Annotated in this window: 51 protein-coding genes (2 of these 51 cut by a window edge); 31 read left to right on the top strand and 20 right to left on the bottom strand. The window is 70.0% G+C overall.

Annotated elements, in window-relative coordinates; genetic code table 11:
- Nucleotides 1–937, bottom strand: the 5' portion of a protein-coding gene (locus tag ACTMTF_RS42230) for a serine/threonine-protein kinase (RefSeq protein ID WP_441115723.1). It extends 842 nt beyond the left edge of the window; only the first 937 of its 1,779 coding nucleotides appear in the window; it begins with the start codon at nt 935–937; its stop codon lies beyond the left edge, outside the window.
- A gap of 291 nt (nt 938–1,228) precedes the next feature.
- Nucleotides 1,229–1,384, bottom strand: coding sequence for a hypothetical protein (locus ACTMTF_RS42225; RefSeq protein WP_441115722.1), 156 nt, complete (start codon nt 1,382–1,384; stop codon nt 1,229–1,231).
- 35 nt (nt 1,385–1,419) lie between these two features.
- Here ACTMTF_RS42225 and ACTMTF_RS42220 point away from each other — a divergent pair, with 35 nt between their 5' ends.
- From ACTMTF_RS42220 to ACTMTF_RS42210, 3 genes are all read left to right on the top strand, one after another.
- Nucleotides 1,420–1,641, top strand: a complete 222-nt coding sequence (locus ACTMTF_RS42220) for a hypothetical protein (protein ID WP_441115721.1) — start codon at nt 1,420–1,422, stop codon at nt 1,639–1,641.
- A gap of 33 nt (nt 1,642–1,674) precedes the next feature.
- Nucleotides 1,675–2,271, top strand: coding sequence for a hypothetical protein (locus ACTMTF_RS42215; protein ID WP_441115720.1), 597 nt, complete (start codon nt 1,675–1,677; stop codon nt 2,269–2,271).
- Between the two features lie 212 nt (nt 2,272–2,483).
- Nucleotides 2,484–2,990, top strand: coding sequence for a hypothetical protein (locus ACTMTF_RS42210; protein ID WP_441115719.1), 507 nt, complete (start codon nt 2,484–2,486; stop codon nt 2,988–2,990).
- Nucleotides 2,991–3,105: 115 nt separating this feature from the next.
- Here the strand turns inward: ACTMTF_RS42210 and ACTMTF_RS42205 are convergent, their stop codons facing one another.
- Complete coding sequence (locus tag ACTMTF_RS42205) at nt 3,106–3,825, bottom strand: hypothetical protein (RefSeq protein WP_441115718.1); 720 nt, start codon at nt 3,823–3,825, stop codon at nt 3,106–3,108.
- Nucleotides 3,826–3,867: 42 nt separating this feature from the next.
- Here ACTMTF_RS42205 and ACTMTF_RS42200 point away from each other — a divergent pair, with 42 nt between their 5' ends.
- From ACTMTF_RS42200 to ACTMTF_RS42185, 4 genes are all read left to right on the top strand, one after another.
- Complete coding sequence (locus ACTMTF_RS42200) at nt 3,868–4,371, top strand: DinB family protein (RefSeq protein ID WP_397006541.1); 504 nt, start codon at nt 3,868–3,870, stop codon at nt 4,369–4,371.
- A gap of 30 nt (nt 4,372–4,401) precedes the next feature.
- Nucleotides 4,402–4,815 (top strand): nuclear transport factor 2 family protein, encoded by a 414-nt coding sequence (locus ACTMTF_RS42195; RefSeq protein ID WP_441115717.1) that lies wholly within the window; start codon nt 4,402–4,404, stop codon nt 4,813–4,815.
- 63 nt (nt 4,816–4,878) lie between these two features.
- Nucleotides 4,879–6,501 (top strand): lysine--tRNA ligase, encoded by a 1,623-nt coding sequence (gene lysS, locus ACTMTF_RS42190; protein WP_441115716.1) that lies wholly within the window; start codon nt 4,879–4,881, stop codon nt 6,499–6,501.
- Nucleotides 6,498–7,025, top strand: a complete 528-nt coding sequence (locus tag ACTMTF_RS42185; protein ID WP_441115715.1) for an AAA family ATPase — start codon at nt 6,498–6,500, stop codon at nt 7,023–7,025. The genes lysS and ACTMTF_RS42185 overlap by 4 nt, the downstream gene beginning before the upstream one ends.
- 43 nt (nt 7,026–7,068) lie before the next feature.
- Here the strand turns inward: ACTMTF_RS42185 and ACTMTF_RS42180 are convergent, their stop codons facing one another.
- The gene (locus ACTMTF_RS42180; RefSeq protein WP_441115714.1) at nt 7,069–7,566 is read right to left on the bottom strand and encodes an Lrp/AsnC family transcriptional regulator; all 498 of its coding nucleotides are present in this window, start codon (nt 7,564–7,566) and stop codon (nt 7,069–7,071) included.
- Between the two features lie 115 nt (nt 7,567–7,681).
- Here ACTMTF_RS42180 and ACTMTF_RS42175 point away from each other — a divergent pair, with 115 nt between their 5' ends.
- From ACTMTF_RS42175 to ACTMTF_RS42165, 3 genes are all read left to right on the top strand, one after another.
- Nucleotides 7,682–8,137, top strand: coding sequence for a DUF2000 domain-containing protein (locus ACTMTF_RS42175; protein WP_441115713.1), 456 nt, complete (start codon nt 7,682–7,684; stop codon nt 8,135–8,137).
- A 163-nt stretch (nt 8,138–8,300) separates the two neighbouring features.
- Complete coding sequence (locus tag ACTMTF_RS42170) at nt 8,301–9,026, top strand: glycosyltransferase family 2 protein (protein WP_397006553.1); 726 nt, start codon at nt 8,301–8,303, stop codon at nt 9,024–9,026.
- Nucleotides 9,027–9,046: 20 nt separating this feature from the next.
- The gene (locus ACTMTF_RS42165; protein WP_441115712.1) at nt 9,047–10,018 is read left to right on the top strand and encodes a ketopantoate reductase family protein; all 972 of its coding nucleotides are present in this window, start codon (nt 9,047–9,049) and stop codon (nt 10,016–10,018) included.
- On the opposite strand, the gene ACTMTF_RS42160 is transcribed toward ACTMTF_RS42165, so the two are convergent.
- Nucleotides 9,984–10,511 (bottom strand): DUF6886 family protein, encoded by a 528-nt coding sequence (locus tag ACTMTF_RS42160; protein ID WP_397006557.1) that lies wholly within the window; start codon nt 10,509–10,511, stop codon nt 9,984–9,986. The genes ACTMTF_RS42165 and ACTMTF_RS42160 overlap by 35 nt on opposite strands.
- Before the next feature lie 94 nt (nt 10,512–10,605).
- Between ACTMTF_RS42160 and ACTMTF_RS42155 the strand changes: the two genes are divergently transcribed.
- Nucleotides 10,606–10,962 carry a hypothetical protein gene (locus ACTMTF_RS42155; protein ID WP_441115711.1) on the top strand — a complete coding sequence of 119 codons (357 nt, stop codon included), beginning with the start codon at nt 10,606–10,608 and terminating at the stop codon, nt 10,960–10,962.
- 117 nt (nt 10,963–11,079) lie between these two features.
- A complete protein-coding gene (locus ACTMTF_RS42150) occupies nt 11,080–12,981 on the top strand; it encodes a sensor histidine kinase (protein WP_441115710.1) in 1,902 nt (633 codons plus the stop codon).
- On the opposite strand, the gene ACTMTF_RS42145 is transcribed toward ACTMTF_RS42150, so the two are convergent.
- The gene (locus ACTMTF_RS42145) at nt 12,978–13,718 is read right to left on the bottom strand and encodes an MBL fold metallo-hydrolase (protein ID WP_441115709.1); all 741 of its coding nucleotides are present in this window, start codon (nt 13,716–13,718) and stop codon (nt 12,978–12,980) included. The two genes, ACTMTF_RS42150 and ACTMTF_RS42145, sit on opposite strands and share 4 nt — an antisense overlap.
- Before the next feature lie 9 nt (nt 13,719–13,727).
- On the bottom strand, nt 13,728–13,868 hold the full coding sequence (locus tag ACTMTF_RS42140; RefSeq protein ID WP_397006565.1) for a hypothetical protein: 141 nt from the start codon (nt 13,866–13,868) through the stop codon (nt 13,728–13,730).
- 358 nt (nt 13,869–14,226) lie between these two features.
- Between ACTMTF_RS42140 and rho the strand changes: the two genes are divergently transcribed.
- The 3 genes from rho to ACTMTF_RS42125 all read left to right on the top strand — a co-directional run bounded on the left by rho (nt 14,227) and on the right by ACTMTF_RS42125 (nt 18,250).
- On the top strand, nt 14,227–15,333 hold the full coding sequence (gene rho / locus ACTMTF_RS42135; RefSeq protein ID WP_441115708.1) for a transcription termination factor Rho: 1,107 nt from the start codon (nt 14,227–14,229) through the stop codon (nt 15,331–15,333).
- The gene (locus ACTMTF_RS42130; RefSeq protein WP_441115707.1) at nt 15,330–16,337 is read left to right on the top strand and encodes a putative RNA methyltransferase; all 1,008 of its coding nucleotides are present in this window, start codon (nt 15,330–15,332) and stop codon (nt 16,335–16,337) included. The genes rho and ACTMTF_RS42130 overlap by 4 nt, the downstream gene beginning before the upstream one ends.
- A gap of 146 nt (nt 16,338–16,483) precedes the next feature.
- Nucleotides 16,484–18,250: a S9 family peptidase gene (locus tag ACTMTF_RS42125; protein WP_397006570.1), complete on the top strand. Its 1,767-nt coding sequence runs from the start codon at nt 16,484–16,486 to the stop codon at nt 18,248–18,250.
- 35 nt (nt 18,251–18,285) lie between these two features.
- Here ACTMTF_RS42125 and ACTMTF_RS42120 read toward each other — a convergent pair whose 3' ends face one another.
- Nucleotides 18,286–19,761: a PP2C family protein-serine/threonine phosphatase gene (locus tag ACTMTF_RS42120; protein WP_441115706.1), complete on the bottom strand. Its 1,476-nt coding sequence runs from the start codon at nt 19,759–19,761 to the stop codon at nt 18,286–18,288.
- A 189-nt stretch (nt 19,762–19,950) separates the two neighbouring features.
- On the opposite strand from ACTMTF_RS42120, the gene ACTMTF_RS42115 reads away from it, so the two are divergent.
- Complete coding sequence (locus ACTMTF_RS42115; RefSeq protein ID WP_441115705.1) at nt 19,951–24,117, top strand: HAMP domain-containing protein; 4,167 nt, start codon at nt 19,951–19,953, stop codon at nt 24,115–24,117.
- A 3-nt stretch (nt 24,118–24,120) separates the two neighbouring features.
- Complete coding sequence (locus tag ACTMTF_RS42110) at nt 24,121–24,750, top strand: response regulator (protein WP_441115704.1); 630 nt, start codon at nt 24,121–24,123, stop codon at nt 24,748–24,750.
- 189 nt (nt 24,751–24,939) lie between these two features.
- Here ACTMTF_RS42110 and ACTMTF_RS42105 read toward each other — a convergent pair whose 3' ends face one another.
- Both ACTMTF_RS42105 and ACTMTF_RS42100 read right to left on the bottom strand, forming a co-directional pair.
- Nucleotides 24,940–26,211, bottom strand: coding sequence for an NYN domain-containing protein (locus tag ACTMTF_RS42105; protein ID WP_441115731.1), 1,272 nt, complete (start codon nt 26,209–26,211; stop codon nt 24,940–24,942).
- A 184-nt stretch (nt 26,212–26,395) separates the two neighbouring features.
- Nucleotides 26,396–29,050 (bottom strand): sigma factor, encoded by a 2,655-nt coding sequence (locus ACTMTF_RS42100; protein WP_441115703.1) that lies wholly within the window; start codon nt 29,048–29,050, stop codon nt 26,396–26,398.
- A gap of 129 nt (nt 29,051–29,179) precedes the next feature.
- Between ACTMTF_RS42100 and pyrE the strand changes: the two genes are divergently transcribed.
- Nucleotides 29,180–29,713, top strand: coding sequence for an orotate phosphoribosyltransferase (pyrE, locus tag ACTMTF_RS42095; protein WP_397006582.1), 534 nt, complete (start codon nt 29,180–29,182; stop codon nt 29,711–29,713).
- Here the strand turns inward: pyrE and ACTMTF_RS42090 are convergent.
- Nucleotides 29,688–30,110, bottom strand: a complete 423-nt coding sequence (locus tag ACTMTF_RS42090) for a hypothetical protein (protein ID WP_441115702.1) — start codon at nt 30,108–30,110, stop codon at nt 29,688–29,690. The genes pyrE and ACTMTF_RS42090 overlap by 26 nt on opposite strands.
- 160 nt (nt 30,111–30,270) lie before the next feature.
- Between ACTMTF_RS42090 and fbaA the strand changes: the two genes are divergently transcribed.
- The 3 genes from fbaA to ACTMTF_RS42075 all read left to right on the top strand — a co-directional run bounded on the left by fbaA (nt 30,271) and on the right by ACTMTF_RS42075 (nt 33,119).
- On the top strand, nt 30,271–31,293 hold the full coding sequence (fbaA, locus tag ACTMTF_RS42085) for a class II fructose-bisphosphate aldolase (RefSeq protein ID WP_441115701.1): 1,023 nt from the start codon (nt 30,271–30,273) through the stop codon (nt 31,291–31,293).
- Between the two features lie 34 nt (nt 31,294–31,327).
- Nucleotides 31,328–31,738, top strand: coding sequence for a DUF3151 domain-containing protein (locus ACTMTF_RS42080; RefSeq protein ID WP_441115700.1), 411 nt, complete (start codon nt 31,328–31,330; stop codon nt 31,736–31,738).
- A 97-nt stretch (nt 31,739–31,835) separates the two neighbouring features.
- Entirely contained in the window at nt 31,836–33,119 is a 1,284-nt protein-coding gene (locus tag ACTMTF_RS42075) for an adenylosuccinate synthase (RefSeq protein WP_397006590.1), read from the top strand.
- Nucleotides 33,120–33,122: 3 nt separating this feature from the next.
- On the opposite strand, the gene ACTMTF_RS42070 is transcribed toward ACTMTF_RS42075, so the two are convergent.
- Nucleotides 33,123–33,773 carry a GNAT family N-acetyltransferase gene (locus ACTMTF_RS42070; RefSeq protein ID WP_441115699.1) on the bottom strand — a complete coding sequence of 217 codons (651 nt, stop codon included), beginning with the start codon at nt 33,771–33,773 and terminating at the stop codon, nt 33,123–33,125.
- A 179-nt stretch (nt 33,774–33,952) separates the two neighbouring features.
- Here ACTMTF_RS42070 and ACTMTF_RS42065 point away from each other — a divergent pair, with 179 nt between their 5' ends.
- Nucleotides 33,953–34,858, top strand: coding sequence for a glycerophosphodiester phosphodiesterase family protein (locus ACTMTF_RS42065; RefSeq protein WP_441115698.1), 906 nt, complete (start codon nt 33,953–33,955; stop codon nt 34,856–34,858).
- 13 nt (nt 34,859–34,871) lie between these two features.
- Here ACTMTF_RS42065 and corA read toward each other — a convergent pair whose 3' ends face one another.
- Entirely contained in the window at nt 34,872–35,981 is a 1,110-nt protein-coding gene (gene corA / locus ACTMTF_RS42060; RefSeq protein ID WP_441115697.1) for a magnesium/cobalt transporter CorA, read from the bottom strand.
- A 313-nt stretch (nt 35,982–36,294) separates the two neighbouring features.
- Between corA and purD the strand changes: the two genes are divergently transcribed.
- The 5 genes from purD to ACTMTF_RS42035 all read left to right on the top strand — a co-directional run bounded on the left by purD (nt 36,295) and on the right by ACTMTF_RS42035 (nt 42,484).
- Nucleotides 36,295–37,509, top strand: a complete 1,215-nt coding sequence (gene purD / locus ACTMTF_RS42055) for a phosphoribosylamine--glycine ligase (protein ID WP_441115696.1) — start codon at nt 36,295–36,297, stop codon at nt 37,507–37,509.
- Nucleotides 37,506–38,342 carry a phosphoribosylaminoimidazolesuccinocarboxamide synthase gene (locus tag ACTMTF_RS42050; protein ID WP_441115695.1) on the top strand — a complete coding sequence of 279 codons (837 nt, stop codon included), beginning with the start codon at nt 37,506–37,508 and terminating at the stop codon, nt 38,340–38,342. Before purD ends, ACTMTF_RS42050 begins: the two co-directional genes overlap by 4 nt.
- A gap of 92 nt (nt 38,343–38,434) precedes the next feature.
- Nucleotides 38,435–39,700: a UDP-N-acetylglucosamine 1-carboxyvinyltransferase gene (gene murA, locus ACTMTF_RS42045; protein ID WP_397006602.1), complete on the top strand. Its 1,266-nt coding sequence runs from the start codon at nt 38,435–38,437 to the stop codon at nt 39,698–39,700.
- A 201-nt stretch (nt 39,701–39,901) separates the two neighbouring features.
- Nucleotides 39,902–41,191: a GTP cyclohydrolase IIa gene (locus tag ACTMTF_RS42040; protein ID WP_397006604.1), complete on the top strand. Its 1,290-nt coding sequence runs from the start codon at nt 39,902–39,904 to the stop codon at nt 41,189–41,191.
- A gap of 354 nt (nt 41,192–41,545) precedes the next feature.
- Nucleotides 41,546–42,484 carry an EamA family transporter gene (locus ACTMTF_RS42035; protein ID WP_441115694.1) on the top strand — a complete coding sequence of 313 codons (939 nt, stop codon included), beginning with the start codon at nt 41,546–41,548 and terminating at the stop codon, nt 42,482–42,484.
- On the opposite strand, the gene hisC is transcribed toward ACTMTF_RS42035, so the two are convergent.
- Nucleotides 42,471–43,532 (bottom strand): histidinol-phosphate transaminase, encoded by a 1,062-nt coding sequence (gene hisC, locus ACTMTF_RS42030; protein WP_441115693.1) that lies wholly within the window; start codon nt 43,530–43,532, stop codon nt 42,471–42,473. The genes ACTMTF_RS42035 and hisC overlap by 14 nt on opposite strands.
- A gap of 114 nt (nt 43,533–43,646) precedes the next feature.
- Here hisC and ACTMTF_RS42025 point away from each other — a divergent pair, with 114 nt between their 5' ends.
- Nucleotides 43,647–45,059, top strand: a complete 1,413-nt coding sequence (locus ACTMTF_RS42025; RefSeq protein WP_441115692.1) for an ATP-binding protein — start codon at nt 43,647–43,649, stop codon at nt 45,057–45,059.
- An 89-nt stretch (nt 45,060–45,148) separates the two neighbouring features.
- On the opposite strand, the gene ACTMTF_RS42020 is transcribed toward ACTMTF_RS42025, so the two are convergent.
- The 5 genes from ACTMTF_RS42020 to ACTMTF_RS42000 form a co-directional block, all read right to left on the bottom strand.
- Nucleotides 45,149–45,814: an NUDIX hydrolase gene (locus tag ACTMTF_RS42020; RefSeq protein ID WP_441115691.1), complete on the bottom strand. Its 666-nt coding sequence runs from the start codon at nt 45,812–45,814 to the stop codon at nt 45,149–45,151.
- Between the two features lie 36 nt (nt 45,815–45,850).
- Nucleotides 45,851–47,638, bottom strand: coding sequence for a DUF4434 domain-containing protein (locus ACTMTF_RS42015; RefSeq protein WP_441115690.1), 1,788 nt, complete (start codon nt 47,636–47,638; stop codon nt 45,851–45,853).
- Between the two features lie 43 nt (nt 47,639–47,681).
- Nucleotides 47,682–48,770, bottom strand: a complete 1,089-nt coding sequence (locus tag ACTMTF_RS42010; RefSeq protein WP_397006816.1) for a glycosyltransferase — start codon at nt 48,768–48,770, stop codon at nt 47,682–47,684.
- Nucleotides 48,771–48,789: 19 nt separating this feature from the next.
- Nucleotides 48,790–50,037 carry a nucleotide sugar dehydrogenase gene (locus ACTMTF_RS42005; RefSeq protein ID WP_441115689.1) on the bottom strand — a complete coding sequence of 416 codons (1,248 nt, stop codon included), beginning with the start codon at nt 50,035–50,037 and terminating at the stop codon, nt 48,790–48,792.
- Between the two features lie 130 nt (nt 50,038–50,167).
- Nucleotides 50,168–51,853 carry a glycosyltransferase gene (locus ACTMTF_RS42000; RefSeq protein WP_441115688.1) on the bottom strand — a complete coding sequence of 562 codons (1,686 nt, stop codon included), beginning with the start codon at nt 51,851–51,853 and terminating at the stop codon, nt 50,168–50,170.
- A 56-nt stretch (nt 51,854–51,909) separates the two neighbouring features.
- Between ACTMTF_RS42000 and wecB the strand changes: the two genes are divergently transcribed.
- Entirely contained in the window at nt 51,910–53,040 is a 1,131-nt protein-coding gene (gene wecB / locus ACTMTF_RS41995) for a non-hydrolyzing UDP-N-acetylglucosamine 2-epimerase (RefSeq protein ID WP_441115687.1), read from the top strand.
- 65 nt (nt 53,041–53,105) lie between these two features.
- On the top strand, nt 53,106–55,142 hold the full coding sequence (locus ACTMTF_RS41990) for a glycosyltransferase family protein (RefSeq protein ID WP_397006622.1): 2,037 nt from the start codon (nt 53,106–53,108) through the stop codon (nt 55,140–55,142).
- Between the two features lie 37 nt (nt 55,143–55,179).
- On the opposite strand, the gene ACTMTF_RS41985 is transcribed toward ACTMTF_RS41990, so the two are convergent.
- Nucleotides 55,180–55,824 carry a hypothetical protein gene (locus ACTMTF_RS41985; RefSeq protein WP_441115686.1) on the bottom strand — a complete coding sequence of 215 codons (645 nt, stop codon included), beginning with the start codon at nt 55,822–55,824 and terminating at the stop codon, nt 55,180–55,182.
- Between the two features lie 335 nt (nt 55,825–56,159).
- Between ACTMTF_RS41985 and ACTMTF_RS41980 the strand changes: the two genes are divergently transcribed.
- Nucleotides 56,160–56,630: the 5' end (the start) of an NAD(P)-binding protein gene (locus ACTMTF_RS41980; RefSeq protein ID WP_441115685.1), read on the top strand. 1,329 nt of this gene lie beyond the right edge of the window; the window shows 471 of its 1,800 coding nt (coding positions 1–471); the start codon lies at nt 56,160–56,162; its stop codon lies beyond the right edge, outside the window.

The following is a 56,630-nucleotide window of genomic DNA, read 5'->3' as shown; positions in this document are numbered from 1 at the left end:
GTGAGGCGGGGCCCGTCGAGGAGGGGGCGGGGGCCGGGGTCGCCGAGGTCGTGGGCGGTGTGGGCGCGGAGACCTTGCGATCCTGGTCCAGCCCGTATCCGTACCAGACGGCCACCAGCGCCACGCAGGCCCCCGACACGATGAGGGCCCTTCCTGCCACAGCGGTCGACTCCCCCGCGATCTTCTCGAGCCGCTTCTGCACCTGCCCCATCTTCGGCCGCGCACGCGGATCCAGCCGCAGCATCTCCTGCAGCAGCTCCCTCAACGGACCCACGTCCGCCGTCAGCGGGACGTCCGTATGGGCGAGCTCCCACGCCACCGAGTCCTCGTCCGACTCACCGCCGTCGGCTTCCTGACGCGGCGGATGGCCGGCGACCAGCGCGTAGATGGTGGCCCCGAGGGAGAAGACATCCGCTTTCGCCCCCGGCTGTCCCTTGATGACCTCGGGAGCGGCGTACGCGAAGGTGCAGCTGATGGCGCCGTTGCGGGTGGCGGTGTCCCGCCCCCCGATCCGGTACGCGGCGCCGAAGTCGGTCAGCTTCACCACGCCATCACCGCCGCCGACGATGTTGGCCGGCTTCACGTCGAGGTGGACGAGGTCCTTGTCATGCAGGGCGGCCAGGGCGCCGGCGATCTTCGCGCCGACGTGTGCCGCCTTCTTCGGCGACATTCTCGGCCGTCCGTCCATATTGCCGCCGGGCACGTACTCCATCACGAGCCAGTCGTCCACGGTGCCGTACAGGGTGACCACGTGCGGGTGGTTGAAGGCGGCGAGAGCGCGTGCCTCGGCGAGCAATCGGCTGGACTCGGCGCTGTCGGCCAGCAGGCGCTTGAGCACGACGTCCCGGCCCAGCTCGAGATCGCGGGCCAGCCAGACCTCGGTCACCTGGCTGCCGACCAGACATTCGGCCAACTCATATCGCTCACCAACTGTCATGCCCTGGCGCACCGCGATCCCCCCTCGCCGGCCATTCGGAACATCGCGTGCTCCGAATTTACTGGGCCGATGTGCGATGCGCAGTTTTACCTCACATTTCCTACGCGTGCCCCGACCGCAGGAGCCGGCATGCCCGGGACCGTCCCCCGAAGACCGGCGCTAACTTGCGGCGACCGGCGCCGAGCAGAACGGAAAGGATGTGCTGACATGGCAGTACTGAGCTGCGCGAAGTCCGGCAGGAGCGGGCCGCCGAAACACGCCCGTGGCAGTAACTCACCTACAGAAAGCGGCTCAATACGAAAAATACTTATATATGCGTTTTCGTTGCTTGTCGTCGTCGGGGTCACCGGAATCTTCTCTGTCGCGATCCGCAACGCGCAACGCACCTGGCAGCACGATTCCCGTCATGGCGAACGCACGCGAGCTGAAGCGGATCGCCGGCGACATGAGCGCCGAACTCCCTGAGTGAGCGGGTGGCGCAGGTGAGCCCGGCCATCGGCAACCGGCTCTTCTTCCTCGACACGGTCCTGGGCTTCTTCACCGCGCTCAAGACACCAGAGCTGATCAAGCAGGCGGAGAAGGACGGTACGTTCACCTATCTGGCCAGAGCGGGCGCTCTCATCGGCAATGCCGACGCGGAGGCCAGGAAGGCACTCGAGCGGATAAGGGAGTGGCCGGGCCTCGACCAGGGGCCCACATCTTGACAACAGTCGCCGTGGCGAGGAGGACCGTGGGGTATGCGTAAGACAAGCACGTCGGCGTCGGCCGTGATGCTGCTGTTGGTGACGGTGGCGGCCTGCGGTGGTCAGGAGCCGACGGTCGCACGGGCGACCCCTGCCCCGGCGGCGTCCGCGCCGACCGCCGCCGCCTCTCCGAGGGCCCACGAGCTCCGCAAGAGCGACATCCCGTGGCACGGCACCGGGGATCCGTACAACGCCACGGTGGAGTTGGACGACGGGCGGCGGGTGGCCATGCACTATCGGCGCGGCAAGGGCCTCTACGAACAGCACTCCAGCCTGCGGGCCGCCGGGTGGACGAAGCCGCGCCTGATCTACGGCACCAAGACCGAGGCGTGCCAGGGGATCCACCTGCGGGCGTTCGGCGGGACCGTCACGGCCGTGGCGGACTTCGGCGTCTACTGTTCGGACGGCGAGCCGCCGATGGAGTCCGTCGCGGCCGTGGGCGTGGGCGGCCTGCGCACCTGGGACCACCACCTGACCAGGAGCTTCGACGGCTGGGAGCGGGTGTCGGCGAGCGACGGCGGCAAGGAGGTCACCTTCAGGCGCGGCTCGGCCACGCTGCGATGGAGCCGGTCGGGCGGCTTCTCGAACTAGGACGAAGAGGGAGGCGGCGGCCGGCGAGGCGGGCTCGCCACCGCCTGACTGATATCGGCACGTGCAACCACGGATACAGCACCCTGCAGGTATGCGCATAGGCGGCGTAAGTGGCTAGCAGGCGGATGCGCCTATCAATGGTGATGTACACCCCGAAAAGCACCTGAGGACCTTGGGGGAAACCCAGAAGTCCTCACCCTCAAGGAGTCATCATGCGTCGCTCGATTCGTACCCTGGTCACCCTCGCCGCCGCCACCGCCGCCACCGCCGTGGTCATGGGCGCCCCCGCCTCCGCCTCCACCTCCACCTACACCTCCACCGACCCCCAGCCGCTGGTCGCCGGCCCGGCCGTGGAGAGCTGGGGTTCGTACTACTCCAGCAACTTCAAGGCCAGGGCCAACGGCACGGTCCGGGTCAACTGGAACGGGGCCGAGACGTCGAACAACGTCCAGGTCAGGGGCCGGCTGTACGACCTGGACTTCCGCACCCTCGAGCAGGGCGGCAAGTGCGCCTTCGTCCAGGTCAAGGTCCACCACCTCCACCAGCCGAACTGGAAGTGGGACAGCGCCCCCTCCTACAAGCTGTGCGACGCCGGCACGGTGAAGCACTTCGCCTTCTGGAACCACAACGTGGACAAAGTCCGCATCCGCGTCAGCCAGATCGGCAAGTACAGCGACTACGTGATCAGGAAGGGCGCCTGGCACCAGGTGAACATCTGATCTGACTCGCCGTACCAGGCCCGCTCGCACGACCGCGAGCGGGCCTTCCGCCGTGCGGGCCCGCTGTACGGACCTTTCGCCGTACGGGCCTTCCGCCGTGCGGGACCGGGGCGCCTCAGGAGAAGCGCTCGATCGTCACCGGGATCAGCCCTTCGGCCCGCATCACCGCGGTCAGCTCGCGCAGCAACGGCCCGACGGCGGCGTCGGAAGGGCCGCCCAGGCGTACGGTCACGTCGAGGCACCAGGCCGTGCCGGGGCCGATCCGGCGTACGTCCCAGGTGAACGCGTCGCCGGCCACGCGCGCCGCGGCCGTGCCGACGACCCGCTCCCCAGGGTCGGCGAGCGACATCCGCCAGACCTCCCGAAGCCGAGGCAGGCTGTCCTCGCCCAGGTCGCCCGCGAACAGGACGCGATAGACCCGAAGCTCGTGGAAGCCGTCGGGCGGCTCCGGAGGGGTGAGCACCAGCGGCGGCGAACCGGCCAGCGGCAGGCGGTCCTGGAAGAGGCCGCGCAACGTCCCCTCACCGGGCAGCTCGGCCCCGGCGAGCCGGCGGTAGGCGCTCTCGGCTTCGCGGCGACGGACCGGGACGGCCCGCCCACGCAGCCCGGCGTCGGTGCGCAGCTCGCGAGCGAACGCGGCAGAACTCCACCAGCCACCCCCGGCCGCGCCCCACCCGGCGCTGTCGGCCGCGCCCCACCCGGCGCTGTCGAGACCGGTCGCGGTGCCGTCACCGGCGAGCACGAGCTCCTCCACGACGATCGCCTCAGCCTCACCGACGCCTGCCTCGGCCAGGATGACGTAATAGTCCAAGTGGTCCAGCAGCGATCTCGCCACACCGAAAGCCTAACCGGGCTTGCGGGCGAGTAGGTTTTCGTCATGGACGAGCGCATTCCTCCCATCTACGACGGCGACGAGCGAGCCATCCTCTACAGCTGGCTCGACTGGCATCGCGAGACCCTCGCGGCCAAGTGCGCCGGACTGTCGGATGAGCAATTGCGCCGCCGGGCCGTGCCGCCGTCGGGCATGTCCCTGCTCGGGCTGGTGCGGCACATGGCGCACGTCGAGCGGGCCTGGTTCCGGCGGATGCTGGACGACGAGGACGTGCCCCTGCTGTACGGCAAGGAGGAGCGGCAGGACGCCGACTTCGACGAGGTCGACGGCGCGTCGGCCGGGGAGGCCATCGCCACCTGGCGTGAGGAGATCGAGCGGGCGCGCAAGGTGTCGGCCGGGCTGCCGCTGGACGCGGTCGCCAAGCGGCAGCGCGACGGCAACGACGTGTCCCACCGGCGGATCCTGGTGCACGTCATTCAGGAGTACGCCCGCCACAACGGCCATGCCGACCTGCTGCGCGAGCGGATCGACGGCAGGACCGGCGAATAGACCAGGCGAACAGACCAAGGGGCTCACCGGATGGACCGTTCGGAGATCATCGACGTGCTGGCCCGTTACACCTACGCCATCGACTCGGGGCGGTGGGACGACCTCGACGAGGTGTTCACCCCGGACGCGGTGATCGACTACCGGTCGGCGGGCGGGATCCGGGGGACGCTGCCGGAGGTCAAGTCCTGGCTGGCGTCCGTGCTCTCCCACTGGCCGGGGCGGCTGCATCTGGTGGGCGCCGCCGTGATCGGCTTCGAGGACGGTGAGGCGGTCGTGCACGCGCCGTTCACCGACACCCTCGCCCCGTCGAGAGAGCTGATCCCCGCGGGGACCGAGGGCCTGCTGCAGGGCGGCGGCTGGTACCACCACCGGATGCGGCGCACCGAGGACGGCTGGCGGAGCCGGGAGCTGGTGGAGGAGCAGACCTGGCGCACTGCCCAGTAGAACCGCCCGGTAGATCTGGGCATCACGTTCGCCTGAAGGCGGACGAACCGCAAGAATGGCGCGATGAGCGTGGCTGACAGCACGGAGACCGACTGGGTATCCAGGTTCGCGGACGAGGTGATCTCCGAGGCGGAGCGTCGCGCGCCGGGCAAACCGATCGTGTGCGCGTCCGGGCTGAGCCCGTCAGGGCCGATCCATCTGGGCAACCTGCGCGAGGTGATGACCCCCCACCTGGTCGCCGACGAGATCAGGCGGCGTGGGCACGAGTGCGTGCACCTGCTGTCCTGGGACGACTACGACCGTTTCCGCCGGGTGCCCGCGGGCGTCGACCCGGCGTGGGCCGAGCACATCGGCAAGCCGCTGACCTCGGTGCCCGCGCCTCCCGGCAGCGCGCACGACTCCTGGGCCGCGCACTTCAAGGCCCCGATGGAGGCCGCGCTGACCGAGCTGGGCGTCGAATACCGGAGCATCAGCCAGACCGAGCAGTACACCTCCGGCGCCTACCGGGAGCAGATCCTCACCGCCATGCGGGAGCGTGACCGGATCGACGCGGTCCTGGCGCGCTACCGGACGAAGGAGACGGTCCAGGAGAGCGCCGCCTACTACCCGTACAAGCCCTATTGCGAGCTGTGCGAGCGTGATCTGACCACGGTCACCGCCTACGACGACGACAGCACCGAGCTGGCCTACACGTGCGCCTGCGGGTTCGGGGAGACCGTGCGGCTGGCCGAGCACGACCGCGGCAAGCTGGTGTGGAAGGTCGACTGGCCGATGCGGTGGGCGTACGAAGGGGTGGTGTTCGAGCCGTCGGGGGTGGACCATCACTCGCCGGGGTCGGCGTGGATCGTCGGCGGGCAGCTGGTGGGCGAGGTGTACGGCGGCGAGCAGCCGATCGGGCCGATGTACGCCTTCGTCGGGATCACCGGCATGGCCAAGATGAGCAGCTCCAAGGGTGACGTGCCGACTCCGGCCGACGCGCTGGAGATCATGGAGGCGCCGGTGCTGCGCTGGCTGTACGCGCGCCGTAAGCCGTCCCAGTCCTTCAAGATCGCTTTCGACCAGGAGATCCAGCGGCTCTACGACGAGTGGGACGCCCTGGGCCGCAAGGTCGCCGACGGGAGCTGCCAGCCGTCGGAGCTGGCCGCCTACAACCGGGCCGTACGGACGGCGGAGAGGTCGTTGCCGGAGACGCCGTGGCCGGTGGCCTACCGCACGCTGGCCTCCATCGTGGACGTCACGACCGGCGACCCCGACCAGACGCTGCGGATCCTGGGCGACCTCGACGCGATCACCTCGCTGGAGGACGCCCGGCCGAGGCTGGACCGGGCGCAGCGGTGGATCGACACGCAGGTGGCCGCCGACCAGCGCACCCGGGTGCGCGAGGAGCCCGACGCGGAGCTGCTCGGCTCGCTCGGCGACGATGAGCGCGACTCGCTGCGGCTGCTGGTCGAGGGGCTGGACGAGCACTGGTCGCTCGACGGGCTCACCACGCTGGTGTACGGCGTGCCGAAGGTGCGCGCCGGGCTGGCGGCGGACGCCAAGCCGACGCCCGAGGTGAAGACGGCGCAGCGGGCCTTCTTCGCGCTGCTCTACAAGCTGCTGGTCGGGCGCGACACCGGGCCCCGGCTGCCCACGCTGCTGCTGGCGGTGGGCGCGGACCGGGTGCGGAAGCTGGTCGGCGTGTGAAGGGGGTCTTCCTGATCACCGGGATCTCCGCCTCGGGCAAGTCCACGGTCGGGCAGGCGCTGGCCGAGCGGCTGCCCCGGTCGGCGCACGTACGGGGGGACGTGTTCAGGCGCATGGTGGTCAGCGGTGGCGAGGGGATGACGCCGGAGCCGTCGCGGGAGGCGCTGCGCCAGCTTCACCTGCGCTACCGGATCGCGGCGGCCGCGGCGGATCTGTACGTCGAGGAGGGGTTCACCCCGATCGTGCAGGACGTGGTGCTCGGACCGGAGCTGTCGCTGTTCGTGAAGCTGATCCGCAGCCGTCCGCTGATGGTGGTCGTGCTGGCGCCCGACGCGGCCACCGTCGAGCGGCGCGAGCGGGAGCGGGCCAAGACGGGCTACGGCGCCTGGACGGTGGCGCAGCTCGACACGGCGCTGCGCCGCGACACCCCGCGCATCGGCCTCTGGCTCGACACCTCGGCACAGACGCCCGCCGAGACCGTCGAGGAGATCCTGGCGAGGGCCGACGAGGCCGTGGTCGTCTGAGGAGTCGCCGAGGAAGTCGGCCAAGGGTCGGCCAAGGGGCCGGCTAGCGGGACTTGCGGCCGGTGCGCGGCCTGGTGGCGCGTCCGGGGGGCAGGACCTCGACGGAGGTCTTGCGGATGTGGTCGTAGACCAGCGAGGTGCGCACGTCGGCGATGTTGCGGTGGCGCGCGACGTGATCGAGGACGAAGTCGCGCAGATGGGTGGTGTCGCGCACGGCCACCTGGATGATGAAGTCGTCGCCGCCGGACACCACGAAGACGGCGAGCGTCTCGGGCAGCGCGGCGACGTAGTCGCGGAAACCCTCCACCGCCTCGCGGATCTTCGGGTGCAGCCGGACGTGGATGAGCGCCTGCACCGGCCTGCCGATGGCGTCGAGGTTGACCTCGGCGTGGAAGCCCTCGATCACGCCGTCGCCGCGCAGCGAGCGCACCCGTTCGAGGCAGGTGGAGGCGGCGATGCCGATGCGCTCGGCGAGCTCGCGGTTGGTCTGGCGGCCGTCACGCTGCAGCTCGACCAGGATGGCCGTATCAAGTTCGTCCACGGGCCCATGCTCTCACGATGTTCCGAACTTTCTTCGGAATGGGCCTGTTGACGTTGCTCCATCGCCGAGACAAGCGCGAGTCTTCCTTAGCAAGTTCGGACAGAGGGAGACCTTGATGGTCATCATGGAGATCGACCGCCGCAGCGACCTGCCCACGAAGAAGCTGCCGGTCAAATGGGTGATCGTGGTGGATCGCGACCTGCCCCGCGGGCTGCAGGCGAACGCGGCGGCGTGTCTGGCGGCGTCGGTGAGCCAGGCGGCGCCGGCGATCCTTGGCTCGGGCGGGCTCGACGCCTCCGGGCAGGCTCACGCGGGCCTGCCGTGGACCGGCTGCACGGTGCTGGCCGCCCCGGCCGCGGTCGTCAAGCGCGTCAGGGACGACGCGGCGGGCGATCCGGAGCTGCTCGTCACGGACATGGCGGCGATCGCGCAGCGGGCCGACGTCTACGACGATTATCTGGCCGAGCTCGCCGGCGCCGCCGTGGAGGACCTGTCGTACTTCGCCGTGAGCCTGCTCGGGCCGCGCGCGGAGGTGGAGCGCCACACGGGCAGACTGCCACTGCTACGCTAGCCGCACATATTTGACCTATCAGGTCAAGTCGGGCAACAGTGCTCCTGAATCACATGTGACCCCAGGTCACGGCAAGAAAACAGTCCCAGGTGAACACATAGGTCCGCAATCAATGCAAGGCGTAGTCAAGCGACTTGCATGTGTGATGGTGAACCTTGACCACATGAACAGGCAGCCCTTCTCCGTCAGCGTAAGCGTCATCGTCCCCGCGATGAACGAGGCCGACAACCTGCCCCACGTCTTCGCGACCCTCCCCTCATGGATCGACGAGGTCATCCTCGTCGACGGCAACTCCAGCGACGACACCGTCGCGGTGGCGCGCACCCTCCGCCCCGATCTGCACGTGGTCACCCAGACCAGGCGCGGCAAGGGCAACGCGCTCATCGAAGGCTTCGCGGCGGCCAAGGGCGACATCATCGTCATGATCGACGCTGACGGATCCACCGACGGCAGGGAGATCTTCTCGTTCGTCACCGCGCTCGTCGACGGCGCCGACTTCGCCAAGGGCTCCCGCTACGCGCCCGGCGGGGGCTCCGACGACCTCAGCCGGCTTCGCTCGCTCGGCAACAGAGCCCTGACGGGCCTGACGAACCTGCTGTACGGCACCTCGTACACGGACCTGTGCTACGGCTACAACGCCTTCTGGGCCCACCACCTCGCCGCCCTCGACCTCGACTGCGACGGCTTCGAGATCGAGACCCTGATGAACGTCCGCGCCGTCCAGGCCGGGCTGACCATCCGGGAGGTGCCCAGCCACGAGCGCTGCCGCATCCACGGCGAGAGCAACCTGCACGCCGTGCGCGACGGCCTGCGCGTGCTCAGGACGATCCTGCGCGAACGATTTCGCGCGGCGGACGCGCCCAGGACCCAGGTGGCACTCGTGAAGTGAGAGATGACATCCTCTGAATCATGCGCTACATCGTGATCGGAGCGGGGGCGATCGGCGGCACCATCGGAGCCCGGCTGCACCAGAGCGGGCACGACGTGCTGCTGATCGCCCGGGGGCCCCACTACGAAGCGTTGAAGAGTGACGGCCTGCGCCTGATCACTCCGCACGACGACCTCCGGATGCACATCCCCGTGGCGGCCGGCCCGGTGCCGGTCCGCGAGGACGACGTGCTGATCCTGGCGACCAAGTCCCAGGACACGATGGGCGCGCTCGACCCGTGGCCGAGGCACCTGCCCGTGGTCTGCGCGCAGAACGGCGTCGAGAACGAACGCGTCGCCCTGCGTAGGTTCGACCGGGTCTACGGCATGTGCGTGTGGCTGCCGGCCCAGCACACCGAGCCCGGCGTCGTGGCCTGCTACGGATCACCGCGCTCGGGCCTGCTGCACATCGGCTGCTACCCGCACGGCGCCGACGCGATGGCCAAGCAGATCGCCACCGATCTCGACGGCAGCTCCTTCATCGCGCTGCCCTCGCCCGAGGTGATGCGCTGGAAGTACGGCAAGCTGCTGGGCAACCTGAACAACGCCGTCGAGGCCCTCGTCGGCCACGGGCCAGGCGTGGAAGAGATCATGGAGCAGGCCCGTGCGGAGGGCATGGCGGTGCTCGAAGAGGCCGGCCTCGTCTACTCCACGCCCCGCGAGGAGCGCGAGCTCCGCCGCGACCGGGTGGAGGTGCTGCCGATCGGCGGCGAGACCCGCGACGGCGGTTCGTCCTGGCAGAGCCTCGCCAGGGGCACCGGCTCGATCGAGGCCGACTACCTCAACGGGGAGATCGTCCTGCTCGGCCGCGAGCTCGGCATCCCCACCCCGGCCAACGCGGTGCTGCAGCGCGAGGCCAACAGGTTCGCGCGGGAGAGGCGGCGGCCGGGCTCGATGGAGCTGGAGACGCTGTCCGGACTCATCGACGAGCGTTCCGCAGCCGGATCCCGCTGAACTCCAGCGTGCTCGCCGTCACCTGGCTCCAGAAGGGCCAGAGGTTGTCCAGCACGCGGAGCTGGATCCCGGCCTGCTCGTGCAGCTCCAGCAGGTCGCTGACCGGCTCCGGCGGGCCGAGCGGCCGCACCGGCACCCGCGCGACGACGGCGTGCGCGGGCTCCCCGACGGGCGAGAAGTGCTCGGCGGGCAGCCGGTAGGCGTACAGGCGGACATCCATGATCGCCCTGAGCCAGCCGTACTCGACCGCGTGCACCCGGTCCCCACTCCCGGCGCCGATGATCCTCCCGGCGTCCTCCTCGGTGGTTCTCGGGCCCTTCCAGGCCATGGCTCGCGGGCAGGCGCGGGGGAACCAGTAGTCAGGGCAGCGGTCGGCGGCGACCGCCCAGACGTACGGCTCGCGTAGCTGCGAGGTCGGCGCGACGTGCGGGACGAACCGCTCGATGGTCGGATCTTCGGAGAAGTGCAGCACCTGGCCCGGCTCCGGTCTCATGAACGCCATCATGTCCGCAACCCCCTGCCACAGAGGGCATACCGCGCCGGAGTGTGGGCAGTTGAGACTCGCCTGAGACAAGGGGTGAGTTCAAATGATCTTCCTGGGTCTGTTACTGGTTCTGCTCGCCGGTGCCGCGGTCGTGTTGATCGCCACCGAGGAGAGCGCCAGGTATGTCCTGTTCGGCATCACCTTCGAGCCGAACCACATCGAGATGTTCCTCGCGGGGGCGGCCACGGCGGCCGTCCTGCTGGTGGGCATCTGGCTGATCGCACAGGCTTCGCGCAGGTCGGCGCAGCGCCGTCGCCGGCTGCGCAGCGTCCGCGCCGACGCCTCCGACCGCGTGGCCAAGCTGGAGGAGGAGAAGCGGGAGCTGCAGCGAAAGCTCGAACACGAGCGCACCAGCGACGACCGACTGGTCGCCGGCCGCACGGAGGAAACCGCGCGGTGACCCCACCGGCGCGGGGGCCGGCCGCCCTCGCGCCGGAGGATCCGCCCGGAGATTCGCGGCATTCCGGCATGGGGGGTGTAATCTGCGAGGCGCTCTCATCATGCACCCGGAGGTCGCATGCCCCCCACACGTGGCCGCCCTATCGCGATCAAGCTCCTCATCCTCCTCCTCGTACCCCTGACCTCGCTGGTCGGCTTATGGGCGTTCGCCGCTGCCCTGACCGCGGGCGACGGGCTGCGCATGCTGGAGATCGACGAGCTGGCGACCAACCTCGCGGCCCCCTCCGAACAGCTCACCACCCACCTGCAGAACGAGCGCCTGTCCTCGGTGCAGTACGTGACCGCGCGACGCAACAACACCGGGCTGGTCGTCCAGCGCGACATCACCGACAAGGCAGTGCAGTCCTTCCGCGAGCTGGCCGGTGCGCAGCGCAACCTCAGCCCCGAGATGACCGCGCAGCTCACTGACCTCTACCGCAAGGTCGACCAGCTCCCTCAGCTCAGGCGCGAGGTCGACAGCCTCAACTCCACCCCGCTCGACCTGATCAACGGCTACAGCCAGATCGTGGACGCGTCCTTCCGCCTGTACGACGCGATGATCCTGGTGCCCGAGATGTCGCTCTACCGCAACGTCAAGGCGCTGGCCATGCTGGGCGAGGCCAAGGAGCTGCTGTCCCGCGAACGGGCCATGATCACGCTTATCGTCAGCCGGGGCAGGATGGGCACCGGCGAGCGTGAGGCCTTCGCCGACATGGTCGCCACCCGGCGCCTGCTCTGGTCCCAGGCGCTGTCCAACCTCGACGACGAGCTGCGCACGCCGTACCAGCGGCTCATCATCTCGCCGATCTACACCGAGTTCATCGAGACCGAGGACGCCATGAAGGGGCAGGCCATCATGAACGGCCTGCCCGCCACCGCGTCCACCTGGCCGGTCGACGCGAACAACCTGTGGAAGGCCACCGAGCGCAACCAGCGCAACTCCAGCCAGGCCGTCGCCGAGCGCATCACGCCCGCCGCCGCCGGCATCCTCGCCAAGATCGGCGTGGCGGGCGGGGCCGGGCTGCTTGCCGTGGTCGCCTCCATCCTGCTGTCGCTGCGCTTCCGCAAGCGCCTGGTACGCGAGCTCGCCGGCCTGCGCGACGCCGCCACCGAGCTGGCCGAGGTGCGGCTGGTCCAGCTGGTCGATCGGTTGCGTACGTCCGCGAACCCGTCCTCGTCGGCCGAGGTCGAGCCGCTGGAGGTCAAGGCCGAGACGTCCGAGGTACGCGACATCGTCCAGGCGTTCAACAACGTGCAGTCCACGGCCGTGGAGGCCGCGGTGAGCCAGGCCAGGCTGCGCCACGGCGTCAACCAGGTCTTCGTCAACCTGGCCAGGCGCAACCAGTCGCTGCTGCACCGCCAGTTGCTGCAGCTGGACGGCATGGAGCGGGGCACCGAGGACCCGACGGTGCTGGAGGACCTGTTCAAGCTCGACCACCTGACCACCCGTATGCGCCGGCACGCGGAGAGCCTGATCATCCTGTCGGACCAGACGCCGGGCCGTGGCTGGCGCAACCCGGTGCCGATCATGGACGTGCTGCGCGCCGCCGTGGCCGAGGTGGAGGAGTACCAGCGGGTGGAGGTGCTGCAGCCGCCGCCTCTGGCGCTGACCGGCGCCGCCGTCACCGACGTCGCGCACCTGATGGCCGAGCTGGTCGAGAACGCCACGCTGTTCTCGCCGCCGCGGACCCGGGTGGACCTGCGCACCACGGCCACCCCGAACGGGCTCACCGTCGAGGTGGAGGACCGCGGCCTGGGCCTGCCCCGAACCGAGCTCGACGAGCTCAACACCCGTCTCGCCGAGAAGCCGGAGTTCGACCTGGCGCAGAGCGACCGGCTGGGCCTGTTCGTGGTCGGCCGGCTGGCGTCCCGGCATGGGATCAAGGTTTCGCTCAGCCCGTCGCCCTACGGCGGTCTGACGGCGAGCGTGTTCCTGCCGTCGTCCCTGCTCACGGACCTGGCGGTGCCGGCCGGGCGCTAGAGCCTGAGGAACGGCTCGCTGAAGTGGGCGGTGGCGAGGATGGCGTGCTCGGCCCGCAGCTCGGCGAGCACCTCGGCGCGGGTGGCGGCGGCCCGGTCCGGGTCGTCGTCATACAGGTAGCGCACGGCCGGGTCGTCGAGCTGCACCGGGTGGAGCACGAGATCGCCGGTCATGGCGAGGTCGCCGGCCCGGGCGATCTGGTGCCCGGGCGTGTGTCCGGGCGCCAGGTGGACGCGCACGCCCGGCGCGATCTCCGCGTCGCCGTCGACGACCTGCAGCTGCCCTTTGAGCGGGGTGACGACCTGGTCGAGCATCGGGCCGCGGGCGGCGTCGAACTCGGCCTGCTGGAGCACGTAGCGGGCGTTCTCGAACAGCGGCCGCCCGTCGGCGACGGCCCCACCGGCGTGGTCGCTGTGCAGGTGCGTGAGGATCACGGTGCTGATCTCGGCGGGCTCGACGCCCGCGGCGGCCAGCTCGCCCCGCAGGGTGCCGGGAACCGGCGCCCAACTCGACGCCGGTGAGTCGACGCCGCCGATGCCCGTGTCGACGAGCGTCAGACGGCCGGCGGGATCGCGGAGCAGGTAGCAGTGGAAATGGAGGGTCCACTGCGCCTCGGCGAGACTCCCTCCCGGGAACATCTCCGCCAGCGGGCGGCGGATCGCCTCGCCCATGGGGCCCACGGCGTCACAGAGCGGCGTCACTTCGACGCCCGCGATGACCTTCGACTGGTGCGGCATCCGCCCAGACTAGGCGGCCACGGGGTGACGCGGAACGTACTCGTTCTCCAGGTCCGCGGCGAAGACGGCGCGGCAGCAGTGGGCGCACCGGTACATGATCGGGCCCTCGTCGAGCTCGTTGTGACAACGTGGGCAGTGGGTGGTGTTCATGTCATCCCCCTAGGATTCTTCTTCTTCCATGGAAGCCCGTACGCATTGCAAAGGTCCTGCAGAACGCTTGCGGGCTCCGTGTCGTTCTTCGCACCCGGCCCGGCGAGGTACTCGCCCGCGGTGGAGTGACAAGAACATTGTTACGGACTGCTGCCCCAAGCGCGGGTAAAGACACGAGAACCGCCCGGGAATAGCTCAACATGGCTAGGCGTTGACTGGGCAGCGACGTGTGATACGTTGCGTCCAGCGTTGAGCTCAGGCTCCGCTGTTCCTTCCCCGGGCCCCCCTGCAGAGGCCGGCACGGGCTTCTTCATCACTTCACCGCCGACTCCGTTCGGCGCACCCTCAAGGGGTCACCATGTCTGTCAACACCCTTCCCCGTCAGCGTGCCCACACGTCCGACACCAGTCAGGTCGCGGGCCTGCTGGACGTACAGGACCGGGCCGCCTTCATCCGCACCGGAAACCTGCCCGCACCCGACGACGTCCGGCTGCACCCGGACAAGGCCAAGCAGCTCGGCCTGCGCCCCGGCGACCATGTCGTCGCCTCGGCGAGCGGCGGCAAGCTGATCGGCGTCGAGGCCGTCAACGGCCGGACCGAGTGGCGGCACCGGCCGCACTTCGGCGACCTGACGCCCGTGCACCCGCGCGAACGCCTCCACCTGGAGACCGAGTCGCTCAGCACCCGCGTCATCGACCTGTTCGCGCCCATCGGCAAGGGCCAGCGCGGCCTCATCGTCGCCCCGCCCAAGGCCGGCAAGACCATGGTCCTGCAGGCGATGGCGGCCGCCATCACGCGCAACCACCCCGACGTGCACCTCATGCTGCTCCTGGTCGGCGAGCGGCCCGAAGAGGTCACCGACATGCGCGCCTCGGTGCGCGCCGAGATCTTCTCCTCCACCTTCGACCACCCCGACCGTGACCACACCCGCATCGCCGAGCTGGCCATCGAACGGGCCAAGCGGCTGGTCGAGAACGGCGAGGACGTCGTCCTGCTGCTCGACTCCCTGACGCGGCTCGGCCGCGCGTACAACAACGTGGCGCCCGGCGGCGGGCGCGTGCTCACCGGCGGCCTCGACGCCACCGCCCTGTACCCGCCCAAGCGCTTCTTCGGCGCCGCGCGCAACGTGGAGGGCGGCGGCTCGCTGACGATCCTCGCCACCGCGCTGGTCGACACCGGCTCCCGGATGGACAACAGTCTGTACGAGGAGTTCAAGGGCACCGGCAACATGGAGCTGCACCTGGTGCGCGACCTGGCCGAGCGCCGCCTGTACCCCGCCGTCGACCTCGACGCCTCCGGCACCCGGCGGGAGGAGATCCTCCTTCCCGAGCGGGAGCGCCAGGCCGTGTGGCGGCTGCGCCGCATGCTGGGCTCGCTGGGCAGGCAGCAGGGCCTGGAGATGCTCATCGGCAAGCTCCGCGAGACCACCTCCAACGCCGAGTTCATCCTGCAGGCGAGTATGTGACCGACAATGAACACATGCTGGCCGACATCGTCAAACACCTCGCCTGCCCCGTCTGCCGACGGCCGCTGCGGCTGGAGCACCCCGCGCTCAGGTGCGCGAACGGGCACGGCTACGACGTCGCCAAGCAGGGATACGTCAGCCTGCTGGTCGGCTCCCGGCCGCCGGGCACGGCCGACAGCACGGCCATGGTCGCCGCCCGCGCCGACTTCCTGAACGCGGGCCACTACGCCCCGCTCGCCCGAGCCCTCGCCCAGGCCGTGAGCGCCAGGGTCACGCGTGATTTTCCCGCCGAATCGTTCGCACACCCGGCTGACGACAGCGCGATGGAGGCGTACGGTGGGGCGGAAGTGAGCATTGGTCATGAAAGGCGACGGGCGTGGCTGGGAAGGCGGCCGGTCGTCGTCGACGCGGGCACCGGGACCGGTTACTACCTGGCGGCCGTGCTCGAAGCGACGGCGCAGGGCATCGGGATGGCGTTCGACGTGTCCAAACATGCCGTACGCCGGGCCGCGCGGGCGCATCCCCGGCTGGGCGCGTTCGTGGCGGACGTCTGGCGGCCGCTGCCGATCCTGGACGGGACGGCGGATGTGGTGATCAACGTGTTCGCGCCCAGGAACGGGCCCGAGTTCCGCAGGATTCTGCGGCCCGGTGGCGCGGTGATCGTCGTGACCCCCGCGCCGGAGCACCTGAGTCCGCTGGTCGAGGAGCTGGGACTGCTCTCGGTGGACGCCGAGAAGGAGAGCCGGCTGGCTCGCAGCCTGGAAGGGTTCACCGAGGCGCGGCGGCGGGAGGTGGCGTTCGACATGGAGCTGGGACCTGCCGACATCCTCGGAGTGGTGGGGATGGGGCCCAGCGCGTGGCACACTGACACAGCCCAGCTAGAGCAACGGATTTCGTCCTTTTTCTCCCGCAACGGCGGGAAAAGGCGGGAAAAAGTGGTCGCGAGGGCGAGATTTCACCTATCTACCTTCGAGGTGACATCTGAGTCAAGGGATGTCGCTTGACGGGCGTATGAGGCACATGTTACTGATGGGGCATTTAGTCCGAAATTCCCCCACATTCCTGGAGTATTTCCGCGACGCAGGCGCAATACTGGACGGCAGCCCACGCCCTGAAGGCACGGGTTAGCAGAGGGAGGGGGCGCGACCGGATGAAGGCCGAGGAACGCTGGCACGCCAGGTTCCGGGCATCGCGCATGTCGCTGCCATCCTGGGCTCGTCTGGCCCCCAACCGCTCGATCTACCGCTCCAACGTCACCGGGACGTGGGAGGTCTACGCCTGGGACCGCGCGACCGGCGCCACCCGCCAGGTCACCGACAGGCCCCGCGGCACCGTCCACGCCGCCATCGACCCGACCGGCCAGTGGATCTACTGGTTCGCCGACACCGAGGGCGAAGAGGTCGGCGTGTGGCAGCGCCAGCCGTTCAACGGCGGCCCCGACGAGCCCGCCGCCCCCGACCTGGCGCCCGGCCAGCCGAGCGGCATCGCCCTGTCCGCCACCGGCGTCACCGCGATCAGCCTGGCCGGCGAGGGCGCCTTCACCATCCACCTGGTCTCCAAGGGCCAGCCGTCCCGTCTGCTGTACGAGCACACGGAGGCCGCCTGGGTCGCCGACATGTCCCTGGACGGCGAGCTCGTCGCGATCAACCACGGCGAGTACGGCGACTTCCGCCACCCTGCGCTCCGCGTCGTCCGGCAGTCCGGAGAGGTCGTCGGCGAGCTCCACGACGGCCCCGGCAAGGGCGTGGCCGGCCTCACCTTCGCCCCCGTGCCGGGCGACCACCGCATGCTCGCCCTGCACGAGCGCCGCCACCGTTCCGAGCCCCTGGTCTGGGATCCGGAGACCGGCGAGCAGCGTGAGATCTGGCTGCGGGACACCGGCGACCTGACCGCCGACTGGTACCACGACGGCCGCGGCCTGCTGCTGCGCCGCGACGACCGGGCCCGCACCTATCTGCACCGCTACGACCTGGCAGGCGGCGGGCTGACCCTGATCGAGACGCCGCTCGGCGTGATCGAGGAGGCGACGCCCCGCCCCGGCGGCTATGTCGAGTACTCCTGGTCGAGCGCCTCCCGCCCGCCCGTCATCCGCTCCACCAACGGCCAGGTCGTGCTGAACGCCGGCGGTCCCGCCGCGCCGCCGAGCGTCCCGGTCGAGGACCTCGACGTCGAAGGCCCCGGCGGGCGCATCCACGCGCTCGTCTCGCGGCCGGAGAACGCCGTCGCGCCCTTCCCCACCGTCTTCCTCCTGCACGGCGGCCCGTCCAAGCACGACCGCGACGCCTTCTCCCCGGAGGTGGCGGCCTGGGTCGACGCCGGCTTCGCCGTGGTCCGGGTCAACTACCGCGGCTCGACCGGCTACGGCTCCAAGTGGCGCGACGCCCTGTACGGCGAGGTCGGGCACATCGAGCTCGCCGACGTCGCGGCGGTGCGCCAGTACGTCGTCGATCGCGGCATCTCCGACCCCGGGCGGCTCATCCTGGCCGGCACCGCCTGGGGCGGCTATCTGACGCTGCTCGGCCTCGGCACCCAGCCGGGCCTGTGGGCCGCCGGGATCGCGGCCGTCCCGATCGCCTGCCACCGCACCTCCTACGAGGACGAGACAGGGAGCCTGCGCGCGCACCACCGGGCGCTGTTCGGCGGCTCGCCGGACGAGCATCCGGAGCGCTACGCCGCCAGCTCGCCGATCACCTACGTCGACCAGGTCAAGAGCCCCGTGCTCATCCTGTCCGGCGAGAACGACCTGCGCTGCCCGCTGCGTCAGATCAACCAGTACGTCAGCCAGCTGGCCGAGCACGGCCGCGAGCACGAGGTCTACACCTACGACGCCGTCCGGGAGAGCCTGGTGGTCGCCGAGCGCCTCGCGCAGACGACGCTGCAGCTGGAGTTCGCCCGCAAGCACGTGAACGGCCGCTGACGAGCGCTGACGAGCGCTGACGTGTGACCCGGCGGTCAGCGGGCGCGCAGGACCAGGATGGCCAGGTCGTCGGCGCTCGGCTCGACCGCGAAGTCCGCGGCCCCTCTGCGGATCCGCTCGGCCACGGCTCTGGCCGACAGCCCCGCGCACTCGGCGAGCATCTTGGCCAGGCCGCCGTCGTCGTCGAGCAGGCGGCCGTCCGACCGCCGCTCGGTCACCCCGTCGGTGACCGCGAGCAGCACGTCGCCGTGGTCGAGGTGGATGGTGTCGGCCTCGAACACCACCTCCTGGAAGACGCCGAGCAGTGACTGCGGGGTGGTCACCGCCTCCACCTCGCCGTTCGCCCTGAGGCACAGCGCCTCGGGGTGACCGGCGGACACCAGCCGCACCTCCAGGCCCGTCTCCACCGGCGTGATGTCGCCGTGCAGCAGGGTCAGGAACCTGGCCCGCTCCCCCTCTTCGAGGATCGCCTGGTTGAGGCGGCCGAGCACGGCGGCCACGCCGTAGCCCTCGCGGGCGAGCAGCCGCAGTGTGTGGCGGGCCAGGCCGGTGACGGCGGCGGCCTCGGGGCCGGTGCCGCAGACGTCGCCGATCGCGAACCGCCAGCAGTCGTCGCCGGCCTTGAACAGGTCGTAGAAGTCGCCGCCGACCTCGTTGACCTCGCCTGCGGGCTCGTAGACGACGCCGTAGTCGAGGCCGGGCACCTCCGGCTCGCTCGGTGGCAGCAGGCTGCGCTGCAGGGCGCGGTTGGCGGCGGCCTGCTGGGCGTACACCCTGGCGTTGTCGGTGGCCAGCGCGGCGCGCCTGCCGATGTCCTCGGCGAACTGGATGACCTCGTCGGTGAAGCGGTCGGGCCGGCCCAGGCACATCACCCCGAGGCCGCGGCCCCTGGCGGTCAGCGGGACGGCGAGCACCTGGGAGTCGGCCAGGTGGAAGGTCGAGGCGACGCGGGTGCCGACGGCGCTCACGTCCATCTCGGCGAGCTGCTCGCGCAGCCCGTCGATCCTGGCCTCGTCGGCGTGCCACAGGTAGACCAGGCGCAGCGGCCCGGACGCGCTGTCGGCGGTGTAGACGGCGCACCAGCTGCTCAGCCGGGGCACCACGATCTGGGCGATGATGGCGGGCACCATGTCGGGATCCAGCGTGCCGGCCAGCAGATCGCTGGCGTCGGCGAGGAAGCCCAGCCAGTGTGGCCCTCTGGAGGTGTGCTCCAGCCACTCCGAACCCACTTGGTCCGGAGAGCCAGGTAGCGTGAGCCTAGCCCAGTGGACACGGGAATCGCCCGCGAAGGTGATCCCCCACTGCTCCACGTTGACGGAAGGAGCCTTCGGATCGCCCTGTGACGTGCTTCGCTGCCTCAGCTCGACCTGGACAGCATCTCCGTAATGCTTCCAGATCATCTCGAACGGCTCGTCCACGACCTGTGCCGCAAGATCGCCCGCGACCTGCTCGGCGATATGGAGCATGCCTCCGGTGGCCCACGCGGTCATCACCTCGCGCGTGAACCTCATCGCATCCATCACAGCGGTCTCGTCGGGCGCGAACGTAGCCGCGAGCACCGCATGAGCAGAAGCAGTCATCCCACCGTGCCTACCACACTTCCCGTTGACTTGGGGTAAATCCAAGGACAGGACTACGAGCTACTCATCGTGACAGACTTGAATCACTCGTCGGAGTCACCCGCGAGTGAAGGAGGCCCCATGACAACGGCCAAGACCGTGCCGACTGCTGAGGAGAGGACCTACACCGAGGCGGATCTCGTCCCGATCCTGGAGACGCTGTTCTCCTGGCGTGACGGTGACTTCCGGCGTCGGGTCCCGCACGCGCCTGACGGCGTGCTCAGCGAGGTGCGGTTGCTGCTCAACGAGGTGGCAGACCGTCGTGAGCACCTCACCAACGAACTGAGCAGAGTACGCCGAGAGGTTGTCAAGGAAGGCCGGTTCGGCGAGCGGCTGACGCCGGGGCCGGGCGTGGGGGCCTGGGCCGAGAGCGTGGAGTCGGTCAACGCGCTGATCGACGCCCTCGTCAGCCCGGTGAGCGGCGCCGCGGACGTCATCGACGCGGTTGCGAAGGGTGACCTCTCGCGCCGGATCGACCTCGACCGCTCGGCCCGCGGTGAGGTGCGCCGGCTCGGCAAGGCCATCAACGGGATGGTGGACCAGCTCGCCCTGTTCAACTCCGAGGTGACCCATGTGGCCAGGGAGGCCGGCACCGAGGGACGGCTCGGCGGCAGCGCCAACCTGCGGGGCATGTCCGGGAGCTGGCGCGACCTCACCGAGGCTGTCAACACCATGTCGTCCCGCGTGGCCGCGCAGGTGCGCGACATCGCGGTGGTGACCACCGCGGTGGCCAAGGGCGACCTGAGCCGCAAGGTGACGGTCGACGCGGTGGGCGAGATGTTCGAGCTGAAGAACACCGTCAACACCATGGTCGACCAGCTGTCCGGCTTCGCCGAGGAGGTGACCCGGGTCGCCCGCGAGGTCGGCACCGAGGGTCAGCTCGGCGGCCAGGCGCAGGTGACGGGCGTGTCGGGCGTCTGGAAGGACCTCACCGACAACGTCAACTTCATGGCCAACAACCTGACCTCCCAGGTGCGCAGCATCGCCACCGTGGCGACCGCGGTGGCACAGGGCAACCTGTCCAAGAAGATCACCGTCGACGCCCAGGGCGAGATCCTCCAGCTCAAGGACACCCTCAACACGATGGTGGACCAGCTGTCCTCCTTCGCCGACGAGGTGACCCGGGTCGCCCGCGAGGTCGGCACCGAGGGCAAGCTGGGCGGTCGCGCCGAGGTCAAGGGCGTGTCGGGCGTCTGGAAGGACCTCACCGACAACGTCAACTCGATGGCCAACAACCTGACGTACCAGGTCCGCAACATCGCCCAGGTGACCACGGCCGTCGCCAACGGCGACCTCACCCGCAAGATCGACGTCGACGCCCAGGGCGAGATCCTGGAGCTCAAGTCGACCATGAACACGATGGTCGACCAGCTGTCCTCCTTCGCCTCCGAGGTCACCCGAGTCGCCCGCGAGGTCGGCACCGAGGGCCAGCTCGGCGGCCAGGCGCAGGTACGCGGCGTCTCCGGGGTCTGGAAGGACCTCACGGAGAACGTCAACTCGATGGCCAACAACCTGACCTCCCAGGTGCGCCAGATCGCGGCGGTGTCGTCGGCGGTGGCGCAGGGCAACCTGTCCAAGAAGATCACCGTCGACGCCCAGGGCGAGATCCTCCAGCTCAAGGACACCCTCAACACGATGGTGGACCAGCTGTCCTCCTTCGCCGACGAGGTGACCCGGGTCGCCCGCGAGGTCGGCACGCAGGGGCAGCTCGGCGGCCAGGCGCGGGTGCAGGGTGTGTCGGGCGTCTGGCAGGACCTCACCGACAACGTCAACTTCATGGCCAACAACCTGACGTACCAGGTGCGCAACATCGCCGAAGTGACCACCGCGGTCGCCAACGGCGACCTCACCCGCAAGATCGACGTGGACGCCCAGGGCGAGATCCTCGCGCTGAAGACCACCATCAACCGGATGGTCGACCAGCTGTCGTCCTTCGCCTCCGAGGTCACCCGAGTCGCCCGCGAGGTGGGCTCCGAGGGCCAGCTCGGCGGCCAGGCCCGCGTCGAAGGCGTCGAAGGCACCTGGAAGCGGCTCACCGAGAGCGTCAACGAGCTGGCGGGCAACCTCACCACCCAGGTCCGCGCCATCGCCACCGTGACCAGCGCCGTGGCGCGCGGCGACCTGACCCGCTCGATCGCCGTCGAGGCGCAGGGCGAGCTGGCGGAGCTCAAGGACTACATCAACTCGATGGTGGCCAACCTCCGCGAGACCACCCAGGCCAACCAGGAGCAGGACTGGCTCAAGTCCAACCTGGCCCGCATCTCCCGGCTCATGCAGGGCCACCGCGACCTGTTCGAGGTCGCCAAGCTGACGATGAGCGAGCTGACGCCGCTGGTGTCGGCCCGCTACGGCGCCTTCTACGGGGTCGACCCCGAGGGCGAGCACGAGCTGCTGCTGATCGGCGGCTACGGCGTACGGCCCGAACGGGGCCCGCGCCAGCGCTTCGCCATCGGCGAGGGCATCGTCGGCCAGGCGGCCGCGGAGGGCCGCCACATCATCCTCGACGACGTGCCCCCGAAGTTCATCACCATCGACAGCGGGCTCAGCCAGTCGACCCCCGCGCAGATCGTGGTGCTGCCGATCCTGTTCGAGAGCCGCGTGCTCGGCGTGCTGGAGCTGGCCTCCTTCACCCCGTTCGGCGAGGTCCACCTGGACTTCCTGACGCAGCTCGTGGAGACCATCGGCGTCACCATGAACACGATCATCGCCAACTCGCGGACCGAGGACCTGCTGACCGAGTCGCAGCGCCTCACCCGCGAGCTGCAGGAGCGCTCCCACGAGCTGCAGCGCCAGCAGGAGGAGCTGCGCAGGTCCAACGCCGAGCTGGAGGACAAGGCGGCCCTGCTGGCCAAGCAGAACCGCGCGATCGAGATCCAGAACTTCCAGATCGAGCAGGCCCGCCGGACCCTGGAGGAGCGCGCCGAGCAGCTCGCGGTCTCCTCCCGCTACAAGTCCGAGTTCCTCGCCAACATGTCCCACGAGCTGCGCACGCCGCTCAACAGCCTCCTGGTGCTGGCCAAGCTGCTCACCGAGAACGCCGAGGGCAACCTGACCTCGCAGCAGGTCGAGTTCGCCCGCACCATCCACGGCGCCGGCTCGGCCCTGCTCCAGCTCATCAACGACATGCTCGACCTGTCCAAGGTCGAGGCGGGCCGGATGGACATCCACCCGATCCAGGTGTCGCTGCCGAAGCTGGTCGACCTGCTGGAGGCGGCGTTCGCCCCGCTGGCGGCGGACAAGGGCCTGACGCTCACCGTGGACGTCGATCCGGACGTGCCGCAGGAGCTGCGCGCCGACGAGCAGCGCCTGCAGCAGGTGCTGCGCAACCTGCTGTCCAACGCGGTGAAGTTCACCCCGAAGGGCGAGGTGAAGCTGCGGGTGGTGCCGGCCCCCGACGACGTCGACTTCGACGACGAGACCCTGCACGCCGCCCACGACCTGCTCGCCTTCCAGGTGGTCGACACCGGCATCGGCATCGCGCCGGACAAGCGCGAGGTCATCTTCGAGGCGTTCAGGCAGGCTGACGGCACCACCAGCCGCAAGTACGGCGGCACCGGCCTCGGCCTGGCCATCTGCCGGGACATCGCCCGGCTGCTCGGCGGCGAGATCCACGTGGACAGCGAGCTGGGCAAGGGCAGCACGTTCACCCTCTACCTGCCCGCCTCCTACACCGGCCCGCTCGCGGCCACCGACGGCGGCGCGCCCCGCAGGCAGCTCATGACCGCCTCCGTCGAGGAGCCCGAGGCGCCGGAGCCCCCGCTGCCGCTGGACCTGCCGCTGCCCGAGCTGGTCGAGGCGCCGGTCGAGAGCAGCCAGTGGCAGGGCGACGACCCGCTCAGCGGCGCGAAGATCCTCATCGTCGACGACGACATCCGCAACGTGTTCGCGCTGACCAGCGTGCTGGAGCGACACGGCTCCACGATCGTCTACGCTGAAAACGGACGTGAGGGGATCGAGCAGCTCGAACGGAACGAGGATGTCGCGCTCGTGCTGATGGACATCATGATGCCGGAGATGGACGGCTGGGCGACGACGTCCGCAATCCGGCGTATGCCGCAGTTCGCCGACCTGCCGATCATCGCGCTGACCGCCAAGGTCATGCGCGGAGACCGTGAGAAGAGCATCGCCTCGGGCGCATCGGACTATGTGCCCAAGCCGGTCGATGTGGACCGCCTGCTCGAAAGGCTGCGCGGCTGGCTCAGCCGAGGGCGGACCCCCGTGACCGACTCATCACCCGAAGGGTCGTGATCGATGTCCGATCGAGCGAAGATCCTCCTGGTCGATGACCGCGAGGAGAACCTGATCGCGCTTGAGGCCATCCTCAGCTCGCTCGACCTGGTGCCCGTGCGCGCCAGGTCCGGCGAGGAGGCGCTCAAGGCGCTGCTCAACACCGAGTTCGCGCTCATCCTGCTGGACGTGCGGATGCCCGGCATGGACGGGTTCGAGACCGCCGCGCACATCAAGCGGCGTGAGCGCACCCGCAACATCCCGATCATCTTCCTGACGGTGGTCGACAGCGCGCCCGACTACGCCTTCCGGGGCTACGCGGCCGGCGCCGTCGACTACCTCACCAAGCCGTTCGACCCGTGGGTGCTGCGGGCCAAGGTGTCGGTGTTCAGCGAGCTGTACAACATGAACAAGCGGCTCGCCGAGCAGGCCTCCCTCCTGCGCGACCGCCTCGCCGGCGAGCTGCCGCCGGGCGCGGGCGAACAGGGCGCGGTCCTGCCGGAGCTGTCCCGGCGGCTGACTGCCGTCGAGGAGGAGCTCGCCCGGGTGCGCGAGCTCGCCCGCAAGTCCCAGGACCCCGCTCTCACCACACCCCTCACCGACCTCGCCGACCGCGTCGCCAGCCTCCGCTCCGGCTTCGACGCCCTCGCGTAACAACCCCTCCTCGGGCACCCTCCCCCGACAAGCCCCTCTCCTCCGGGGCCATTCTGGGAAGGCCTCTCCTCCCATCGGCACCTCGCGCCTCTCGGGGCCGCTCCGGTGGAGACCTTCAAAGAAGATGCTCTTACGGCCGGCCCGGGAGGGCCCGCAAGCCGGCGACGCCGTCTGCGTGGGTCGCTGCTGTCAGTGTCTGGCGCGTTCGAGGGCGTCCCAGAAGCCGCGGCGCAGGGCGTGGCGGACCTCGTCGTGCAGGAGGAAGTCGATCGGGAGGGAGGAGCCCTGGAGCAGGCGGGCCTCCAGGTCCGAGGGCATCCGGGGTTTGCGGGCGAGGACGGCCTCAAGCCAGAGTGCGGGGGCGTCGCGGGCCACGGACTCGCCGAAGTCGTGGCCTTCCCGGTGGGCGGACTTGACCGCGTCGGACAGCGTGGTGGCTCCGGCCGTGGCGGCGGACGGCGGCGCGACGGGCGCGGACTGCGGGCCCGTGTAGGCGCCGAGCTGCGACGGCTGGTAGGTGCCGCTGCTGGCCGGGGAGGCGAACTGGCCGGTCGTCGGCGACTGCTGCTGCATGGGGCCGGTGGCCGGCGCCGACTGCTGCGAAGGCGAGGGTGAGGGCGGATCGGAATAGGAGTAGGTGGGCAGCGCGGGCGGGTTGGAGGACTGCCCGCGGCCGGCGGAGGGACCGTTGGAGGACGGCTGGCTCTGCGCCTGGGCGCCCGAGTGGTGTGCGGCGTGACTGCCGGAGTGCTGCGAGGCGTGGCTGCCGGTGCTCGACGAGGCGGGCGGCAGCGACGACTGCATCGCCGACGGCAGCGACGGGGCCGGCAGCGAAGGCGGCGGCGACGAGGTGGCTGGCGGCAGCGAGTGGGAGCCGTGGCCGTTGCTGACCGCCTGGTGGTGGCCGTTGGACGCCTCGCTCGTGCCGGTCACCAGGGTGACGTAGGGGCGCAGGTTGGCGCCGCCGAGCTCGATGAGGTCGTCGCTCTCCTGCCTGAGCGTGCGGGACACGGCCCAGCTCGCGTCGGCGGCGATGTGCACCACGGTGACTCTGATGCCGAGGTCCTGCGCGTCGCAGACCACCTGGGCCAGGTCCTCGTCACCGCTGACCACGACCGCGTCGCAGATGGCGTTGTTGCGGGCCAGGGTCATCAGGTCACGGTGGACCTGCGCGTCGACGCCCTCGCGGCGGCCCGGCCGGATGCGCGACAGGCGCAGCTTGAGGCCGGGGATGTCGGCGAGCACGTCGTGCTCGGGGGTGCGGCGGCCTTCGACCGTCGCTTCGTACCAGTAGCAGCGCAGCAGCGGCAGGCCGGTACGCTCACCTGACAGGCCCGACAGGAGCTGCAGCAGACCTGGGTAGTCCCAGGAGACGGATTCGCGATGGCGGGTCCCATGTACGGCCATCGCGCCGTCGGCCAGCAGATAGCCAGCGTCCACGAACAGCGCGCAGCGATCCACTGACACCGCCCCTTTCTTGGTGGTCCGACTTGCTGGCTCTGCACCGTCAGAGCCGGACTCGGCGGCCCTGTCTCAGGGTAATGAAAGCTGGTGATCGTGCGAGGGTTAATCCCGACGATTCGCCCCTGGACCTGCGCTGTGCCTTGCCAATTAGGCGAACCGTACCAGTTTGTCCTGATATCGGTCACGGTCGTGCTCGCACACTCACGGCGGCGACTCCGAACAGCACGACGTCCTTCTCCGCGACGATCGCCAGCCCCGGGCGGGCCCTGAGTTCGGCGCTGACCGTATCGACGTCGACACCGAACGTCATCTCCGCCACACCGTTGGAGGAGCCGTCGAACACGTTCGTCGGATCCCGGTCACCCCCGGCCGGCTCCAGCGGGCCGGAGCCGAGCGACACCTTGTCACCACCGAGGTCGGCGTCGCCCTCCCAGGTCACCAGCTCCGCCCGCGCGGGCGAGCCGGCGGGCTCCAGCCCACCGAGCGGCATCCGTACCGGCCCCGTCCCGCCGCCGATCACGGCGGCGCCGTCAAGCACGACAGCCTGGCTGTACGGCCTGCGCGGGTCGGTGGCGACCACCACGAGACTCCACCCCGCGTGCCCCCCGAGCCCGGCGCGGACAGCCACCCCCACCGGCGCGACGGCTTCCGCAGGCGCGCGTGTCCCAGGGGCGGACTGCGGGTTGCCCATCGGCGCAGCCGCCTCGTCGGATGACGGGCCGGATTCGTAGTCGGGGGGCAGGGCGCCCATCGGTGCGTCCGCCGCCCACCAGGTTCCCTGGCGGCGGACCCCGCCGACCAGGCCGGTGACGTCCGCGTACGCCTGGTAGGCGGGTCCTGCGGGCAGGTCGCGGTGGGCCACCTGGCTGGGGTGGATGGTCACGTAGCGCTTGCGCCCCGGGGGCCTGAGGTTGATGGGGCCGGCTTCTGTGGCGGTCGCGGACCAGTAGAGGCCCGCCCAGACGACGCGGCCGCCCTTGGGCAGGGCGAGTTCGGCCCCGCTGGAGGCGTGGGTGCCGGCCGCCCTGTCCTCGTCGAGCAGGCGCATCGGCCACAGGTCGTTGTCGCGCTGGTCTCCCCTGCGGAGCCGGGCCTCCAGGCAGTCCTCGCGCTCGGCCGGGCAGGTCAGGAACGAGTTGCCGACCGCCCTGACGGTGACCTTGCCGTCGGCGGCGAATCTGGCGGGGACACCGGAGGGCCGCACCCCCGTGGCGGCCCTCGCGGTGAGCTTGACGGAGCCGGCCTCGACCCGCAGGGCAGGCCTCTTGCCGACCGGCGCCTCGGCGGCCACCTGCACCCGCAGGAACACCGCCGTCCTGCGCCCCGGAGCCAGCGGCCTCCTGGCACACCTCGCTCCGCTCCCGGCCGGACGGCACGACCAGCCGTCCGCGATCCCCACCGGCCGTACGGGAGCGCCCCCGCCGCCCGCCGCGACCGCCACCCCACTCCTGGTACGACCACCTGACGCGACCTGCGCCACCCTGCCGACACGGCCCGACCGGGCCGAGTGGGTCTCGGGGGGCGCTCCTGCTTCTTGCAGGCCGTCAGCGGGCGCGGGCTGGGTGATCGGGGTGACGCTGTCGGGGCGTGGGGTCACCACGGTGACGCCCGGTGGCAGTTCGATGGCTGTGTAGATCTCCTCGCTGGGTGCGTCGCCGTCGTTGTGGAGGCGCATGGCGACGATCCCGCGCTGGGCGCGTACCAGCGAGCCCATGACGGCGATCGTGGCGCGCAGGCCCGCTCTGGCCGGTTCGGGGCGGTCGTGGGCGGGAGGTGCGGCGGGTTCGCGGGCGGGGACGCGTTCGGGAAGGGGGGTGGGCAGGACGTGGGAGGGGGTCAGGGGCGGCGCCTGGAGGGGTGACGGCTGGACGGACCCCGCGGATCGGGTGACCGGGGCCGGCGGGTCGGCGGGGACCAGGGCGAAGGAGGCGGCCACGGCCAGCACCGTGGCGGCCCCGCCGGCCACGACGAGCCACTGCCGGCCGGGCAGCCGCCGCATCAGGCCGAGGGCGCGTGGCAGGCCGCTCGTCATCAGCCAGCCGTGGGCGAAGCCGGGCTCGGTCATCGCGGTGGCGTAGCCGGCGGCGGCCGTGCCGAGGACGAGAGGGCCGACGACGGCGCGCAGGCTCCGGTTGACCTCGGTCAGCTCCCGCAGGACGGTGTGGCAGCCGGAGCAGTCGCTCACGTGCTCGTCCACGGCCTTGGCGTCGCGCCGGGTCAGCCCTCCCCTGACGTACGCGCCGAGCCTGCCGAGCACCGGCTTGCACTCGGGCGGCGGCGAGCTCGCGAGGTGGGCCTGCAGGTAGGCCTGGCGCAGGCCTTCGCGGGCCCGGTAGGCGAGCGCGGCCACCCCGTTGGTCGACAGGCCCAGCAGCGGCGCGACGTCGGCGGGCCGGGCGCGCTCGACCTCGGTGTGCCAGAGGACGGCGCGCCACCGCTCGGGCAGCGACAGGTAGGCCTTGGCGATCAGCGAGCCTTCGAGCCCGGTCAGCGCCGGGTCGGTGAAGGGCATGCCGGGGTCGAACAGCTCGACCTCGCCGCTCGTCACCTGGTGGATCTGGACCCGGGAGCGGTCGTGGACGGTCCGGCGGACCACGGTCAGCAGGTAGGTCCTGAAGGCGGTGTCCGGCCCGCCGCCGCGGCCCACCAGGTCCAGGATCTTGGTGAAGGACTCGGCGACCACGTCCTCGACCTCGTCCTCGCCGTGGACGAGCTGGCGGGCCAGGGCGCGGGCGGCCGCGACGTGGCGCTCGTAGAGCCGGCCGTAGGCGGGGGCATTGCCCGCTCTGACGGCATGAAGGAGCTCTGTGTCGCTCTGCGGTGATTCCAAACTCATAGTGACCTCGCGGTTACGAACCGTTGCCCGCACAGTCATTCCGCACCCACCCCCATGGTTAAACCGAACGCGCCTCTTTGCCTATGGGAGGGGCTTGGATCACCTGATCCGGACTCTAAGCTTGGTTCCATGACAGACCGCGACAGCCTGCTGGCCGAGATCAAGAAGAAGGCCGTCGTGCACGGCCGCGTGGTGCTCTCCTCCGGCAAGGAGGCCGACTTCTACCTCGACCTGCGCCGCATCACTCTCGACGGGGTGGCCGCGCCCCTGGTCGGGCGGGTCATGCTCGACCTCACCGCGGATCTGGAGTTCGACGCGGTGGGCGGGCTCACGCTCGGCGCGGACCCGGTGGCGACGGCCATGCTGCACGCCGCGGCGGCGCGGGGCCGCACGCTGGACGCGTTCGTGGTGCGCAAGGCGCAGAAGGCGCACGGCATGCAGCGCAGGATCGAGGGGCCGGAGGTGAAGGGCAGGCGGGTGCTGGCGGTCGAGGACACCTCCACGACCGGCTCCTCCCCGCTGACCGCCGTCGAGGCGTTGCGCGAGGCGGGCGCCGAGGTGGTGGCGGTCGCCACGATCGTCGACAGGGGGGCGAGCGCCCGGATGGCGGAGGAGGGCCTGGACTACCGCACGGCCTTCACGCTCCAGGACCTCGGGCTGTGAAGGCCTCCCGCTCCCCCGGCTCCCCCTGAGGCCGCCGCTCGCCGTTCTCGGTGACGCGGACCGTGCCGGCGTCGGACAGCACCACGTCCAGCTCCGGCTCGAAGTAGCTGACCTCTTCGCCCCTGCTCATGTCACGGTGCTGCAGCACGTCGCCACCGGGCACCCGTACGGTCACCAGGGGGCAGGTGTCGGCCACGCACTCGATGCGCACGGTCGGCACCGGGGCGCTGCTGGAGGGACTGCCGGAGGCGGGCTCGCGCTCGGGCACCCGCTCGCCACCGGCCGAGGCGAACAGCGCCCGCCCGCCGATCACCAGGAGCGTCACCACGGCCACGGCCGCGAGCACGGCGAGCATCAGGCGGGCGGGGCCCATCGGGGCTGACCTGTGGCGTCCCACAGTGGGGAGCGTACCTGGTGGTAAGGCGGCTTTCCCGTTGTTCGCCGCTGGCGCCCCCTCCTGAGCAGCCGCGAAAGCCGAGCGGGCGTTGTCTCTACCACGGCGGGTAGCAGACCGGGATACTGGCACCGCGAAGCCGTACTTCTCAGGGAGATGACTCATGCCTATAGCGACCCCAGAGGTCTACGCCGAGATGCTCGACCGTGCCAAGGCTGGCGGGTTCGCCTACCCAGCGATCAACGTGACCTCCTCCCAGACGCTGAACGCCGCGCTGCGCGGCTTCGCCGAGGCGGAGAGCGACGGCATCGTCCAGGTGTCCACCGGCGGCGCCGAGTTCCTGTCGGGCGCCACGGTCAAGGACATGGTGGTGGGCGCGACCGCGCTGGCCGAGTACGCCCGCGTGGTGGCCGCCAAGTATCCGGTGACCGTGGCCCTGCACACCGACCACTGCCCGAAGAACAAGCTCGACGGCTTCATGCGGCCGCTGATCGACATCTCGCTGGAGCGGGTGGCCAAGGGACTCGACCCGCTCTTCCAGTCGCACATGTGGGACGGCTCGGCCGTACCCCTGGAGGAGAACCTGCAGATCGCCGAGGAGCTCCTCGACAAGTGCGCCCGCGCCAGGATCATCATGGAGATGGAGATCGGCGTGGTCGGCGGCGAGGAGGACGGCGTCGTCGGCGAGATCAACGAGAAGCTCTACACCACCCCGGGTGACGCCCTGGCCACCGCCGAGGCCGTCGGGCTGGGCGAGCGGGGCCGCTACATGCTGGCCGCCACGTTCGGCAATGTGCACGGCGTCTACAAGCCCGGTCACGTCAAGCTGCGGCCCGGCGTGCTCAAGGACATCCAGGAGGCGGTCGGCGCCAAGTACGGCAAGGAGAAGCCGTTCGACCTGGTCTTCCACGGCGGCTCCGGCTCGCTGATGGAGGAGATCCACGAGGCCATCTCCTACGGGGTGGTCAAGATGAACGTGGACACCGACACGCAGTACGCCTTCACCCGGCCGGTGGCGGACCACATGTTCCGCAACTACGACGGCGTGCTCAAGGTCGACGGCGACGTCGGCAACAAGAAGGCCTACGACCCGCGCGCCTACGGCAAGGCCGCGGAGGCCGGCATGGCCGCCCGTGTCGTCGAGGCTTGTGAGCACCTCAAGAGCAGTGGGACGAAGATCTCCTAGCCACATTGACGGCCCGGCGGGTATGACTTGTCCTATGGATAACCTTCTCGCCGGGCCGCCCCCGACGCATCTGCCGGATCTGCCCGAGGCCAGGGAGGCGCTCGAAGCAGGCGCCAAGGCCGCTGACGTGGCCGCCCGGTTCCCCGCATATCCCGGGGCCTGGGCCCAGCTCGCGGAGGAATACTTCGCGCAGGGCCACGCGGTCACCTCCTACGCTTTCGCCCGCACCGGCTATCACCGGGGCCTGGACCAGTTGCGCCGCAGTGGCTGGAAGGGACACGGGCCGATCCCCTGGGACCACGAGCCGAACCGGGGGTTCCTGCGCTGCCTGGCCGCACTGGCCAAGGCCGCCCAGTCCATCGGTGAGAAGGACGAGGCCGAGCGCTGCACCCAGTTCCTCAAGGACAGCAGTCAGGAGGCCTACGACGCGCTGGCCAAGAGCTAGCGCTTGGGACGAATGGGCCCACTCGGGTAGTCTCTGTACGCAAGAGCCCCTGTCGTGCTTGCGCCAGGGGTTTCGTTTTGTGTTCGGGAGACTCACAATGCCGGCTGCCGTTCTCGTAGGAGCCCAATGGGGCGATGAGGGCAAGGGCAAGGCCACCGACCTTCTCGGTGGCGACGTCGACTACGTCGTCCGTTACCAGGGCGGTAACAACGCGGGTCACACTGTGGTCATCGGTGACCAGAAATACGCGCTGCACCTGCTGCCGACGGGCATCCTGTCGCCGGACGTGGTGCCCGTGATCGGCAACGGCGTGGTGATCGATCCCGGCGTGCTGCTGGGCGAGATCGACGGCCTGGCCGCGCGCGGCATCTCGGCCGAGCGGCTGCTCATCTCGGCCAACGCGCATTTGATCATGCCGCACCACAAGTCGCTGGACAAGGTCACCGAGCGCTACCTCGGCAAGGCCAGGATCGGCACGACCGGCCGCGGCATCGGCCCCGCCTACGGCGACAAGATCTACCGCGTGGGCGTGCGGGTCCAGGACCTGCTCGACCCGGGCATCCTGGCCAAGAAGATCGAGGTGGCGCTGGCGGAGAAGAACCAGGTGCTCACCAAGCTCTACAACCGCCGCGGCATCGAGCCGGACGCGGTCGTGGAGGAGTACCTCGCCTACGCCGAGCGGCTCAAGCCGCACATCGCCGACACCTCGCTGGTGCTGAGCAACGCCCTGGACGAGGGCAAGTTCGTGCTGCTCGAAGGCGGGCAGGGCACGCTGCTGGACATCGACCACGGCACCTACCCGTTCGTCACCTCCTCCTCGCCCACCTCGGGCGGCGCCTGCGCCGGCTCCGGCATCCCGCCGACGCGGCTGACCCGGATCATCGGCATCCTGAAGGCGTACACCACCCGCGTCGGCTCCGGCCCGTTCCCCACGGAGCTGGAGGACGAGATGGGCGAGTGGCTGCGGCAGACGGGCGGCGAGTACGGCGTCACCACCGGGCGCAACCGGCGCTGCGGCTGGTTCGACGCGGTCATCGCCCGTTACGCGACCCGCATCAACGGGGTCACCGACTTCTTCCTCACCAAGCTGGACGTGCTGTCCGGGCTGGAGCGGATCCCGGTGTGCGTGGCCTACGACGTGGACGGGGTCCGGCACGACGAGATCCCGATGACGCAGACGGACTTCCACCACGCCAAGCCGATCTACGAGGAGTTCCCCGGCTGGCAGGAGGACATCACGGGCGCCAAGACGTTCGACGACCTCCCGCCGAACGCGCAGTCGTACGTGCGCACGCTGGAGGAGATGAGCGGGGCTCCGATCTCGGCCATCGGCGTGGGGCCGGGCCGCGACCAGACGCTGGTCATCCGCTCGCTGATCTGACCCCTAACGGGGTGACAGGACCGCCGCGGTCACCGGTGTCACCAGCCGCCAGCCGAGGCTCTCGTACAGCGCTCTGCCCTCGGGGGTGGCCACCAGGACGCCGGTGGTCGCGCCTCTGGAGACGGCGGTGGCGATCAGCGTCCGGATGACGGCGCCGCCGAGGCCGCGGCGGCGGTGCTCGGGGGCGGTTTCGACCCGGTCCACCACCGCCACCCGGCCGGCGACGGCGAGCTGGCCGCGGGCAGCGATCTCGCCGGTCTCCGTCAGCAGGCGGGCGGCGGTGACGTCGGAACGGGTGGTGATCGCCGTCGTGTAGCCGGCGGGCGACTCGGCGCGTTCGCGTGTCAGCGGGCTGGTCATCATGAACTCCGGCGGGTCGATCGACCAGGTGGGCGGGAGCCATGGGGCGATCAGCTCCGCCGGGGCGCAGAGCTTCAGCCAGGTGCCGGGGGTGGTGATGGCCGCCGTCAGGTGCTGGACGAGGGCGGGCGTCGGCGTGGGCAGGATGTGCCGTGCCACGTGGCCGGGCAGGCCGACGTCGACGCGGAAGCCCCAGGGCTCGGGGACCGGTGGCGGGGTGTTGCGAGAGATGACCCAGCCGTCCACCCATGCCCGAACAATGTCGAGTTGGGTAGTTACGAGAGCTTCCGTCATGGTTCCCCAGCTTATTGCAACGGTGTTGCACTTATCGATTCAATATCGGGTACGGCAAGTGAAGCGAAGGTTGTTACCTCTTGGCCGCTCGACCAGCGGTAGCGACTCCGCGTATCACCGCAAAAAGGACACGGCGTGGCGGCGCGTGGAGGTGACCCGCGCCCGGTAGTGTCCCCGGTGTGCGCGTTGAGATACATGGTCATCGGGGAGCGAGAGGCCTCTGGCCCGAGAACACGCTGCCCGGCATGAGCCGTACGCTGGAGCTCGGAGTGCACGCGCTCGAGCTCGACGTCGCGCTCACCGCCGATCGGCGGCTCGTGCTGACGCATGACCTCACGGTCTCGGCCGTGACCAGCGCCGACACGCGACCGGTCACGCCGGACGACCCCGCCTTCCCGTACGTCGGCAAGCCCATCAACTCGCTGAGCCTCGCGCAGTTGCGCACCCTGGACGTCGGCGTGCGGCTGCCCCGGCACCCCGACGACGTCTTCGCGGTGACGCAGGTGGCGATGCCCGACACCCGGATGCCCACGCTCGGCGCGGTGCTCGGGCTGGCCGGCGCCTACGCCGCCGAGGGCGTACGCCTGCACGTCGAGCTGAAGTCCGACCCGACCAGGCCCGCGCTCACCGCCGACCCCGGGCTGTTCACCGAGATGGTGATCGACGAGCTCGACCGGCACGGCAGGCTGCGCAACGCCGCGATCCTGAGCTTCGACTGGCGGATCCTCGGCTGCGCGGCCGAGCTGGCTCCCGACACGCGGCGCTTCGCGCTGATCGAGCTCGACACGCTGGACTGGAACGGCCCGCTGGGCGACGACGTGCCCGCCGCCGCCCGCGACGCTGGGGCCACCACGCTCTCGCCCGAGCACGCCATGGTGGACGAGCGGCTGATGTCCCAGGCCGCGGCGGCAGGGCTGGACGTGGCGGTCTGGACGGTCAACGACCACGCGCTCGCCGCGCGCATGCTCGACCTCGGGGTGTCCGGCATCGTCACCGACTACCCGGACCGCATGCGTGAGGTGTGGCAGGAGCGCGGGCTCGAGCTGCCCGAGCCGGTCGGCCCGCTCAAGCCGGTCGGGGTCTGACTACAGCGTCTGATTACAACCAGCCGTTGCGGCGGAAGCCGCGATGCAGCACGACGCAGGCGGTGATCATCACGGCCAGGACGGCCGGGTAGCCCCAGACCTGCTTGGTCTCGGGCATGAAGTCGAAGTTCATGCCGTAGACGCCGGCGATCATCGTGGGCACGGCCAGGATCGCCACCCAGGACGAAATCTTCCGCATGTCCTCGTTGGCCAGCGCGTTCGAGCGGGCCAGGGCCGCCTGCAGGATCGAGCTGCACAGCTCGTTGGAGGACTCCACCTGCTCGCAGACCCGGGACAGGTGGTCGCCGACGTCACGGAAGTACTCGCGCATCTCCGACGGGATCACCCGCCGCTGGGGCAGGGCGGACAGCGGCGCCTGCAACGGGGTGACCGCCCGCTTGAGCTCCAGCATCTCCCGCTTGAGCTGGTAGATCCGGTTGATGTCGCGGGAGCTGACGTCCGCGAACACGGTGGCCTCGACCTCCTCCAGCTCCATCTGCATGAGGTCGGCCACCTGAAGGTAGCGGTCCACGACGTGGTCGGAGATCGCGTGCAGCACGCCCGACGGGCCGCGGTCCAGCAGCTCGGGGCGGTCCTCGATGCGCTCGCGCACCTCCGCGAGCGGGCAGTGCCGGCCGTGGCGCACGGTCACCACGAAGTCCACGCCGAGGAACACCATGATCTCGCCGGTGGCGATGATCTCACTGGTCGCGGTCAGCTCGTCGTGGTCCAGGTAGGCGATGGTCTTGAGGACCATGAACAGGGAGTCGCCGTAGCGCTCGACCTTGGGCCGCTGGTGCGCCTTGACGGCGTCCTCCACCGACAGCGGGTGCAGGTCGAAGACCTCGGCGAGCCACTCCACCTCGGGGGCCGCGGGCTCGTGCAGCCCGACCCAGACGAAGGCCTTCGGGCCGCCGGAGTCCTTGTTGTGGCTGCGGACCAGGTCCAGGCACTCCACGATGCCGGAGGCGGTGGTCTTGCGGCCGTCGATGTAGGCGGCGTACTCGACGATGGAGTCGACGGGAGGCACGCGGACCTCAAGCACCGGCTGCGCGTGCTGGCGCGGCTGGTGACGCAGTACGGGGTGACGGTTGATGCGACGGAAGAGTGTCGACGAGCGCATGGCAGTCTCTTTCCGCCCGACCTGGCACGCTCCACGCGCGATGAAATGTCACCTCAATCGAAAAGAATGCGTGGAGGCACGATCAGGCTGCCGGATTGGAGTGGTCGGGGGTATCTGGGGTGTACGTGTACGAGCACGTACTGCTGGGATCACCAGGTTTCATCCCGGACCACCTCCAATCACACAAGAGACCACAGAGCCGCCTCAAGCTACCACAGAGAGGTAACGGCACAACGGTACTCGCCCGCATTCGCGTGGCGGGGAGTGGCCGGGGCGGGGACGGGCAGGGACCGTGGGCTGCGAGAATGGGCGGGTGCGCGTTCTAGTCGTAGGTTCCGGTGGGCGTGAGCACGCCCTGTGTCGTTCGCTCAAACTCGATCCCCAGGTCAGCGAGCTTCACTGTGCTCCGGGGAATCCCGGGATCGAGGAGGTCGCGAGGCTGCACCCCGTCGACCCCGTCGATCCGGTGGAGGTCGCCGGGCTGGCCCGGCGGCTGAGGGTCGACCTCGTGGTGGTGGGCCCTGAAGCGCCGCTGGTGGCCGGGGTGGCCGACGCGGTGCGCGAGGCGGGCATCGCCTGCTTCGGGCCGTCCGGCCAGGCGGCGATGATCGAGGGCTCCAAGGCCTTCGCCAAGGACATCATGCGGGCCGCCGGAGTGCCCACCGCGCAGGCGCGGGTGTGCCGGACGGCCGAGGAGGCCGCGGCCGCGCTGGCGGAGTTCGGGACGCCGTACGTCGTCAAGGACGACGGGCTGGCGGCCGGGAAGGGCGTGGTGGTCACCGACGACCGCGAGGTGGCGCTGGCCCATGCGGCGGCCTGCGAGCGGGTCGTCATCGAGGAGTTCCTGGACGGGCCCGAGGTGTCGCTGTTCGCGCTCTGCGACGGCAGCACCGCGGTGCCCCTGCAGCCGGCGCAGGACTTCAAGCGGGCCTACGACGGCGACCAGGGGCCCAACACCGGCGGCATGGGCGCCTACACGCCGCTGCCGTGGGCGCCGGAGGGGCTGACCGAGCAGGTCATGCGGGAGGTCGTGCACCCCACGATCGGCGAGCTGAGCCGGCGCGGGCTCCCCTACCAGGGCGTGCTGTACGTCGGGCTGGCCCTGACCGCCAAGGGGCCCAAGGTGATCGAGTTCAACGCGCGGTTCGGCGACCCGGAGACCCAGGTGATCCTCGACCGGCTGGAGACGCCGCTGGGCGGGCTGCTGATGGCGTGCGCCACGGGTGAGCTGGGGCCGGATCCGGTGTTCGCGGGCGGGGCCGCCGTGACGGTGGTCATCGCGGCGGAAGGCTATCCGGGCGCCCCGGTCAAGGGCGACGTGATCAAGGGGCTGGAGCCGGCCGAGCACGCCTATGTGCTGCACGCCGGGACCTCGCGGGTGGACGGCGAGATCGTCGCCGCGGGCGGGCGGGTGCTGAGCGTGGTGGGCAGCGGGCCCGACCAGGAGAGCGCGCGCCGCAACGCCTACGACCTGGTGTCGCGGATCGAGATGCGCGGCTCCTTCCACAGGACGGACATCGCCCGATGAAGCACCTCCACTCCGGCAAGGTCCGCGACCTCTACCAGACCGACGAGGGTCTGCTGCTGATGGTCGCCTCCGACCGCATCTCGGCCTTCGACCATGTGCTTGAGCCCGACATCCCGGACAAGGGCGCGATCCTCACCCAGATGTCGCTGTGGTGGTTCGACCGGCTCCGCGACCTGGTGCCCAACCACGTCGTGGCGCCGGGCGACACCGCGCGCAGCGTGCTGGTCAGGCCGCTGACGATGGTGCAGGTGGAGTGCGTGGCGCGCGGCTATCTCACGGGTGGCGGGCTGAGCGAGTACCACCGTGACGGGACGGTCTCCGGCGTACGGCTGCCCGAGGGGCTCGTCGACGGGTCCCGGCTGCCCGAGCCGATCTTCACGCCGTCGACGAAGGCGCCCCAGGGCGAGCACGACGAGCCCATCTCCTACGAGCAGGTGGTGGCCCAGGTCGGCGCGGAGACGGCGGCGGAGCTGCGGCGCGTCACGCTCGCCGTCTACACGCGCGGCGCGGAGATCGCCCGCGAGCGGGGCATCATCCTGGCCGACACCAAGATCGAGCTCGGCTGGGACGCCGACGGGGTGCTGACCCTGGGAGACGAGGTCCTCACCCCCGACTCGTCGCGATTCTGGCCGGCCGATGAGTGGCAGCCGGGGCGACCGCAACCATCATTCGATAAGCAGTATGTCCGTGATTGGCTAACGTCGCCCGAATCCGGATGGGACAAAAACTCCACAAATCCCCCACCTCGCCTGCCGGACGAAGTGGTCATGCGCACCAGGCAGCGATACCTGGAGGCATACGAGCGCATCACTGGGACTTCCTTTACCGGATGATTCGGCTGGGCCAGGTGTTGTGAGCGGCTACTGTTGGCCGGATCGACCTTCACCCTCTTTCCCGATCGATAATTTCCCGAGGAGCAGCACGAATGGTCCGTTACCGCGTGCGCGGTGGCAACGCACTGCGTGGAACCGCCTTCATCCAGGGCGCGAAGAACGCCGTGCTGCCGATGATCGGTGCGGCTCTGCTGGCCGCCAAGGGCCGCACCGTGCTGCGCAACGTCCCGCTGATCGAGGACGTACGCCGCGCGGTCGAGCTCGCCGAGGCCGTCGGCGCGTACGTCGAGCTGCACGAGTCCGAGCGCACGCTGGTGATCGACGCCTCGCGCCTGACCAGCCCGGTGCTCCCCGCCGAGATCGCCCGGCGCTTCCGCGGCTCGGTCCTGTTCACCCCGGCCCTGCTCCACCGGCTGGGCGAGGCCATCGTGGAGGGGGTCGGCGGCTGCAACCTCGGCAGCCGCAACCTCGACTTCCACTACCTCGGCTACAAGCGGCTCGGCGCGATCGTGGACGAGGGCGAGACCGTCATCCACGTCAAGGCCTCCGGCCTGACCGGCGCCACCCTCTACCTCGACACCCCCTCCCACACCGGCACCGAGAACCTGATCATGGCCGCCGCCCTGGCCAAGGGCACCACCGTGATCGAGAACGCGGCGCTGGAGCCGGAGGTGCTCGACGTCATCGACATGCTCGCCAAGATGGGCGCGCGCATCAGCGGCGGCGGCACCGGGTTCATCACCGTCGAGGGTGTGGACGAGCTCCACGCCGTCGAGCACACCGTGATGCCGGACCGGCTCGACGCGGGCGTGTTCGCCATGGCGGCGGCCATCACGCAGGGCGAGCTGAGCCTCGTCGGCACCGGCCTCGACCTGGGCGTGGTGCGCTACAAGCTGGAGCAGATGGGCGTCGACTTCGCCCGGCAGGGCGCGGTGCTGCACGTCCGCTGCGACGGCCCGCTGCGGCCGATCAACATCATCACCGACACCTACCCGGGCTTCGCCACCGACCTGCAGTCACCGATGATGACCGTGGCGGCTCTCGCCGACGGCACCAGCTACATCCACGAGCGCATCTTCGACGGCCGCTTCGCGCTCGCCGGCGAGCTGAACAAGATGGGCGCCAACGTGGAGGTGGACGGCAGCCGGGCGGTCGTGCGCGGCGCCACTCCGCTGACCGGCACTCGCGTAACGGCTCACGATCTGCGTTCGGGTATAGCTCTGGTGCTCGCCGGACTGGCCGCCAAAGGCGAGACCGTCATCGACTCGGGATACCTCATCGATCGCGGCCACGCAGATCTCGCCACGCGAATGCGGGCACTGGGAGCGGACATTACACGAGAGATTTCCGAGGGTTGAAAATCGTTGGGAATGGCGCGTTGAGCTGCTGAGACGTCTTCTCGGGTGGTCAACCAGAACGGCTTTCCGGAAAAGTCGGGCGTGACATTACGGCCCCCGCGAGCGATCGTTCCAAAAGAGAGCACTGCAACGGACCGCAGGATGGGACGAACATTGGTCGAGAGGGCCGAAGAAACACCCCGAGTGTCACGCCCGGGCGCCATGACACCGGACCTCACTATTGGCGTGGTCGGACCCCATGATCTGGTCGAGCGCGTCATGCTGATGGGTCACGCCGCAGCGCCGCTGCCTTGCCGGCTGGTGGCAGCCGCGTACCGCGACGAGCAGGAAGCGCCTGACAAGGTGACCCGGCTCGGTCCCGGCGTGGACGCGTGCCTGTTCGCCAGTCCGGTCCCGTACGACCTGGCGAGGCGTTCCGGCGTGCTGACGATGCCCGCCACCTACGTCCAGCTCGGCGGGGCGGCACTGGTGGCGGCGCTGGCCAAGGCGGCGCTTGATCCACGCGTCGATCCACAACGGGTCAGCGTCGACGTGGTCAGCCGCGCCGACGTCGAGGAGGCGTACACCGATCTGGGCATTCCGGCGACGGACGTGCACAGCCGCGACGAGCCGGGGGCGACGGGAACCATCGCCGCCTACCACGAGCGGCTGTCCCGGCAGGGGATCACCACGGGAGCGCTGACGTGTCTGCCCGCCGTGGCGGAGCGCCTGCAGACCTCGGGCGTGCCCGTCATCAGGATCAGGCCGACGTCGGCGGCCGTGCGCACCGCGCTGCACACCGCCGCGCTGCTGGGCGCGCACCACCGGTTGGAGGAGTCACAGCTCACCGTCGTGCTGGTGGAGGTGCCGACGCTGCGCGAGCCCGTGCGCCGCGCGGCGCCGCGCTACTGGCGCGACGAGCTGCGGCTGTCGCTGCACCGGCTGCTCGTCCAGGAGGCGAACCGGATCAACGCCACCGTCTGGCCGATCGACGATCACAGCTACCTGGTCACCGCGACCAGGGGCTCGGTGGCGGCGGCCACCGACGGGTTCCGGGTGCTGCCGTTCGCCGGCAGGATCCGGGACGAGCTGGGGCTGGCGGTCGAGGTGGGCGTGGGCATGGGCCGTACGACGCACGACGCCGAGTCGCACGCACGGGCCGCGCTGGCACGCACCCAGACAGGTAAACAGGCGCAGGGGTTCGCCGTCGACCGGGAGGGGAGGGCGCTGATCCCGGCGCCCCGGATGCCGCCGACGGGGACCACCGCGCTCAAGCCCAAGGGGGTCGAGGTGCTGGCCCGGCTGGCGGCCAAGCTCGAAGGCGGCGACACCGTGGTGGACGCCGAGGGCGCGGGGAAGATGCTGGGGGTGACGCCGCGCACGGCTCGGCGGTTGCTGCGCACGCTGGTCGACGAGGGACTCGCGTGGCCGCTTCCGCCGAACCGCACGCCGCAGCCGGGACGGCCCAGGCAGCTCTACCGGCTCATCGTGGAGAAGCTGGGGCCGCGCTGATACCGGGGCCCGCCGTCTGCCTTCCCCCTAGACGGCGGCGGGCCTCCAGCTTCGTGTACGGACTTTTGCGGATCGGGGGTTGACACTTCTGATTTCAGCGGTTGACCGCACTGATTGAGGGGTATGTTTTCGACGCCCCCGATCGACGGGATTCGGACGGGGGCACCAATCGTTATCTGGTCCTCCGCCTGCAGGCGGACGTCGCGGCCGGCACCGGGTCCTTCGACCGGCCGGCCCGCCTGCGGCGGAGTCGACCGCGAAGCCTTCCCCGCTGGTGCGAAGGCCGCCTGCCACCATCTCAGCGTCTGATATCCGCGCGCGAAATGTCGGAGCCGGGGACTATTGTCATGAGTCATGACAGTTGACACTGATGACAAGCGGCGCCGACTCCTTGTCTGGGGAGCCTTGGGCGTCGTCTACGTGGTGTGGGGTTCGACCTATCTCGGCATCGCCATCGTCATCGAGACCATGCCGCCCATGCTCAGCGGCGCCCTGCGGTTCGTGTCCGCGGCGGTGCTGCTCGGTGGATTCCTGGTCATCAGGAAGGGGCTGGCCCCGTTCAGGATGACGGCGCGGCAGCTCGGCGGCGCGGCGGTCGTCGGACTGCTGCTGCTGACCGGCGGCAACGGCATGGTGGCCGTGGCCGAGCAGCACATCTCCAGCGGCCTGGCCGCCCTGCTCGTCGCGTCCGTGCCGCTGTGGCTGGTGGTGCTGAGGATCGCGTTCCGGGACCGGCCGCAGGTGCTCACCCTGGCCGGGGTGCTGGTCGGCTTCGGTGGCGTGGCTGCGGTGTCGCTGAGCGGCGGCACCTCGGGCAGTTCGGCCGGGATCGTGGTGATCCTGCTCGCCGCCGGATCGTGGTCGGTCGGCTCGTTCCTGTCGTCGCGGATCGCGATGCCCGCCAACGCGCTCGCCGCCAGCACCGTCGAGATGCTCGTCGGCGGCGCCGGGATGGTCGTGGTGGGCCTGACCGCGGGCGAGCACCTCGACATCGCCGCGGTCTCCGGCCGGTCCTGGGCGGCGCTCGTCTACCTGGTGCTGGTGGGCTCCCTGATCGGCTTCACCGCCTACAGCTGGCTGCTCGGCAACGCGCCCATCTCGCTGGTGTCCACCTACGCCTACGTCAACCCGGTCGTCGCGGTGCTCCTCGGCGTGCTCATCCTGAGCGAGCAGGTCACCTGGCAGATCCTGGCCGGCGGCCTGATCATCCTGGTGGGCGTCGCCCTGGTGGTGTCCACCGAGCGACGCCCCAAGACGCCCAAGCCCGAGCCGGAGGAGGTCAGGGTCGCCTGAAGGCGGCCGCGGCCGTCAGGAACGCGTCGTTGGCCTCCGGGTCGCCGATGGAGACCCGGGCCCCCTCCCCGGCGAACGGGCGCACCGCCACACCCTCGACCGCGCACGCCGCGGCGAAGTCCATGGTGCGCTCGCCCAGTCTGAGCCAGACGAAGTTCGCCTCCGAGGGCGGCACCGTCCAGCCCTGCGCGATGAGCGCCTCACGCACCCGGGTGCGCTCCTTGACCACGGTGTCCACCCGTTCGAGCAGCTCGTCCTCGGCCTTCAGCGACGCGATGGCCGCCACCTGGGCCAGGTGGTTGACGGCGAAGGGGATGATCGTCTTGCGCACGGCCGTGGCCACCGGCTCGTGCCCGATCAGATAGCCCACGCGCAGCCCCGCCAGGCCGTACGCCTTGGAGAAGGTGCGCAGCACGCACACGTTGGGCCGGTCGCGGTAGAGGACCAGGCCGTCGGGCACGGACTCGTCGCGCACATACTCGCGGTAGGCCTCGTCCAGCACGACCAGCACGTTCGCCGGCACCCGGTCGAGGAACGCCACCAGCTCCCGGCTCCTGACGGCCGTGCCCGTCGGGTTGTTGGGGTTGCAGACGAAGATCATGCGGGTGTCGGGGGTGATCGCCTCGGCCATGGCGTCCAGGTCGTGGTCCTCACCTGCCAGCGGCACCTGTACGGACCGCACCCCGGCCAGGTCGGCCAGCAGCGGATAGGCCTCGAACGAGCGCCACGCGTAGATCACCTCGGCGCCGGGCTCGCCCACGGTCTCGAAGAGCTGCTGCGCCACGGTGACCGAGCCCGCGCCGAGCGCGATGTGCTCGACCGGCACGCCGAACCGCTCCGCGACGGCCTCGGTCAGCTTGACCGCGGCCGGGTCGGGATAGCGGTTGACCTGCAGCGCGCCCTCGGCGATCGCCTCCACCACCGAAGGCAGCGGACCGTAGGGCGACTCGTTGGAGGAGAGCTTGTACGACCGGCCGTCGGGGGTCATCACGGCCTTGCCCGGCTTGTAGGCGGGCATCGTGTCCAGAATCGGACGGAAACGAGGCATGGCCACACCATAAGGCAGCAGACCGAAGCGCCACACCCATGGGTCGTCAGGCTTGCCGACATCCTTGTCGGCGACATTCCTGTCACCGACAAAGATGTCGGTTACTCTGATGTCATGGATTTCGTCGGCAGAAAAGCCGAGCTTCGCACGCTTCAGGACTGGTGGGAGGAGCGGACTCCGCGCCCGGCACTGATCTGGGGTCGACGGCGGGTCGGCAAGACCGCGCTGCTCCAGCACTTCGCGCGTGACAAGCGGGTGATCTTTCACACGGGCGGCGGACGCATCCCTGCCCGGGAGTTGCAGGAGCTGTCCAGCAGGGCCGCCTCAACGGTCACCTCGTCCGCACGAGACCTGGCCAACAGGCCCTATGAGACGTGGGACGAGGCACTGGACAACCTCAGCAGGGAAGCAGGGGACGAGCCGCTCCTGCTCATCCTCGACGAGTTCCCCGAGCTGATCACCTCGGCTCCTGAGCTCGAAGGTGTGCTCCGTGCCTTCCTCGACCACACCCACGGCCGATCCCGCTTGCGGATCGTCGTGTGCGGCTCGGCTGTGCGGACCATGAGGGCCGTTCAGGAGTACCGAGCTCCCCTGTACGGGCGATTCGACCTGACCATGCAGCTTCACCCCTTCCGTCCGCACGAGGCGGCGGAGATGCTGCCCGACCTTACACCTGCCGATCGGGCGCTGGTCCACGGCGTCCTCGGCGGCATGCCGCTCTACCTCTCCTGGTGGCGCTCGGAGTTGTCCATCGAGCGCAATCTCGCGCGCCTGGCCTGCCATCCCGACGCCAAAATGATCCGGGAAGGAGATCTGGTCCTGGCGACAGAGGCCGGCAAAGGTGTCCACTTGGCCGCGGCCCTCCAGGCCATCGCCGAGGGCTACACCAAGCACAACGAGATCGCGGACGCGATCCGGGCCGATCCGACCCGAACCCTGAACGACCTGCTGGCGCTCCGGCTGGTCGAACGCATCCAGCCCGTGACCGATACCGGCCGCAGCCGCCGGAAGATCTACCGCATCGCGGACAACTTTCTCGCTTTCTATCTCGGCACGCTTTCCCGCGTGCTCCCTGAGATCGACCGCGGTCTCGGCGAGACCGTGCTTCCGGTGCTCGTCGACTCCCTCAATGACCATCTGGGTGACGCCTGGGAGGAGGCGTTCCGCGATCATCTGCGGCTACGGGCCGCCGACATCCACCCACAGGTCGTCGCCATCGGGCCCTGGTGGCAGGCTGACGGCCAGCACCAGATCGACGCGGCCGTGCTGACCGGGCGCTCCCGGCGGCCGGTCCTGGTGGGAGAGGCGAAATGGAGCAGGAAGGTGAACGCGTCCCGCATCATCTCGGGGCTCGCGGCGAAGGCCGCCCATCTGACGTCAGAGGCCGGAGATCTCCGATTCGCGGTGTGCGCCCGCGACGAGATCAGCCACGCTCCCCCCGGCACGCTCTGCGTGACCGCCGCCGACATCTTCCCCGATCCTGGAGGCCCTGCAGTCAATCTGACGATCCCGGCCCGGACGAATTGACGACCTCAGGCCGGACGAAGTGACGACCTCGGCCCGGACGAAGTGACGACTTCCTGGCGGGCGATCCGCGGGGTCGGATCGCTGACGGGTCATTCCTTCAGGGAGCGGAGCATCGGGGGGTGGAGGAGCTCGGAGGGGCCGCGGCGGTAGAGCTTGGCCGGGCGGCCGCCGTCCCGGGTCGTGGAGGCGCCCGTCTCCACCAGGAAGCCTTCGGCCTTGGTGACCTTGCGGTGGAAGTTGCGCGGGTCGAGCGGGCGGCCCCAGACGATCTCGTACACCCGGCGCAGGTCCGCGACCGTGAACTCCGGCGGGCAGAACGCGACGCCGAGCGAGGTGTATTCGAGCTTGGCCCTGGCTCGCTCGACGCCGTCGAGCATGATGCGGCGGTGGTCGAAGGCCATGGCGGTCAGCGCGTCGATCGGCTGCCAGCTCATGTGGGCCTTCTCCGAGGCGGGCAGGTCGGGGGCGAGGCCGAGATAGGCGACGCTGAGGACGCGCTGGCGGGGGTCGCGGTCAGGGTAGCCGTAGGTCTGGAGCTGCTCCAGGTGGACAGGAGCGCCGGGGAGGCCGGCCCGTTCGGCGAGGATGCGCTGGGCCGCCTGCGGGAGGTCCTCGTCGAGCTGGATGAAGCCGCCGGGCAGCGACCAGCGCCGCAGGAACGGCGGGTTGTCGCGACGCCAGACGAGCGCGCTGAGGGCCTGGCAGCGCACGGTGAGCACGACCAGGTCGACGCTGACCGGGATGCTCGGAACCATGGCAGGCACGTTACACGTTCGCGGTATCACCGAGGGTCAGGTGATGATCCGGACGTGCAACGGCTCGGTCGTGGACTGGCCCGAGGGGATCTTCACGTTCACCTTGAGCCACTCCCCGGACGTCACCTTGCTCCAGTCGAACGGCACCCAGGCGGTCTGCATGTGCTCGGGCAGCTCCTCCAGCGGGTCCTTGTCCAGCCAGCCCACCTCGGCGACCACGAGATCCACGGTGCCGCCCGACCAGGTGATGGAGACGGTCCCGTTCTCCAGGTTGTAGCCGCGTACCTCCAGGCCGTCCTGGGGGTCGCGGGAGCGCCTGATGGCGTCCACCGCGATGGGGCGCTGCCAGTCCTTGGTGATCTCGGTCTCCGGCGACGGGGCGCCACAGGTCATGAAGTCGCTCCACATGTAGGAGACGATCTTCTGCACGTACCGGCCGGCCATGGTGACGGCCTGGTCCAGGCGCTCCTTGTCGGTCTTGCCGCGGGTGCCGTGGGGGGCGCAGGGCTTGTCGCCGGACGGCTCGAAGGCCTCCACGTTCGCCCACAGCTCCACCTGGTAGTTGCCCTGGAGCATCTCCTCGCGGGCCTTGGCCATCTCGCGGTAGTAGTCGCGGGTGGAGCCGTGGTAGGCGGTGTCGTAGGTCGCCTCGCCGACGACCGGGCGCAGCCGCGCGTCCACCTCGTCGTCACGCTCGTCCGGCCAGAACAGGCCCACCTTGCCGGTGCCCCGGCTGTCCTGCGGCGCGATGATGCCGACGCCGGTCCTGGCCAGCGCCTTGAACGCCTCGGCCACCTGCTCGGGGGTCTGGCCGAAGGCGACGCGTTTGCGCCCGTCCAGGTAGGGGCTGATCAGGATGGGTTTGTCCGGTAACTCCTGGTCGACGATCTGGTGCTGGCCCGCGTACACCTCAAGGGTGGGGTTGTCGGCCAGCGTGTCGCTCATCTGCACCTCGAACGGCTGGTAGACGCCGCCGAGCGACTCCCTGCCGGCGAAGCGGACACCGTAGTCCTGCAGGATGCGCCGGGTCAGCGTGGTGAGGACGTCGATGTGCTTCGGGTTGGCCCTGGTCGGCGTCTTCGGGTCACGCGGGGCCAGCGGCAGCGCGGGGAAAACCCGCATGCCGAACTGGTCGCCCAGGTCGAGCAGCTTGGTGAGGCTGTCCTCGGGCGCGCCGGCGACGAGGATCAGGTCGTACGTCCGGCCCTTGCTGAAATCGCAGCTGGCGTCGTCGGAGCCGTCGGGAGGCGCCAGCATGCGGAAGTAGAGGCGCTTGCCGCCGGGGACCGCGCGCTCCATCGGGGCGCACCTGAAGAGGTTCGGGCCGAACGACTCGTCGGTGCGGTAGACGTACGTGCGCCCGATGCGGTTGTCCGGGTGCGCCTCCTTGAGGTCGCGCTCGGCGGCGTCGTGGCAGGACAGGCCGTCCTCGACGCACTTGACGTAGAGCGGGTCGAGCTCGCCGTCCTTGGCCTTGACGAAGCCCTCGTCGTCGACGAAGCGGAACTGCAGGCCGTAGCCGATCCTGATGATGGTGTCGCCGCCGACGTCGTGGATCTCCTGGAGCTGGCGGCGCCAGGTGCACGGGTTGGACCGGGGCGTGATCCAGTAGCCGGTGATGGCGTACGGCGCCTTCTGCTGGGTCTCGAACGTTCCACACGGGTCGGTGAACTCGCTCACCTTCGGCGTCGGCTGGGTGCGGGCCGGGGTCGGGTTCGGCTCCTGGGCGGCCGTCCTGACGGGGTCGTCCCCGGGCATGACCACGATCACGACGGCCACCGCGGTCAAGATCACTGCGCCCAGGAGTACAAAGAGCCAGCGCACGTTGGGAAACCTACCGCCTTAATGATCTGCCGGAGATAAACCGCTAACGCTTGACACCGGCCCACGCCTCGAGCTGGGTCACGAACCGCTTGGCCGAGTTGGGCCAGTGGTGGTTCGTCCGGGCGGCCGTGTAGCCGCGCGCGCCCTGCGCCCGCCGCTCGCGCACGTCGTCCCGCAGGGTCAGCACCGCCTGCGCCACGGCCTTGGGGTCCTCCCAGGGCACCACGACGCCGCTGCCGTAGCGCTCCACCAGCTCCACCGCCCGGGGGGACGGGGTGGTGATGACGGGGATGCCGTGCGCCATGTACTCAACGATCTTGGTGGGCATCGAGTGCCGGTAGTTCGGCTCGTCGTGCAGCAGCGACAGGCCCGCCAGCGCGCCGTCCAGGCGCTTGAGAGCCTCGTCGTTGGGCATGAAGTCGCGCCACTCCAGCAGGCCGTCGGTGACCGCCTGGTTGAGCACCGGGCGGCTCTGCGGGTCGGCGTAGCCGATCAGCTCCACCGCGACCCGGTACGGCTGCAGCAGCTTGGCGACCTCCACGGCCTCCAGCACCCCTCTGGCCCTGGACAGCCAGCCGAGGTAGACCACCCGGTCGTCGCCCGGCGGGGTGACCGCGTCGGGCACCCACGTCTCGTTCGGCACGATGAGGTGGGCGTGCTTGAACCGGCCCGCGTAGGCCGTCTCGGCCAGCAGCAGGTTCAGGTGGTTCTCGGCGATGCTCTCCAGCATGCGGGCCAGGAACCGCACCGGCGGGCGCAGCAAGGAGGGCAGCCACGGCTTGAGCGACAGCGTCGCCGGGGTGTCCTCGTGCACGTCCCACACCACGGGCGGCCTGTTGCGCAGCCCCCAGACCGCGAACAGCAGCTCGGGGTCGTGGATGAGCACCAGGTCGACCTTGCGCCGCATGCGCTTGAACAGCTTGCGGGCCGCCCACACGGCCGAGATCCGTTTACGCTGAGCGGCCCTGGGCAGATCCACACCGTTCACCCAAGGTCGCGGTACGACACCGTGAGCCGAGAAAGAGGCGGCGTACGTGACCTCATGACCGGCGTCCACAAGGGCGCGGATCTGCCTATGCAGGATTCTCGCGTCCTCGGGGTTATGCACCACCGTCATGACGAGCACGTGCACTGCGCGCAACCCTCCGTCGCTACAGCCGCTCGACGCGTTCACCCTCGGTGAGAACACCGCGGGTGTCGAGCACGAGCTTGGCTTTGGCCTCGACCATGCCGAGGTCGAACGCGGCGTGCTGCTGCAACAGCAGCGTCACGTCTGCATTGGCCACGGCCTCGGCCAGATCTTCCTCTCGCGGCACGGGGGTGCCGTCAACCGACCACTCCTTGACGTACGGATCCGCGAACGTGAGCTCGGCCCCCAGCTCCAGCAGCGCACGCGCCACTGGCAGGGCCGGGGTCTCGCGCTCATCGGCGATGTCCGGCTTGTAGGTGACGCCGAGCATAACGACTCTGGCGCCGTTCACTGGCTTCTTGTACCTGTTGAGCAAGCGCTGGACGCGGGCCACCACGTAGGACGGCATCCGCTCGTTGATCTCCTGCGCCAGCTCGACGAACCTGAACGGGTAGCCGAGCTTGCGTACCGTGTAGGACAGGTAGGACGGGTCCACGGGGATGCAGTGACCCCCGACGCCCGGTCCCGGCAGGAACTTGTGGAAGCCGAACGGCTTGGTCGCCGCGGCCTCGATCGCTTCCCACAGGTCGACGCCGAGCTCGTCACAGAAGATCGCCATCTCGTTGACGAGGGCGATGTTGACGTGCCGGTAGGTGTTCTCCAGCAGCTTGGCCATCTCGGCCTCGCGGGTGCCGCTGACGGTCACCACCTGCTCGATGAACTGCCCGTAGAAGGCGGTCGCCCGGTCCCGGCAGCCGGGGGTGAACCCGCCGACGACCTTGGGCGTGTTGCGCAGGCCGTACTTGGGGTTTCCCGGGTCGATGCGCTCGGGCGAGAAGGCCAGGTGGAAGTCCTCGCCCGCGACCAGGCCCGAGGCTTCGAGCAGCGGGCGGGCCACCTCGTCGGTGGTGCCGGGCCACGTGGTGGACTCCAGCACGACCAGCGTGCCCTTGGTCAGGTTGCGGGCCACGGTCATGGTGGCGCCCTCGACGGAGGACAGGTCCGGGCGGTGGTCCTCGTCCAGCGGGGTCGGCACGCAGATGACGACGGTGTTGCTTCTGGCCAGCACGGTCTCGTCCAGCGTGGCGCTGAAGCCGTTGGCCAGCATGTGATCGAGGTCCGCGTCGGTCAGGTCGTCGATGTAGGACCGGCCGGCGTTGAGCGCCTCGACCTTGACAGGGTCGACGTCGACGCCGACGACCCGGAGCCCGGCGGCCACCGCCTCCTTGGCGAGCGGCATACCGACGTAGCCGAGACCGATGACAGCCAAGTCTATTTCTGTCACAGCTGTGCCCTGGAGAGCCGGAAACAACACTTCATGGTCGCAAAGGTTATCTCAAGTCCACCTAGCTCACGCCTAATGCGAGTGAACCTGTCAGAACAGACAGCCAATCGGTAGGTCATGACTCGGTAAGCGTTCGGTAGACAGTGCGGTAAGTCTCGGCAACGCGGCTCCACGTGCGCTTGGCCGCGACCTCCGCGCGCCCGGCCTCGCCCATCTCGGCCCGCCTGGCGGGATCGAGGCTGAGCGCGGCCAGCGCCTGGGCCAGTGCGGCCGGATCCTCCGGTGGCACGAGCAGGCCCGCGCCCTCGGAGCCGACCAGCTCCGACAGGGCCGGCAGGTCGCTGAGCACCACGGGCTTGCCCAGCGCCATCGCCTCGACCGGCTTCAGCGGCGTGACCAGCCGGGTCACCCGGAGGTCGTCGCGGGGGCACACGAAGATGTCGATGGCGTCCTGGGCCTGCAGGGCCTCCTCGGGCCCCACCCGGCCGGGCAGGATCGCCGTGGCCAGCCCCAGCTCCTCGACCAGCTCCAGGAGAGCCGGACGCTCGGTGCCGTCGCCCACCAGGAGCACCCGCACCGGCGTGCCCTCGTCGCGCAGCAGCGCCGCCGCCCGCAGCAGGGTCGCGAAACCTTCGTAGCCGACCAGGCTGGAGACCGAGCCGACGACGATCTCCTTGTCGTCGATCCCCATCTCGCGCCGGAACGACGCGCCGTCGTAGTGGGCGGTCAGCAGCGTGTCGTCGACCGCGTTGGGGGCGAGATAGATCTTGTCCCTCGGCACGCCGCGCTCGACGATCTCCGTGGCCATCGTCTCGGCCAGGGTGACGACCGCGTCGGCCTCGCGCATCAGGAACGCCTCGCGCTCCCGCTGGAGCAGATGCCGCTCGCTGCCGATGCGCACCGGGTCACGCGAGGCCCACGTCTCCTCAAGGAAGCCGCGCACCTCGTAGACGAAGGGGGTGCCCGTCCGGTCGCGCACGGCGTGCGCCACCGAGCCGTTGCGGTGGTCGGTGGCCGCGTGGACCACCTGCGGGCGCAGCTGCGTGACGAGCGTGGTGACGGCGTCCGCGCCCTTGACCATGCGGCCGTGCATCTCGAACGGCACCTCGCCGCGCCCGTCGGGGATCAGCCGGTAGTAGGGGATCCCCTCCAGCTCCTCGTACGGCGACGCGTCGGCGTGCCCCTGGAGCATGGGCCAGCCCCAGCTGGTCACCACGTGCGGATCGAGCCCGGCCACCTTCTGCGCCGTGACGATGCGGTGGGTCCTGACCGTGTAGCCGGCCTGGGTGTAGGGCAGCGCGTTGGTGACCAGGTGGACCACGCGACCGGCGACCCGCTCCAGGATGGCCACCTTGGGCCCCGGCGGGATCGGGTCGGGGCTGATCGCGGTCAGCTCGCCGCGGTAGTAGGCCGCCCTGCGCTTGACGAACGGGTATTTGACGAAGGGTTCGAGCACCTCGGCGGCCTGGGTGACACGGCCGGTGTTCCAGTGCTCCTTGGCGTCGTTCCACGGCGCTCGGATCAGGCGCATGCCGAACTTGCGCACCATGCGCCTGGCGCGGCGCGCGGCCGGCCAGGCCACCTTGCCGACGACCGGGCGCAACCGGGGAGGCATGGCGTCGGCCGCCGCCTGGGCGGCGCGGACCGGGTCGGCTCGCACCTTCGTCGAGACGACGCGGGTGACGATGATCGGATGCTGGATGAAACCCTTGAGAAGTCCACCGACGCCGGCACGGGCAGACTTCGCGGAAACTCCAGCGGGAACCTTGGAGGAGTCTTGACGACTGGCGTCGGATGCCACGCGGTGACCGTACCATAGGCAGCGTTTTTTCCCTTCCGCTATGAAAGGCGAGGTCAATGAGGGAGAACCCCCTGGTCCTGCACGTTTTGGGTGCTCGTCCCAATTTCGTGAAAGCGGCCCCGGTGGTGCGAGCACTCGGCGAGCTCGGTGTGCGGCAGGGCATCATCCACACCGGTCAGCACTACGACGCGCTCATGTCGGACGTCTTCTTCGCCGACCTGGGCCTGCCCGAGCCGGTGGCGAACCTGGCCGTCGGATCCGGCACGCACGCCAGGCAGACCGCCGCGCTGCTCGTCGGCCTGGAGGACACCTTCCAGGAGCAGGACCCGGACCTCGTGGTCGTCTACGGAGACGTGAACTCCACGCTGGCCGCCATCCTGGTCTGCGCCAAGCTCGGCATCCCCAGCGCGCACGTCGAGGCGGGCCTGCGCTCGTTCGACCGCGGCATGCCCGAGGAGGTCAACCGGATCGTCACCGACTCGCTGTCCGACCTGCTCTTCGCCACCTCCCCGGAGGCGCTGTCGCACCTGGCGGCCGAGGGCGTGCCCGCCTCGAAGGTGCACCTGGTGGGCAACCCCATGATCGACAGCCTGTTCTCGGCGCTGCCCTCGCTCGATCCGGCGCCGGTGGTGGCCCGGCTGGGCCTGCCGGAGCGCTACGCCGTGGCGACGCTGCACCGCCCCGCCAACGTCGACACCCCGGAGGCCGCGCAGGAGCTGGTCTCGGCCGTGCTGGAGGTGTCGCGGCAGATCCCGATCGTGGTGCCGATCCACCCGCGCGGCCGCACCCGGCTGGCCGAGGCGGGGCTGGTGGACGGCCCGTCGGTCCGGGTCGTGGACCCGCTCGGCTACGTGGACTTCCTCTCCCTCGTACGCGGCGCCGCGCTGGTCGTCACCGACTCGGGCGGCGTGCAGGAGGAGACGACCATGCTGAGCGTGCCCTGCCTGACCGTGCGGCCCAACACCGAGCGGCCGATCACGATCACCCACGGCACCAACCGCCTGGTCACGCCCGCGCTGCTGCCCGCCGCGGCGGAGAAGGCGCTGGCCGACGGGGCGGTGACCCCCTCCGGCGCGCTGCCCCCGCTCTGGGACGGCGCCGCGGGGCCGCGCATCGCCAGGGTGATCTCCGCCTGGCTCAAGGGGGACAACCTCTCGCCTGCCGCGCAGGGGACCCGTTCCGAATAACCCCCACATTTCGTACGGCTCCCGCCGTAACATGACATACCCCGCAGAGCGTTAGGCGAGTACCCATGGCCGAATCCCCCGAAGAGCCCACGTTCCAGCGACTCGGCCCCGTCAACTGGCTGCCCGAAGAGCGCAAGCTCGTCGAACGGTACGAGACGGAGATCGTGGAGCTGCGCAGGCGGCTGGAGATAGCCGAGGCCAAGGCCGCCTACGCCGGCTGGAAGCTGGAGGCCACCCAGGCCAAGCGGACCTTCAAGCTGGGCGAGGCGATCGGGTCCAAGAGCCCCGGCAAGGTGCTGGAGGCGGTCAGGTCCAAGTCCCGCGCCCCCAAGGCGCCGATGCCGGTCACCGAGGCGGTCGAGCTGGCCAACCACCGGCCGCCGCTGGTGGAGGTGCCCAAGGCCAAGTGGCCGCTCGGGCCGGTGAACCGGCCGGACCTGCGGGTGGCGGTGATCCTGGACGACTTCTCCAGGATGGCCTTCAAGTACGAGTGGGACCAGATCGAGTTCGGGCTCAAGGACTGGCCGGAGATCTTCGCCGACAAGCGGCCCGACCTGCTGTTCTGCGAGTCGGCCTGGCACGGCAACCAGGGCCGCTGGCGCTACCAGATGACCGGCACCAACGCGCCCAAGGAGCCGCTGCGCGACCTGGTCGCCTGGTGCCGGGCCGAGGGGATCCCGACGGTCTTCTGGAACAAGGAGGACCCGCCGAACTTCGACTTCTTCATCGACACGGCCAAGCTGTTCGACTACGTGTTCACCTGCGACGGCGACATGGTGCCGAAATATCGCGAAGTTCTGGGACATGATCGGGTGGACGTGCTGCAGTTCGCGGCCCAGCCCCGCGTGCACAACCCGATCCAACAGAAGCAGGGCCGCCTGCACGACGTGGTCTTCGCCGGCATGTACTTCCGGGACAAGCATCCCGAGCGCCGCGAGCAGATGGAGACCGTCCTCGACCCCGTGCGCGAGCTCGGCCTGCACATCTTCGCCCGCAACGGCGAGGTGGACGACAAGTACGGCTGGCCGGAGAAGTACCGCCCGCACATCGTCGGCGAGCTCCCCTACGACCAGATGCTCGCCGCCTACCGCATGTACAAAGTCTTCCTCAACGTCAACTCGGTGCTGGACTCGCCCACCATGTGCGCGCGCCGCGTCTTCGAGCTGTCGGCCTGCGCCACCCCGGTCGTGTCCGGCTGGTCCAGGGCCATCGAGGAGACCTTCGGCGACCTGGTGCCCATCGCCCGCGAGCCGGTCGAGTCGTACAACCAGGTCCTGCACCTGATCAACAGCCCCGAGCTGCGCGCCAGGATGGGACACCTGGCGATGCGCGAGGTCTTCGACAAGCACCTGTTCTCCCACCGCGTGGACCAGATCCTCCAGATGCTCGGCCGGCCCACGCAGCTCCGCTCACGCTCGATCTCCGTGGTGCTGCCCACCAACCGCGCCTCGCAGATCGAGCACGCGATCTCCTCGGTGGCCAAGCAGATCCACCGGCCGCTGCAGCTGATCATGGTGCTGCACGGCCTCGACATCGACCCCGTCGTGGTGGCCGACAAGGCGCGCATGGCCGGCATCACCGACGTCACGGTGCTGCCCGCCGCCCCCGAGCTGTCGCTCGGGGCGTGCATGAACCTGGGCATCGCCGCCGCCGAGGGCGAGCTGATCGCCAAGATGGACGACGACAACCTGTACGGCGAGCACTACCTGTCGGACCTGGTCCGCGCCTTCGACTACTCCGACGCCGAGCTGGTCGGCAAGGGCGCCCACTACGCCTACTTCGAGGGCCGCAACACCACGATGCTGCGCCTGCCCGGCCTGGAGCACCGCTACTCCTTCCTGGTGCAGGGCGGCACGTTCCTCGGCACGGCGGAGATGTTCCGCTCCTACGGCTTCCCCGACCTGACCCGGGGCGAGGACACCCACCTGGTCCGCAGGCTGAAGGAGGACGGGGTGAAGATCTACTCGGCCGACCGGTTCAACTTCGTCTACTGGCGCAGCGCCGACGCCGCCATGCACACCTGGCAGGCCGACCACATCAAGCTGACCAGGAACGCCCAGTTCTCCTTCGCGGGCCGCCCGGACGACCACGTGCTGATCTAAGCGCCGACCTGCGTGCTGATCCGGGTGCTGATCCGGGTCAGGTGGCGACGCGGGAGAGGTTCTGGTCCGCCAGCCGCCCCAGCTCCAGCAGCCCGGCGCGCTTGACCTCCTTGCCCACCACCATGAGGCTCATCACGACGTTGCCCCGGCGGATCACCACCGAGCCGATCTGCGCGTTCCTGTCGCCGCCCGACGCGGTGGTCAGGTAGGCGCGCGACTCGTCGCCCTGCCTGGGCATGTCCAGGTCCCGGGTGCGGTAGGTGACCTCGGTGCCGTGCACGTCGGCCGTGTAGGCGCCGCACTGGCCGGGCAGCGGGCCGGGGAACGCGGCCGGTGGGAGCGCCACCACGGCCTGGCTGATGGAGCCCCTGTCGGAGGCGAAGGCGATCACGGCCGCGGGCGCCCGCGCGACCTCCGGCCTGGCCGGGTCGAGCTGGGGCGCGCCCGCGCATTCCGGCCGGTTCAGCTTGGCCTGCCGTACGGCCTCCAGGCCCTGCTTGGTGGCCTTGAGCGTGCCGTAGGGGCCGACCTCCGGGCCGTGCACCACGCGCATCCCCTTGGGCACGGGCAGCAGGGCGGCGCGCAGCTTGCCCGCCATGGCCGAGGACGGCGAGGGCGCCTGGGCCGTCCTGACCGGCTGCTCGGCGACCTCACTCGCAGAACATCCCGCTATGACCGTCATGCTCAGACATATCCCCGAAAAGGCCTTAAGCATGAGTTCTCCATTTCACTTCAGCGACCGTGAATAGACGCTAGAGGAAACGGCGAACCCGAGGGCGGGCAACGTCGCTATTCGCGGAATTCGGCGGCTTCATGGCAACGGCGGCGGTGAGGACTCGTACGTCCTCGTCCCTACCGAGCAGCGGCTTCACCCTTTGCCATCTCATACTCTGATTTATCCAGACTTTTCCGTACGTCACATCCGCCGGATAATTTCGGCACCAGGTGGCGCTAAATGTTGCTCGAAGCATTGCGCGTCCCCCCACGGTATCCGGCCACGGTGATGATGCTCGCGGCATGAGCGACATCTCGGCATCAGAAGGCCAGACCCGCGCCCCCGGACCGGAGCGGCCCCTTTCGCGCCGCGACTTCCTCGACGGGATCGCCATGACCGCGGGTCTGGCCGCCGTCGGCTCACGGGACGGCGGCACGCCGGCCCTGGAGACGCCCCTGGGCACCGCGGCCTCTGGTGGGGCCCATGGGGCCACGGCCACCCCGGGCCGCACAGGGTGGCACGGGGACACCGCACACGCTCTCAGCGTGCCCCACGCGCTGCGGGACGGGCGGTTCTGGGAGCACGCGGGACCCGCCGTGCCCACCGGGGAGCGCTACGACCTCGTGGTGGTCGGCGCGGGTGCCAGCGGGCTGAGCGCGGCGGCCGAGTGGCTGCGGGCCGACCCGGACGCGCGGGTGCTCATCCTGGACAACCACGAACAACTCGGCGAGCGCCGTCGCGAGCCCGGCCGCGCGCCGTACGACAGCGTGATG

This window comes from Nonomuraea sp. ZG12, from assembly GCF_052068115.1.
GTDB lineage: Bacteria > Actinomycetota > Actinomycetes > Streptosporangiales > Streptosporangiaceae > Nonomuraea.
This window is presented reverse-complemented; position numbering and strand designations above follow the sequence as displayed.

What these genes read in the sequence shown, in the direction of transcription:
- ACTMTF_RS42225 (WP_441115722.1), bottom strand. Translation starts at nt 1,384, where the DNA reads ATGTCGCCGGCGATCCGCTTCAGCTCGCGTGCGTTCGCCATGACGGGA.
- ACTMTF_RS42215 (WP_441115720.1), top strand. Translation starts at nt 1,675, where the DNA reads ATGCGTAAGACAAGCACGTCGGCGTCGGCCGTGATGCTGCTGTTGGTG.
- ACTMTF_RS42210 (WP_441115719.1), top strand. Translation starts at nt 2,484, where the DNA reads ATGCGTCGCTCGATTCGTACCCTGGTCACCCTCGCCGCCGCCACCGCC.
- ACTMTF_RS42200 (WP_397006541.1), top strand. Translation starts at nt 3,868, where the DNA reads ATGGACGAGCGCATTCCTCCCATCTACGACGGCGACGAGCGAGCCATC.
- ACTMTF_RS42195 (WP_441115717.1), top strand. Translation starts at nt 4,402, where the DNA reads ATGGACCGTTCGGAGATCATCGACGTGCTGGCCCGTTACACCTACGCC.
- lysS (WP_441115716.1), top strand. Translation starts at nt 4,879, where the DNA reads ATGAGCGTGGCTGACAGCACGGAGACCGACTGGGTATCCAGGTTCGCG.
- ACTMTF_RS42175 (WP_441115713.1), top strand. Translation starts at nt 7,682, where the DNA reads ATGGTCATCATGGAGATCGACCGCCGCAGCGACCTGCCCACGAAGAAG.
- ACTMTF_RS42170 (WP_397006553.1), top strand. Translation starts at nt 8,301, where the DNA reads ATGAACAGGCAGCCCTTCTCCGTCAGCGTAAGCGTCATCGTCCCCGCG.
- ACTMTF_RS42165 (WP_441115712.1), top strand. Translation starts at nt 9,047, where the DNA reads ATGCGCTACATCGTGATCGGAGCGGGGGCGATCGGCGGCACCATCGGA.
- ACTMTF_RS42160 (WP_397006557.1), bottom strand. Translation starts at nt 10,511, where the DNA reads ATGAGACCGGAGCCGGGCCAGGTGCTGCACTTCTCCGAAGATCCGACC.
- ACTMTF_RS42155 (WP_441115711.1), top strand. Translation starts at nt 10,606, where the DNA reads ATGATCTTCCTGGGTCTGTTACTGGTTCTGCTCGCCGGTGCCGCGGTC.
- ACTMTF_RS42150 (WP_441115710.1), top strand. Translation starts at nt 11,080, where the DNA reads ATGCCCCCCACACGTGGCCGCCCTATCGCGATCAAGCTCCTCATCCTC.
- ACTMTF_RS42145 (WP_441115709.1), bottom strand. Translation starts at nt 13,718, where the DNA reads ATGCCGCACCAGTCGAAGGTCATCGCGGGCGTCGAAGTGACGCCGCTC.
- ACTMTF_RS42140 (WP_397006565.1), bottom strand. Translation starts at nt 13,868, where the DNA reads ATGAACACCACCCACTGCCCACGTTGTCACAACGAGCTCGACGAGGGC.
- rho (WP_441115708.1), top strand. Translation starts at nt 14,227, where the DNA reads ATGTCTGTCAACACCCTTCCCCGTCAGCGTGCCCACACGTCCGACACC.
- ACTMTF_RS42125 (WP_397006570.1), top strand. Translation starts at nt 16,484, where the DNA reads ATGAAGGCCGAGGAACGCTGGCACGCCAGGTTCCGGGCATCGCGCATG.
- ACTMTF_RS42120 (WP_441115706.1), bottom strand. Translation starts at nt 19,761, where the DNA reads ATGAGGTTCACGCGCGAGGTGATGACCGCGTGGGCCACCGGAGGCATG.
- ACTMTF_RS42115 (WP_441115705.1), top strand. Translation starts at nt 19,951, where the DNA reads ATGACAACGGCCAAGACCGTGCCGACTGCTGAGGAGAGGACCTACACC.
- ACTMTF_RS42110 (WP_441115704.1), top strand. Translation starts at nt 24,121, where the DNA reads ATGTCCGATCGAGCGAAGATCCTCCTGGTCGATGACCGCGAGGAGAAC.
- ACTMTF_RS42100 (WP_441115703.1), bottom strand. Translation starts at nt 29,050, where the DNA reads ATGAGTTTGGAATCACCGCAGAGCGACACAGAGCTCCTTCATGCCGTC.
- pyrE (WP_397006582.1), top strand. Translation starts at nt 29,180, where the DNA reads ATGACAGACCGCGACAGCCTGCTGGCCGAGATCAAGAAGAAGGCCGTC.
- fbaA (WP_441115701.1), top strand. Translation starts at nt 30,271, where the DNA reads ATGCCTATAGCGACCCCAGAGGTCTACGCCGAGATGCTCGACCGTGCC.
- ACTMTF_RS42080 (WP_441115700.1), top strand. Translation starts at nt 31,328, where the DNA reads ATGGATAACCTTCTCGCCGGGCCGCCCCCGACGCATCTGCCGGATCTG.
- ACTMTF_RS42075 (WP_397006590.1), top strand. Translation starts at nt 31,836, where the DNA reads ATGCCGGCTGCCGTTCTCGTAGGAGCCCAATGGGGCGATGAGGGCAAG.
- ACTMTF_RS42070 (WP_441115699.1), bottom strand. Translation starts at nt 33,773, where the DNA reads ATGACGGAAGCTCTCGTAACTACCCAACTCGACATTGTTCGGGCATGG.
- corA (WP_441115697.1), bottom strand. Translation starts at nt 35,981, where the DNA reads ATGCGCTCGTCGACACTCTTCCGTCGCATCAACCGTCACCCCGTACTG.
- ACTMTF_RS42050 (WP_441115695.1), top strand. Translation starts at nt 37,506, where the DNA reads ATGAAGCACCTCCACTCCGGCAAGGTCCGCGACCTCTACCAGACCGAC.
- murA (WP_397006602.1), top strand. Translation starts at nt 38,435, where the DNA reads ATGGTCCGTTACCGCGTGCGCGGTGGCAACGCACTGCGTGGAACCGCC.
- ACTMTF_RS42040 (WP_397006604.1), top strand. Translation starts at nt 39,902, where the DNA reads ATGACACCGGACCTCACTATTGGCGTGGTCGGACCCCATGATCTGGTC.
- ACTMTF_RS42035 (WP_441115694.1), top strand. Translation starts at nt 41,546, where the DNA reads ATGACAGTTGACACTGATGACAAGCGGCGCCGACTCCTTGTCTGGGGA.
- hisC (WP_441115693.1), bottom strand. Translation starts at nt 43,532, where the DNA reads ATGCCTCGTTTCCGTCCGATTCTGGACACGATGCCCGCCTACAAGCCG.
- ACTMTF_RS42025 (WP_441115692.1), top strand. Translation starts at nt 43,647, where the DNA reads ATGGATTTCGTCGGCAGAAAAGCCGAGCTTCGCACGCTTCAGGACTGG.
- ACTMTF_RS42020 (WP_441115691.1), bottom strand. Translation starts at nt 45,814, where the DNA reads ATGGTTCCGAGCATCCCGGTCAGCGTCGACCTGGTCGTGCTCACCGTG.
- wecB (WP_441115687.1), top strand. Translation starts at nt 51,910, where the DNA reads ATGAGGGAGAACCCCCTGGTCCTGCACGTTTTGGGTGCTCGTCCCAAT.
- ACTMTF_RS41990 (WP_397006622.1), top strand. Translation starts at nt 53,106, where the DNA reads ATGGCCGAATCCCCCGAAGAGCCCACGTTCCAGCGACTCGGCCCCGTC.
- ACTMTF_RS41985 (WP_441115686.1), bottom strand. Translation starts at nt 55,824, where the DNA reads ATGACGGTCATAGCGGGATGTTCTGCGAGTGAGGTCGCCGAGCAGCCG.